General features: G+C 54.1%; 46 protein-coding genes and 1 tRNA gene (1 of these 47 running past the window's edge). 15 read left to right on the forward strand and 32 right to left on the reverse strand.

What is annotated here, in order from left to right; genetic code table 11:
- Both mnmC and HCH_RS21195 read left to right on the forward strand, forming a co-directional pair.
- Positions 1-1,707, forward strand: the 3' portion of a protein-coding gene (mnmC, locus tag HCH_RS21190; protein ID WP_011398489.1) for a bifunctional tRNA (5-methylaminomethyl-2-thiouridine)(34)-methyltransferase MnmD/FAD-dependent 5-carboxymethylaminomethyl-2-thiouridine(34) oxidoreductase MnmC. It extends 174 nt beyond the left edge of the window; the window shows 1,707 of its 1,881 coding nt (coding positions 175-1,881); its start codon lies beyond the left edge, outside the window; its stop codon occupies positions 1,705-1,707.
- A 53-nt stretch (positions 1,708-1,760) separates the two neighbouring features.
- Positions 1,761-2,336 (forward strand): CBS domain-containing protein, encoded by a 576-nt coding sequence (locus tag HCH_RS21195; protein ID WP_011398490.1) that lies wholly within the window; start codon positions 1,761-1,763, stop codon positions 2,334-2,336.
- Between the two features lie 13 nt (positions 2,337-2,349).
- On the opposite strand, the gene HCH_RS21200 is transcribed toward HCH_RS21195, so the two are convergent.
- From HCH_RS21200 to smc, 4 genes are all read right to left on the reverse strand, one after another.
- Entirely contained in the window at positions 2,350-5,034 is a 2,685-nt protein-coding gene (locus tag HCH_RS21200; RefSeq protein WP_011398491.1) for a hypothetical protein, read from the reverse strand.
- Positions 5,035-5,278: 244 nt separating this feature from the next.
- Positions 5,279-7,330 (reverse strand): NAD-dependent DNA ligase LigA, encoded by a 2,052-nt coding sequence (gene ligA / locus HCH_RS21205; protein WP_011398492.1) that lies wholly within the window; start codon positions 7,328-7,330, stop codon positions 5,279-5,281.
- 178 nt (positions 7,331-7,508) lie between these two features.
- On the reverse strand, positions 7,509-8,867 hold the full coding sequence (gene zipA, locus HCH_RS32635) for a cell division protein ZipA (protein WP_011398493.1): 1,359 nt from the start codon (positions 8,865-8,867) through the stop codon (positions 7,509-7,511).
- Between the two features lie 121 nt (positions 8,868-8,988).
- Positions 8,989-12,477, reverse strand: coding sequence for a chromosome segregation protein SMC (smc, locus tag HCH_RS21220; RefSeq protein WP_011398494.1), 3,489 nt, complete (start codon positions 12,475-12,477; stop codon positions 8,989-8,991).
- A 251-nt stretch (positions 12,478-12,728) separates the two neighbouring features.
- Here smc and HCH_RS21225 point away from each other — a divergent pair, with 251 nt between their 5' ends.
- On the forward strand, positions 12,729-12,926 hold the full coding sequence (locus tag HCH_RS21225; protein WP_011398495.1) for a DUF6316 family protein: 198 nt from the start codon (positions 12,729-12,731) through the stop codon (positions 12,924-12,926).
- A gap of 19 nt (positions 12,927-12,945) precedes the next feature.
- Here HCH_RS21225 and HCH_RS21230 read toward each other — a convergent pair whose 3' ends face one another.
- Positions 12,946-13,611, reverse strand: a complete 666-nt coding sequence (locus tag HCH_RS21230) for a GntR family transcriptional regulator (RefSeq protein ID WP_011398496.1) — start codon at positions 13,609-13,611, stop codon at positions 12,946-12,948.
- 179 nt (positions 13,612-13,790) lie between these two features.
- On the opposite strand from HCH_RS21230, the gene HCH_RS21235 reads away from it, so the two are divergent.
- Positions 13,791-14,918: an alkane 1-monooxygenase gene (locus HCH_RS21235; protein WP_011398497.1), complete on the forward strand. Its 1,128-nt coding sequence runs from the start codon at positions 13,791-13,793 to the stop codon at positions 14,916-14,918.
- 155 nt (positions 14,919-15,073) lie between these two features.
- On the forward strand, positions 15,074-16,114 hold the full coding sequence (locus HCH_RS21240; RefSeq protein ID WP_148212640.1) for a GGDEF domain-containing protein: 1,041 nt from the start codon (positions 15,074-15,076) through the stop codon (positions 16,112-16,114).
- Between the two features lie 20 nt (positions 16,115-16,134).
- Here HCH_RS21240 and rluB read toward each other — a convergent pair whose 3' ends face one another.
- From rluB to sdhC, 13 genes are all read right to left on the reverse strand, one after another.
- Positions 16,135-17,106: a 23S rRNA pseudouridine(2605) synthase RluB gene (rluB, locus tag HCH_RS21245; RefSeq protein ID WP_011398499.1), complete on the reverse strand. Its 972-nt coding sequence runs from the start codon at positions 17,104-17,106 to the stop codon at positions 16,135-16,137.
- Positions 17,107-17,141: 35 nt separating this feature from the next.
- On the reverse strand, positions 17,142-17,771 hold the full coding sequence (gene scpB, locus HCH_RS21250; RefSeq protein WP_041598848.1) for an SMC-Scp complex subunit ScpB: 630 nt from the start codon (positions 17,769-17,771) through the stop codon (positions 17,142-17,144).
- Positions 17,761-18,639, reverse strand: a complete 879-nt coding sequence (locus tag HCH_RS21255) for a segregation and condensation protein A (RefSeq protein WP_011398501.1) — start codon at positions 18,637-18,639, stop codon at positions 17,761-17,763. Before HCH_RS21255 ends, scpB begins: the two co-directional genes overlap by 11 nt.
- A 2-nt stretch (positions 18,640-18,641) precedes the next feature.
- Positions 18,642-19,817 (reverse strand): tryptophan--tRNA ligase, encoded by a 1,176-nt coding sequence (locus HCH_RS21260; RefSeq protein ID WP_041598849.1) that lies wholly within the window; start codon positions 19,815-19,817, stop codon positions 18,642-18,644.
- 254 nt (positions 19,818-20,071) lie between these two features.
- Positions 20,072-20,947 carry a succinate--CoA ligase subunit alpha gene (sucD, locus tag HCH_RS21265; protein WP_011398503.1) on the reverse strand — a complete coding sequence of 292 codons (876 nt, stop codon included), beginning with the start codon at positions 20,945-20,947 and terminating at the stop codon, positions 20,072-20,074.
- The gene (gene sucC / locus HCH_RS21270; protein WP_011398504.1) at positions 20,947-22,113 is read right to left on the reverse strand and encodes an ADP-forming succinate--CoA ligase subunit beta; all 1,167 of its coding nucleotides are present in this window, start codon (positions 22,111-22,113) and stop codon (positions 20,947-20,949) included. Before sucC ends, sucD begins: the two co-directional genes overlap by 1 nt.
- Positions 22,114-22,431: 318 nt before the next feature.
- Positions 22,432-23,865: a dihydrolipoyl dehydrogenase gene (lpdA, locus tag HCH_RS21275; protein ID WP_011398505.1), complete on the reverse strand. Its 1,434-nt coding sequence runs from the start codon at positions 23,863-23,865 to the stop codon at positions 22,432-22,434.
- Between the two features lie 113 nt (positions 23,866-23,978).
- The gene (gene odhB / locus HCH_RS21280) at positions 23,979-25,214 is read right to left on the reverse strand and encodes a 2-oxoglutarate dehydrogenase complex dihydrolipoyllysine-residue succinyltransferase (RefSeq protein WP_011398506.1); all 1,236 of its coding nucleotides are present in this window, start codon (positions 25,212-25,214) and stop codon (positions 23,979-23,981) included.
- Positions 25,215-25,245: 31 nt separating this feature from the next.
- Complete coding sequence (locus HCH_RS21285) at positions 25,246-28,086, reverse strand: 2-oxoglutarate dehydrogenase E1 component (RefSeq protein WP_011398507.1); 2,841 nt, start codon at positions 28,084-28,086, stop codon at positions 25,246-25,248.
- A gap of 292 nt (positions 28,087-28,378) precedes the next feature.
- Positions 28,379-29,083 carry a succinate dehydrogenase iron-sulfur subunit gene (locus tag HCH_RS21290; protein ID WP_011398508.1) on the reverse strand — a complete coding sequence of 235 codons (705 nt, stop codon included), beginning with the start codon at positions 29,081-29,083 and terminating at the stop codon, positions 28,379-28,381.
- A 21-nt stretch (positions 29,084-29,104) separates the two neighbouring features.
- Entirely contained in the window at positions 29,105-30,877 is a 1,773-nt protein-coding gene (gene sdhA, locus HCH_RS21295) for a succinate dehydrogenase flavoprotein subunit (RefSeq protein ID WP_011398509.1), read from the reverse strand.
- Positions 30,878-30,880: 3 nt separating this feature from the next.
- Positions 30,881-31,228, reverse strand: a complete 348-nt coding sequence (gene sdhD / locus HCH_RS21300; RefSeq protein WP_011398510.1) for a succinate dehydrogenase, hydrophobic membrane anchor protein — start codon at positions 31,226-31,228, stop codon at positions 30,881-30,883.
- Positions 31,222-31,596 (reverse strand): succinate dehydrogenase, cytochrome b556 subunit, encoded by a 375-nt coding sequence (gene sdhC, locus HCH_RS21305; RefSeq protein WP_041599819.1) that lies wholly within the window; start codon positions 31,594-31,596, stop codon positions 31,222-31,224. The genes sdhD and sdhC overlap by 7 nt, the downstream gene beginning before the upstream one ends.
- A 615-nt stretch (positions 31,597-32,211) precedes the next feature.
- On the opposite strand from sdhC, the gene gltA reads away from it, so the two are divergent.
- Entirely contained in the window at positions 32,212-33,486 is a 1,275-nt protein-coding gene (gltA, locus tag HCH_RS21310) for a citrate synthase (protein WP_011398512.1), read from the forward strand.
- Between the two features lie 107 nt (positions 33,487-33,593).
- Positions 33,594-34,481, forward strand: coding sequence for an NAD(P)-dependent oxidoreductase (locus HCH_RS21315; RefSeq protein ID WP_011398513.1), 888 nt, complete (start codon positions 33,594-33,596; stop codon positions 34,479-34,481).
- Positions 34,482-34,578: 97 nt separating this feature from the next.
- Here HCH_RS21315 and topA read toward each other — a convergent pair whose 3' ends face one another.
- A complete protein-coding gene (topA, locus tag HCH_RS21320) occupies positions 34,579-37,194 on the reverse strand; it encodes a type I DNA topoisomerase (protein WP_041598850.1) in 2,616 nt (871 codons plus the stop codon).
- 224 nt (positions 37,195-37,418) lie between these two features.
- Between topA and HCH_RS21325 the strand changes: the two genes are divergently transcribed.
- On the forward strand, positions 37,419-38,117 hold the full coding sequence (locus HCH_RS21325) for a hypothetical protein (RefSeq protein ID WP_011398515.1): 699 nt from the start codon (positions 37,419-37,421) through the stop codon (positions 38,115-38,117).
- Positions 38,118-38,238: 121 nt separating this feature from the next.
- Here the strand turns inward: HCH_RS21325 and fadA are convergent, their stop codons facing one another.
- Entirely contained in the window at positions 38,239-39,414 is a 1,176-nt protein-coding gene (gene fadA / locus HCH_RS21330; protein ID WP_011398516.1) for an acetyl-CoA C-acyltransferase FadA, read from the reverse strand.
- Positions 39,415-39,448: 34 nt separating this feature from the next.
- A complete protein-coding gene (fadB, locus tag HCH_RS21335) occupies positions 39,449-41,596 on the reverse strand; it encodes a fatty acid oxidation complex subunit alpha FadB (RefSeq protein WP_011398517.1) in 2,148 nt (715 codons plus the stop codon).
- Between the two features lie 563 nt (positions 41,597-42,159).
- Here fadB and HCH_RS21340 point away from each other — a divergent pair.
- The gene (locus tag HCH_RS21340; protein WP_011398518.1) at positions 42,160-42,990 is read left to right on the forward strand and encodes a hypothetical protein; all 831 of its coding nucleotides are present in this window, start codon (positions 42,160-42,162) and stop codon (positions 42,988-42,990) included.
- Positions 42,991-43,037: 47 nt separating this feature from the next.
- Here the strand turns inward: HCH_RS21340 and HCH_RS21345 are convergent, their stop codons facing one another.
- Positions 43,038-43,514 (reverse strand): hypothetical protein, encoded by a 477-nt coding sequence (locus HCH_RS21345; RefSeq protein WP_011398519.1) that lies wholly within the window; start codon positions 43,512-43,514, stop codon positions 43,038-43,040.
- 201 nt (positions 43,515-43,715) lie between these two features.
- Between HCH_RS21345 and HCH_RS21350 the strand changes: the two genes are divergently transcribed.
- The gene (locus HCH_RS21350; protein ID WP_011398520.1) at positions 43,716-44,144 is read left to right on the forward strand and encodes a universal stress protein; all 429 of its coding nucleotides are present in this window, start codon (positions 43,716-43,718) and stop codon (positions 44,142-44,144) included.
- Between the two features lie 176 nt (positions 44,145-44,320).
- On the opposite strand, the gene HCH_RS21355 is transcribed toward HCH_RS21350, so the two are convergent.
- The 7 genes from HCH_RS21355 to HCH_RS21385 all read right to left on the reverse strand — a co-directional run bounded on the left by HCH_RS21355 (position 44,321) and on the right by HCH_RS21385 (position 50,968).
- Positions 44,321-45,010, reverse strand: a complete 690-nt coding sequence (locus HCH_RS21355; protein ID WP_011398521.1) for a DUF6901 family protein — start codon at positions 45,008-45,010, stop codon at positions 44,321-44,323.
- A 146-nt stretch (positions 45,011-45,156) separates the two neighbouring features.
- Entirely contained in the window at positions 45,157-47,052 is a 1,896-nt protein-coding gene (locus HCH_RS21360) for an ATP-binding cassette domain-containing protein (protein WP_011398522.1), read from the reverse strand.
- Between the two features lie 65 nt (positions 47,053-47,117).
- Entirely contained in the window at positions 47,118-47,927 is an 810-nt protein-coding gene (locus tag HCH_RS21365) for an MOSC domain-containing protein (protein WP_011398523.1), read from the reverse strand.
- Positions 47,928-48,111: 184 nt separating this feature from the next.
- Positions 48,112-49,044, reverse strand: a complete 933-nt coding sequence (locus HCH_RS21370) for a chemotaxis protein CheV (RefSeq protein ID WP_011398524.1) — start codon at positions 49,042-49,044, stop codon at positions 48,112-48,114.
- A 169-nt stretch (positions 49,045-49,213) separates the two neighbouring features.
- Positions 49,214-49,289 (reverse strand) — tRNA-Gly (locus HCH_RS21375).
- A 159-nt stretch (positions 49,290-49,448) separates the two neighbouring features.
- Positions 49,449-50,162, reverse strand: a complete 714-nt coding sequence (locus HCH_RS21380; protein WP_011398525.1) for a TetR/AcrR family transcriptional regulator — start codon at positions 50,160-50,162, stop codon at positions 49,449-49,451.
- Positions 50,163-50,362: 200 nt separating this feature from the next.
- Entirely contained in the window at positions 50,363-50,968 is a 606-nt protein-coding gene (locus tag HCH_RS21385) for a DUF924 family protein (protein WP_011398526.1), read from the reverse strand.
- 190 nt (positions 50,969-51,158) lie between these two features.
- On the opposite strand from HCH_RS21385, the gene HCH_RS21390 reads away from it, so the two are divergent.
- Together HCH_RS21390 and HCH_RS21395 are read left to right on the forward strand one after the other, a co-directional pair.
- Positions 51,159-51,533: a sirohydrochlorin chelatase gene (locus HCH_RS21390; RefSeq protein ID WP_041599820.1), complete on the forward strand. Its 375-nt coding sequence runs from the start codon at positions 51,159-51,161 to the stop codon at positions 51,531-51,533.
- A 167-nt stretch (positions 51,534-51,700) separates the two neighbouring features.
- Positions 51,701-52,594 carry a TIGR01777 family oxidoreductase gene (locus HCH_RS21395; protein ID WP_011398528.1) on the forward strand — a complete coding sequence of 298 codons (894 nt, stop codon included), beginning with the start codon at positions 51,701-51,703 and terminating at the stop codon, positions 52,592-52,594.
- A gap of 152 nt (positions 52,595-52,746) precedes the next feature.
- On the opposite strand, the gene HCH_RS21400 is transcribed toward HCH_RS21395, so the two are convergent.
- Both HCH_RS21400 and HCH_RS21405 read right to left on the reverse strand, forming a co-directional pair.
- The gene (locus HCH_RS21400) at positions 52,747-53,400 is read right to left on the reverse strand and encodes a TetR/AcrR family transcriptional regulator (protein WP_238384918.1); all 654 of its coding nucleotides are present in this window, start codon (positions 53,398-53,400) and stop codon (positions 52,747-52,749) included.
- Positions 53,401-53,561: 161 nt separating this feature from the next.
- Entirely contained in the window at positions 53,562-53,972 is a 411-nt protein-coding gene (locus HCH_RS21405) for a PaaI family thioesterase (RefSeq protein ID WP_011398530.1), read from the reverse strand.
- A gap of 327 nt (positions 53,973-54,299) precedes the next feature.
- Here HCH_RS21405 and HCH_RS21410 point away from each other — a divergent pair, with 327 nt between their 5' ends.
- The 3 genes from HCH_RS21410 to HCH_RS21420 all read left to right on the forward strand — a co-directional run bounded on the left by HCH_RS21410 (position 54,300) and on the right by HCH_RS21420 (position 57,369).
- Positions 54,300-56,024: a proline--tRNA ligase gene (locus HCH_RS21410; protein WP_011398532.1), complete on the forward strand. Its 1,725-nt coding sequence runs from the start codon at positions 54,300-54,302 to the stop codon at positions 56,022-56,024.
- A gap of 11 nt (positions 56,025-56,035) precedes the next feature.
- The gene (locus HCH_RS21415) at positions 56,036-56,659 is read left to right on the forward strand and encodes a lytic transglycosylase domain-containing protein (RefSeq protein WP_011398533.1); all 624 of its coding nucleotides are present in this window, start codon (positions 56,036-56,038) and stop codon (positions 56,657-56,659) included.
- Positions 56,660-56,790: 131 nt separating this feature from the next.
- On the forward strand, positions 56,791-57,369 hold the full coding sequence (locus HCH_RS21420) for an NUDIX domain-containing protein (protein ID WP_011398534.1): 579 nt from the start codon (positions 56,791-56,793) through the stop codon (positions 57,367-57,369).
- Positions 57,370-57,372: 3 nt separating this feature from the next.
- On the opposite strand, the gene HCH_RS21425 is transcribed toward HCH_RS21420, so the two are convergent.
- The gene (locus HCH_RS21425) at positions 57,373-57,594 is read right to left on the reverse strand and encodes a DUF2835 domain-containing protein (protein WP_041598852.1); all 222 of its coding nucleotides are present in this window, start codon (positions 57,592-57,594) and stop codon (positions 57,373-57,375) included.
- Positions 57,595-57,671: the final 77 nt, after the last annotated feature.

Below are 57,671 nucleotides of genomic sequence, written 5' to 3' on the forward strand. Positions count from 1 at the left end.
TCCCTATTCACCATTGCGGAAACCGGCTTCGGCAGCGGCCTCAACTTCCTTATGGCCTGGGCGCTCTGGCGTGAATGCGGACCTGCGGATGGCCACCTGCATTTCACTTCCGTGGAGTTTTGTCCGCTGGCGCGGGAAGATCTGGTCCGATGTCATCAGGCCTGGCCGCAACTGGCGGAATTCGCCCGGCAGCTGCGGGCGCAATACCCGGCTCCCATGCAGGGCGTGCATCGTTGTCGCTTCGTCGATCAAGGCGTCACATTGACGTTATACCTGGGCGATGTTGTGGACTGGCTGAGCGACTGTAGCTTTAAGGCTGACGCCTGGTTTCTGGACGGCTTCTCGCCCAAACAGAATCCCGAGATGTGGAGCGAATCTTTATTTCCACTGATCGCCAGCCACGCTGCGCAGGGTTGCACCGTCGCCACCTTCTCCGCCGCGGGATTCATCCGTCGCGGCTTGAAAGAGCATGGCTTTAACGTCAGCAAAGCGCCAGGGTTCGGCTATAAAAGGGACATGACCGTCGGCGTATTCCAAGCGGAAGAACCAAACCAGCCCGCCGCCCTCCCCCACAAGGAAGCCGTGGTGATCGGGTCCGGCCTCTCTGGCGCCAACGTCGCCTATGCTCTCGCCACTCGCGGCTGGAAAGTGACCGTGCTGGAGGCGGCGGATCGAATCGCCCCGGAAGCCTCAGGTAATCCGCAGGGGGCGTTGTACATAAAGCCCGGCGTGGAGTGGAGCATCAACACACGCATCCACGCCAATGCATTTTTGTATGCTGAACGCTTTTACTCGGAGATCGCCAATCTGCCCACGCCCATATGGAATCCCTGCGGCGTGCTGCAACTTGCGCATAACGACAAGGAAGCCGTCAGGCAGCAGAAGTTCTTCCAGCACAATCGTTACCCTGATGAGGTTATTCGCCCTTTCACCCACCAGGAAGCGTCAGAACTCGCGGGCGTCAGCCTGCCAGCCAGCGCCATGTATCTGCCAGGCGGCGGCTGGTTAATCCCTCCGCAACTATGCGCTCATATGCTGCAACATCCTAATATCGAAGTGAGGCTGAATTCACCGGTTACCGCGCTGGAGCGCACCGATGAAGGCGGCTGGCTCATTCATATCGGTTCCGGCGAGTCCGCACAGGAACTGGAATGCGCTATCCTGATATTGGCCACCGCCAATAATCAGGCCATGCAACCGGCTGCAGCAAGCGCCCTCCCCCTCAAACCCATTCGCGGCCAAGTCACAACACTACAGGTGGAGTCCGCTGCATTACCGCAATTGAATACTGTCCTATGCGGTGAAGGCTACCTGATGCCGCCTATTGCAGACAGGCTGGTTACAGGCGCGACATTTAAACCCAACTGCGCCGACGCGCAGGTGACTGAGGCGGACAACAACGCCAATCTTGAACAGTTATTGCAGCTCACTCCCGCCCTGCGCGACGAGCTATCTAAACACCCACCCACTCTGCAAGGACGCGCGTCCGTCAGAAGCGCGTTGCCGGATTACCTACCCGCTATCGGCCCACTTATCCCAGGACAAGGAGGGAAAGGTTTACTGATCGTGACGGCAATGGGCTCCAAAGGGCTGGCGTTGGCCCCGCTTGCCGGTGAATTGGTGGCGGACATGCTGGAAGGAACGCCTGCGCCCATCGAGGACAGCCTGGTCCAGCGTGTTTTGCCAAATCGCTTTAGTCAGGAGTAGACTGACCGCATTGGGGCGCCAAGCGCGGCGCCCCGTCGCAAGGAGCTTCGTCCATGCCGATTTATCTGGTCGACGCCGGCCACCGCATCATCACGCCGTTGAGCGTGGACCCTCGCATCAAATCCGTGGAAGAGCTTAAATCCATATCCGCCATTCACCCCATCGGCCCACAGGATCACGGAACACGAGAAAACTTTCCCTACTCCGGAAGCGAGCAAGAGAGCGCCCCGGAGGGAGACATCTCCCGCCTCAACGCCCATGACGTCATGTCATCGCCGGTACTGTACGGCAAGCAGGACTGGAGTCTGGATGAAGGGTTGAGCTTTCTGCACGAGCATAAAATAAGGCACCTGCCAGTGCGGGACGATCAGGAAGTGGTGGGCTTTCTGGTTGAGCGCGAGTTGCTGCAGGCGAAACTGGAGCAGCCCGAGGCGACGCTGGCCGACTTGTGCGCCCCCTACCTGATGGTGGGCGACGATGCGGATTTGCGCCGGGTCTCCCTGGTTTTGGTGGAAAGGGATCTGGACGGCGCCCTGGTGCGCAACGTCCAGGGCGAAGTCATTGGGGTACTGACCGCCACGGATATCCTGAAGGCCATCGCCCATTTCGAAGTGGAGGCCTGGGCTTAACCCAGGCCGACCATCAACAGTCTCCGTTAGGGTCCGCCCGACAGGCGGCGTTCAAGTCCACGCCATCAACGACTGAGAGAGGTTTCAGCGTCACTTTTACGCCGCTGTCAGTCTGGGCCTCTTCCACCGAAATCAACTTAGCGCTGCCGAATGTCGCCAGGTTGGAGAGTTTTTCGTTGCCCGCCGCGCCCTGCTGGAACCGCCAGATATTCTTCAGCTTGGTCACCTGCTCGCCTTCGCCCGGCTCCTCCCCTTCATCCAGCACTTCTTCTTTCACCACGTCATAGCGCGCCAACCAGCCATCCTCGCCGCCCTGAGCCGCGCCGGCGTCAAAAATGTCCCCCGCCGTCACGCCGGACACATACACCTCATCGCCCAGCGACTTAACGTCCAGCACAGAGTCCGCCGCAGCGCCGCCGATTTGAGCGTAGGCCGTAATTTCACTGGCGTTTTGATGGTAGGCGAGGTAGCCGTCCTGGCCGCCGCGGTTACGCTCCCCACTGACCAGTACGCCATTGGTGTAGCCTGCGGAGACAAAGCCTTTGCTGACAGTGCTGACATCCAGCGCCGCATCGTCATAGCTGGAGCCGATTTGCGCCACACGACGCGGGTCGCCGTCATCGTTGTAGGACACAATGACAGCGTCATAACCGCCAAGACTGGAGCCGTTATCCTCCACCGCTCCGTCGCTGAAGCCGATGACATTATGATTGGAGGAGGATTCCGGCGACGCTCCCAGCAACACATCATCGCCGGAAGAGCCGAAGGTCTTGGCGAACATAAGCGCGCCGTTCTTATCAAACTTGATCAACATGGCGTCGCGGCGCCCGGAGTTTTCTCCTTCACCGACCAGGCCCGACGTGGCGCCGACCACCAGCACCTCCTGACTGAGGTCGACAGACAGCGCGCCGGGCTCGTCATCCCAGACGCTGCCGATCTGCTTGGCCCACTGTAATTCGAAGGCGCCGACATTGTTAATGCGCTGATACTTCTGCACCACCACGTCTTTACCGCCCAGGTCGCTTTCCTGCAGCGGCTCCACTGGGGGCGCGAACAAACCGCCCACTTCCAGTAGCGCGTATATATCTTGAGTGATCTCATCCTCATTGGCCGGATTGATCCTCTCATACAACCAGATATCTTTGATGCGTACGGCATAGGTCGCCGCTTCCAGCTTAATGCTCTGATGCAAAGCGCCAAAGCGGTCATAGATCATGATGTCAGAATTAGCCAGCTTGCCTGCTTCTTCGCCATTCACCCGGGCGAGAAACAATTCCGACTGCGATCCCGAAATCGCCTCTGCGACGCTCGCCCCGCTGTTGAGCGGCAACTCCACCGCGTTCAACCACTGGTTAACGTAGACGGCCAGGGGCTCTTCGCTGGGATTCACCGTGCCGCTGCGCCGCCAATTGAAGGTGACTTTCTCATCCCGCAACGTGGCGTCGCCATTCGCCGTCGCCTGCAGTTTGACGGTTTTACTGGTTTCGCCCGCTTCGAAAGGCACGCTGACGCCGTCCGTAATCAGGCTGCCCACCCCGCCTTCTCCGGTGTAAAGACTCAAGTCAGCATCAGCGCCTTCAAACTCGCCGTCGCTATTGTCCGCATCCACGACAAACTCCGCATAAACGGTCTGTTCCGGCGCCTTGTCCAGGGTCACTTCCACATTCAGGTAGTGACCTTCGGACACGGATGCTTTGGAGACCTTAAAGCTGGCGACAGGTTCGTTGTCAGTGATAGAGATGGTAGTGTTGACCGGATCAGCGAACTCCAGCAGCCCACCCTCGTAGTGAGTGATCGACACCGCGATATTCTCGGTCTTTTCCGCATCGCGATCGTCGTTGATAAACACCGGAACATGACAATAGCGCACGCCCGGATCATAGGTCAGAAAGCCGTCCGCGACCGAGATGACCTGCCCGTCTTTTCTCGCCGTCTCAATAAGAAAGTCGCTTCCCGGCGTCGCGCCGTCGCCAGAGCCGCTGGTCAGAGAGTAGCGCAGTATGACGCGCTGAACCGAGGGCTGCTCCAGAAATACCGGTAAGTAATGGAGTTTGGGGCGCACCGCCAGCGAATCATCCTGCTGACGCTCTTCAAAGAAGGCGATATCTTCTTCAGAAAAAAGCGGCGTCCCCTCCGCGTCCGTAAAGCACAGTGGAATCACTTCCTTTTCTTCGCCCTCGTCTTCCTGGCCGTTATTGTTGGCGTCGATCAACTTCGAGGGACGCTCGCCAATGGCGTTCTCCGCCACCGTCAGCGCCTCAGACTCATAGGTATTGGTGTCGACGAACAAGGAAAAGCGGGTCTCCCCTACGCTGGAGCCATCGGACACTGTCAGCGAGACTTCCTGCGCCTCGCCGGGGGTCAGCGCGTCTTCAGCCGTTCCGCCTCCGTTAACGCCGGGAATGCCGCGCATGATAACGCCTTTGCGGAAGGTATTGTCGACATACTCCAGGGCCAGCCAGCGCGGCTGGTTAGTCATGGAGAAATCCACCAGACCATCGCCGCCGTCCACACCGAACTCATAAGTGTATTCAACGCCCAGATAAGCGGTTCCCGGCGGTTTTCCCAAAATTCGGATGGCTTCGGGCGGCGCTGTATCGCTGCCGCAGGAGGCGAGTAGTAAAGAAGTGATAACCAGCGCAGGCGTTTTCAGCGCCAACTTAACTCCGCTGCGCTGGGCCAGACCCAGGTGACCCATAGATGTGCATTCCACGCTTTATTATTCAAGTTTTACAAAATCTTATAAAACTTTGTTTTTTGTAACCACAGCAGGGGGCCAGAAACCCAACCGGGATCACACTGCCGCCCTTTTATTTCTTAATCAGGCAGACAAATAGCTTCCTTCCACCTGTCTGAAAACAATAGGTTCTGCGCCTGGCAGCCTCTGGAATGCAAAACGGCCGCTGAAGCGGCCGTTGCTGGGAACAAAAGGATCAGTGCAATCAGGCTTCGCCGCCCAAATGCGCCTGATGCTCTTCCAATAGTTGCTTGAATGCGTCTTCATCCAGCACTTTCACACCGAGGTCCTGCGCCTTGGTAAGTTTGGAGCCCGCTTTCTCTCCCGCCACCACAAAACCGGTTTTGGCGGACACGCTGCCGGACACCTTGGCGCCGAGACGGGTTAATAAATCCTTCGCCTCGTCGCGGCTGTAATCCGCAAGGACGCCGGTAACCACCGCGGTCTGGCCGGATAGCGGCAGCGTCTCCGTGCTGCGTACGACCACTTCAGGCCAGCTCACGCCCTGATTCAACAGCGCATCAATCGTTTCAAGATTGTGCTCCTGTTGAAAGAAGGAACGAATATGGCCTGCGCTGATAGGACCGATATCCGGCGCCTCCACCAAGTCCTCTTCAGTGGCCTGCTTCAGCAGATCAAGGGTTGGGAAGTGTTGCGCCAGCACCTTGGCCGTGGCTTCTCCTACCTCCCGGATGCCCAAAGCGTAGATAAAGCGGGCGAATGTCGTCTGTTTGGAAGCCTCAATAGCGTTAATCAGGTTTTGCGCAGACTTTTCGCCCATGCGCTCCAGTCCCGCCACATCAGGCGCTTTCAGCGAATACAGACTGGCGGGAGAGTCGATTAACTCTTTCTCCACCAGCAGCTCGACCAGTCGGTCGCCCAGACCGTCGATATCCATAGCTTTGCGGGATGCAAAATGCTTGATCGCCTCTTTCCGCTGCGCGGAGCAATAGAGTCCGCCGGAGCAACGCGCCACCGCTTCGCCCTCCAGTTGCAGCACGTCAGAGCCGCAAACCGGACAGTGCTCGGGACGATCAACCGGAACGGCGTTTTCCGGGCGACGGTCCTGCACCACACTGACAACCTGGGGAATGACATCCCCCGCGCGGCGAATGATCACCGTATCGCCAATATGCACATCCAGGCGACGAATCTCATCCATATTGTGCAGGGTGGCGTTGCTGACCGTAACGCCGCCCACGAATACCGGCTTTAAGCGCGCCACCGGCGTCACGGCGCCGGTTCTGCCAACCTGGAAATCCACCGCCAGCAGCTCAGTCATTTCCTCATGGGCGGGGAACTTATGCGCGATCGCCCAACGCGGAGCCCTCGATACGAATCCCAGCTCCTGCTGCAGATCTATGCGATTAACCTTGAACACAACGCCATCAATTTCGTACGGCAATTGGTCACGAACGCTCATGATATGGCGGTAGTAATCCAGGCACTCCTGCGCCCCTGACGCCAACTTCATCTGGCTGTTGATCTTCAGCCCCCACTGCTGCAGTTGCGTGAGAATATCGTGTTGCGTCCCCGGCAATTCCCCTTCGAAATAGCCTACGCTGTAGCAACACATTTCCAACGCCCGCTTGGCGGTGATGCGCGGATCAAGCTGGCGCAGACTTCCCGCCGCGGCGTTGCGCGGGTTGACGAACGTTTTTTCGCCTTTCGCCGCCGCGTCTTTGTTTATGGCGTCGAAGGCGGCCTTGGGCAGATAAATTTCACCGCGCACTTCCAATTCTGCGGGATACCCTTCTCCACGTAATTTAAGCGGAATATTCTTTACCGTCTTAACATTCGCGGTAATGTCTTCACCCGCGGAGCCATCCCCGCGAGTCACACCACGCACCAAATATCCATCGCGATACAACAGACTGATAGCGATGCCGTCCAGTTTCGGTTCGCAACAGTAGTCGATGCGCGCGTCTTCCGCTTCCTTGAGGCGCTCCCGCACACGGCGATCGAAGTCCAGCAGATCCTGCTCTTCAAACGCATTGTCCAAAGACAGCATGGGCAGGCGATGAGATACAGTCTCGAAGCCTTCCGCAGGCGCTGCGCCCACCCGTTGGGTCGGCGAGTCCGGCGTGATCGTTTGCGGGAACTCCGCCTCGATTTCGCGCAGCCGACGCATTAAACGGTCGTATTCCGCATCGGGAATCGAGGGATCATCCAGAGTGTAATAACGGTAATTATGATCGTTGATGGTTTCGCGAAGCGTATTCAGCTCTTCCTGAATGGCGGCAGGGACTTCCGACATGAGTTCATTCTTCCGAGGCAGATTATTGAATAATTATCAGACGACTCCGCCGCACGGAAACTCCAACGCGGCGGTATATCTAAGTCTTTGATTCGGATTAAAGTATAGCGAATATAACGACAATATTGTTCGTTACAGGCCCATACTCCGGGACATACCCGGAAGCGGAGCCCCGGGTTTATACCCGGGACGACAGCATGCGACGCTCAAACTCCCTGACGCGTTGACGGCAGTGTTCAATAGTCTGCGCCGTCATAACGCTGCGATTTTCATCCTTAAGTTCGCCGCCCAGATTACGCACCAGGCATTGCGCGGTTTCCACCATGTAGTCGAAGGCGCGCATACTATTATCCGGCCCAGGCAGGCGCACAAAGAAACAGACGCCGGGAAAGCGCTGCGTCGCCATGTCCTGACCGAATACGCCCGGTTCTCTGGCGTTCGCCATGCTGAACTGGACAGGGCCTTCATCAAAGTCATGCTCATATCGATGAAAGATCGCCATGTCGCCCAATTGCATACCGCAGGCTTCAACCAGATTGCGCAACGCAGCGCCATCAAAGCCCTCTTCATCCTTGCTCAGCACATTGATAACCAGAATCTCTTGAAGCGTCTTCGGCTGCTTACCTGCCGGAGCGGTTCGACTCACCTTCTCTTCCCGGGTTTTCGGCGCATCTTCACTACGCTGGGAACTGGCGTTGAGTCCAGCCTGCTGCTGGATCGCACTGATTTTCTTCAGAAACTTGTCTTTAAACGCAAGCATAGGTTCATGTTGGGATTCCTCATGGGAGACCGGCCTGTCTATCGGCTCCGCATGCAGGTCCTCTTCCTTTTCAACTTCATCCTGTGGCTCTTCCTGCTCGAACTCCACCTCAGGCTCTGGCTCATGTTCGTGCAGACTGTCGTACCCGCCCTGATATCCCTGCACGCGGAAATTATCCCGCTTCAGAAACTCTTTATAGGGGCTGTCTCCGTAGCGCCCGTCGTCATCCGCTTCTGCGTCCTCTTCGACAAACTCTTCTTCATATTGTTCATCCCTAACCTGCTCGAAGCGTTGATAAGGTGAGAAGTTTTCCTGCTCTTCCGGCAGGCGCTCTTCCCTCTCGCCCTCTTCGACGAACTCCGGCTCTCTTCTTCCATAGCCCTGGTTGGACATGGATGCTTCCAACGCCTCATCCACTTCCAGAATCGGCGGCTCCGCCATGTCCTGGTCGTAATGCTCCTCGTCCTGCTGACGCTCTCTTTCTTTAAGCTTCTCGCAGGGTTTGAAGGTAGGTTTGTATTTGACTTCCTTAATCGGCCGAGTGTAGTTCTGCTCCGCAGCTGGCTTGCCATCTTTGATCACCCTGAAGCCACTGCTTGGCAGCTCCGGGTTAAAATCATCATCGATAGGCGTATTTTCGAAGTTGCCTCCCATACCCTGGGAGATTTCCAATGAATCCTTGCGCGCTCTTCTGACTCGGCGAAAACCATCTATAACCACGCCCAGAATTATGAGCAGGCCTATCATGATCAGCCATTCACGCAAACTGATATCCATTAATTTAATATCCCCAACTAAACATCATCATGGTATTCGCCAACCTGATCCCGCCTTTATTTCTTATCGATTGGCGAGTTAATTTATTCAATTCGCCGCTGCTTTACAATGCAGCGCGCCCTTACAACGCAGCCATTGCGGCCGCTTCTTCAACATCCACGGAAACCAGTCTCGACACGCCGGGCTCATGCATGGTGACCCCCATCAAGTGATCCGCCATTTCCATGGCGATCTTGTTGTGGGTAATGTAGATGAACTGCACCTGATCCGACATTTCTTTCACCATTCGAGCATAGCGCCCCACGTTGGCGTCGTCCAATGGCGCGTCCACTTCGTCCAGCATACAGAACGGCGCGGGGTTAAGCTGAAAGATGGAGAAGATCAGCGCAATGGCGGTAAGCGCTTTCTCTCCACCCGACAACAAATGAATGGTGCTGTTTTTCTTGCCTGGAGGCCGCGCCATAATGGCGACACCGGTTTCCAGCAAGTCTTCCCCGGTTAACTCCAGATAGGCGCTGCCGCCGCCAAAGACGCGGGGAAACAAATTCTGCAGACCTTCATTGACCTGGTCGAAGGTTTCCTTGAACTTGTTGCGGGTTTCGCGATCGATTTTGCGAATCGCGTTCTCCAGGGTCTCCAATGCTTCCTGCAAGTCCTCATGCTGACCGTCGAGATAGACTTTACGTTCGGACTGGGCTTCATATTCCTCAATCGCCGCCAGGTTGATAGCGCCGAGACGCTCTACCTTACCAACAATTTGCTCGATGTCCCGTTGCAGCTGTCCTTCGTCCGCATCTTCCGCCAGCAGTCCGATCACATTCTCAAGGTCGTACTGATCCTCCGCCATTTGATCCCGTAAGGCGTTTTTACGGATATCCGTTTCCCGATGCTGCATGCGTAATGATTCAATCCGGCTGCGCATGTTCTGAATCACCATCTCATTACGCTGCCGGGACGATTCATCGCCCTGCATCGACTGCTCCAAATCCGCGAGACGATTACGCTCACGGGTCAGGATGTCCTCTTGTTGCATGCGCAATTCAAGATAGCCTTCCAGGCGCGCCTGCAAAGCGTCATCGGGATTCTGCAAGGTTTGCAGGCTTTCCTCCACCCACTGCATGCGTTCACGGTTACGCCGCAAGTTAGCGTCGCTTTTTTCCAGCGCCTGCCGTATGGACTCTTTCCGCGTGCTGAGCGCGCTGGCGCGCAATTGCATCTGGTGAGCGTGCTCCCGATCCAGACGCGCCTGCGTGCGCAGGCCATCCAGTTTCTGGCGCACGTCATCGCGGCGATTGAGCAACAGCTCCTTCTTTTCCACGCTGCCTTCCAGGTCCATCAAGGCGGTGTTCCACACGCCTTTGCTTTCCTGCAGCCCCATCTGTTCTTCGTCGATCTGGAACTGTATCTCCGCAATCTCCGCGGCGATGGACTCTACCCTGCGCTGGACTTGTTCGCGTCGCGCTTCTTTTGCGCTCAAGTCAGATTTGGTCTGCAACAATTGCTTGTTGATCTCAACCGATTCCTTTTGCAGGGTTTCCCTTTCCTCATCAAAACAACTTAAGGCCGCATCGATGGTTTCCTTATCCTGAGACAAGGACGCCAACTGCGTCGCGACCTCTTCCATTTCCTGCTCTATTTCCGCCAACCGGCGATTACGCGCAAGCAGACCGTCGCCTGTCTGTTTCGCCGGCGGAGCCAGAATCCAGTCCCGGCCAACCTGCATGCCATCCGGCGTCAAAAAGAAGGCGCGGTCAGAAAGTTCATGGCGCCGCTCAACCGCGGCGGAAAAACTGTCCGCAGAGCGAACGCCATCCAGCCATGCCGCCACCGCACTGTTGACGGAGCTGGCGCTGGCGAACCGCAACGCCTCGCTGGCGAGTTCGTCCTCACACACCAACGCCACGCCTTTGGGTGGGGCGTATTGCAGGCGTTCGAGAAATTCTCGACCGACCACTCGTGCGGACAACCGAGCGCCCAGCACCGCTTCAAGCGCCGGTTCCCACTGTACGGCAACGCTCAATCGCTCTCCCAGCGTCGGAGCGGCGTCAATCTCATGCAGCGCCAGCCATTCCAACGCTTCCTGTCGCGAGGCCTGGCTGTCATGTTTTTGCAAGGCCAATAGCGACGCCTGCTCGCCCTTCAGGGTTTGTTCACAGGTACGGGCGTCATTGATTCTGGCGCTGAGAGATTCTTTACGCTCCTGCTCGCTCTGCTCGCGCGCCCTCATCTCCTGATGGGTCAGCGCCTGCTGATCCGCATGCATTTCCAGTTCCTGCATGCGTTCGCGCAGTATCTCTAAATCTTCATCGTCGTAAGCGCCGCCGATAAGGCTTTGCTCATCCGCTAATTTGCGCTTGCGCTCTAGCAACTGCTGAACCAGTTTTTCCGCCTGTTGAATGCGGGACTGCTCGACTTCCGCTGTTTTCTGCAAATGCGCGGAGCTACGGGAAAAGTCATCCCACTCCTGTTGCCACAATTGCATAGCGTCTTCAGCCTGAGCCAAGAGTTCCGCAGATTCTTCCGATTTGGCCAGATGCTCTTCCAGCTCCGGCTCAATCATCATCAGCTCTTCTTCCAGCTCCTGAAGATGTTGCTGCTCGCGCTCCAATTCTTCGTTCAGCTCACGATTGGTGTCCTGCAACTGCTGCATTTCCGCCTGCAATTGCTGCTCGCGTTCTTTCGCGTTACGAATCTGCTGTTCCAGCTTGGCGATTTCAGCGCCGCTGCCGTAATAATCCGCCTGCGCACGGTTCACCGCTTCATTGGCGTCCGCCCGCTTCTCACGAAAACCTTCCAGACGACTGTCCAAAGAGGTGCGCTCGTATAGCAGGCGCTCCAGCTCAACTTCCTGGCCGCGCAATTCTTCCTGCACACCAGTGGCTTCTTTGTCCAGGGTTCGCCATTTCAGCGCGTTCAACAACGCACGCTTGTCACGCTCTTCCGCCTTTAACTCTTTATATCGCTCCGCCGCCTTGGCCTGCCGATGCAGGTGCTGCAGCTGGCGATCCAGTTCTTCGCGAATATCAGAGAGGCGCTCCAGGTTTTCCCGCGTCCGTTTCATCCGGGACTCAGTTTCCTTGCGGCGCTCCTTGTACTTGGAAATTCCCGCCGCCTCCTCGATGAAAACCCGCAGCTCTTCCGGCTTGGATTCAATCAGACGGGAGATCATGCCCTGCTCGATAATGGCGTAGCTGCGCGGCCCCAGGCCGGTGCCGAGAAACAGATCCGTAATGTCTTTACGACGACATTTGTTGCCATTGAGGAAATAGAGAGACTGCGCGTCACGGGTGACTTTGCGTTTGACGGAGATTTCGTTGTAGCGGGAAAACTCGCCCTGCAGCACGCCGCCGGCGTTATCGAAGATCAGCTCGATGGAAGCCTGTCCCACCGGTTTTCGGGTATTGGAGCCATTGAAAATGACGTCTGTCATGGACTCGCCGCGCAGGTGCTTGGCGGAGCTCTCCCCCATCACCCAACGTACTGCGTCAATAATATTGGATTTGCCGCATCCATTAGGCCCCACCACCGCAGCCATATTGCTGGGGAAATGCACGGTTGTCGGGTCTACGAACGACTTGAAACCGGCAAGCTTGATGGATTTTAGTCTCATGATGCGGAGGCTGCAGGAGCTGTCACAGGGTTTGTCCAGATATGGAGCGGGAGTTTAACGGATTAAACCCGGGCGGACCAGCGCGAAACGCAGTGCTCCCGCGGCTCCAGGCTATGCGCTTGTATCCGCTGAAGTTGCGATGTGACAAGGGCTCACCAGCCATGACGGGACAGAGAGTCGCAAAAATTATCGATTGAAAATTAGTCAACATGTCACTAAATTAATCTTTAGTCGAACAGGAGTTGTACGCAATGGAAATCAGCAAACGTAGTAACGACCAGCAATCAAACAAACATCATCGCTCAGACCGCTTCTTCGCTGTAGACGGAAAGTGGTATTACCGCACCCGGGAAAAAATCCATCTGGGGCCTTATGAGGCGCTGGAGGAAGCGGAAGACGGCCTGATCGCCTATCTTCGCTATCTGCATGTAGCGGAACGCAGGGAATAGTGCGTCCCAATATTAGGGGTCAGGAGGATTCCTGCAGGATACTGATCACCAGATTCTTTTGATGCTCCGCAAAGCTCTCGATAACCAGCTTCACGCCGGCGAAGTCTCGCTGCTGCACGGCTTGCAGTAAGCCGTTGTAGAAGTTCATTGATTGATAAAGTTCCCCTTTCTTGCGCCTGATCGCCAAATGATAAGTGCGACTGATAGCCGGTCGCAGATTTTCCAGGATTTCCTCCAGATAGGGATTGCTCACCAGCGTCAGGCAATAGCTCATCACCGAAAAACCACTGTCGATGACTGATTCGAAAGACGCTTCCTCATTCATCACCGCGCGGTTGATTTGCTGCACCTGATTCATCACCGGGGCCAAATCGCTCTCCCGCCAGCTCTCCGCCACTTTACGGGCCAGCATCACCAACAATGACGCATATACGTCATACAGACTTTCAACCTGATTGACGGTGAGGTCCGACACCACTGCGCCACGACGCGGATATATTTCGATTAAGTGCCGACGCTCAAGAATCAACAGCGCTTCGCGCACGGAGCCGCGGCTGACTTCCAAGTCGCCAGCCACCTTAAGTTCCTGAATACGCTCATTGGCCCGCAACTCTCCGGTAATAATTAATCTTCCCAAATGTTGCGCAATTTGTTCAGCCAAGCTTTCCGGCGCCTGAAACTTCATATCGGTGTGTTCCTAAAAACTCAGTTTAAGCAAAGAGTTGCGGTAAGAGACACGATTCTAGCATACCCCCGCCCAATGAAAACGAAGGAGTAAAAGTAAAAATCGCTTGATAGAATTGTTAGATTGTCAAACAATGCAACAAAATCACAACACGAATAATAAGAATTAAGGAGCCCTTTATGCCTGAATCCCTTCGCCCCCAACTCATGCTGCAAATAAAAAAGTGGGGGTATCTGATTTTCATGATTCCACTGAGTCTCCCCATCCTGAGCTGGATACTGACCTCTCAGTTCAGCCTGGGAGACGCTGGGGCCTGGATGACAGTTCTGTTCGTATTCGGCGTGGTTCCGGTTTTGGATGCGCTTATTGGAAAAGACGCCAGCAACCCCGATGAACGGCGACACACGCCCCATTTGGAAAAAAGTCTGTACTATCCCATGCTGACTCTGGCCTTCGTCCCCGCCTACCTGTGCCTGATCATCTGGGGCGCGCACATATTCAGCAGCGATCTCTATCATTGGGCGGGAAAAGCCGGATGGGTGATTTCCATTGGCGTCGTCGGCGGCCTGGCCATTACCGTCGCTCACGAACTGATCCACAAAAACTCCATCCTGGAGCAAGCAGCAGGCGGCTTACTACTCGCCATGGTGGGTTATGGCGGATTTAAGGTGGAGCATATTCGGGGACACCATGTGAATGTCGCCACTCCGGCGGACGCATCTTCATCCCGCTACAATCAGTCCCTTTATCATTTCCTGCCTCGCGCTATCTTCTTCAATGTTAAAAATGCGTGGGCGCTGGAACAACGGCGACTGGCCAGGAAGGAGCTGCCGTCACTCTCCCTTCACAACGAGCTGATCTGGTGGTATGGCGTCACCGCAGCCCTCTTGGCCGGTTTTACTTTAGTTTGGGGCCTAATGGGCGCGTTGTTCTTTATGGGTCAGGGACTGATCGCCACCTTATTGTTGGAGACCGTCAATTATCTGGAGCACTATGGCCTGCATCGGCGCGTCAACGACAATGGCGGGTTTGAACGCGTCACCCATCAGCACTCATGGAATTCCAGTTACCTGTTAACCAATCTGATGTTGTTTCAGCTGCAGCGGCATTCAGACCATCACGCCAACGCCAAACGCCGCTATCAAGCGCTGCGACATTATGAAGACTCTCCGCAACTACCAGCCGGTTACGCCACCATGGTGTTGCTGGCGCTGGCTCCGCCACTATGGCGCAAGGTTATGAACCCAAAAGTGAATCACTACTATCAGCAGGACACTGACGCTTCGCCAAATCCACAATTTAATTAAGTTTTTTACGATTTGACGGCCGACAACTATTTGACGCCGGTTGCCGGTCGCCCCCTTCTCAACGCCGAATCCCCGTCACACCGGCAAGTTTCTGCCTAGGTTAAATTGACTACATATTGCTGTTTTTCAAAGAATTAAAATCCGCTGGCATTGAAATGGCAAAGATAGCCTTGCAAGCGCCGTTTTCGCCGCTGACGGCGGATAACTCAAGGCATTCGCAACACGTATGTAGTATCTATCGACGGGAGCATCCCATGTCCAACCTGACCACAGAACGAATGAGCGCTGATAACAAGGTTGTTGCCCTCGCCACTTCCAATGACTCGCTGACCTTGCGACTGGAGCATGTCGCCGGGACAATGCTGCGCAGGCTGCAAACCACGCTTGAAGTTGAAGAGTTACTGCAGATATTCGTGGGTGAAGCCAGAGCGCTGGTCGCGATAGATGGCTATTCCCACGTCTATAACAATCGTACTTGCGGGGCCCGAAAACGGGGGACGCCGCATCAATTGAATTATCGTCTCACACTGGCTGAAGAAGCGCTGGGAGAAATCACCTTCTATCGTGGCGAACGCTTTACGGATAGTGAGATTCACGTCATTGAGACGCTGCTTGGCAGCCTGATTTATCCTCTGCGTAACGGGTTGCGCTATCAGGAAGCCATGAACGCCGCGCTGTCTGACTCCCTGACCGGCGTCGCCAATAAGCGGGCTTTTGATTATCAGTTACATAGAGAAGTGTCTCTGGCGACCCGCTATAAGTACAAGCTGTCGATGCTGTTCTTCGACATTGACCACTTCAAGAAGGTCAACGACACCTATGGTCACGCCGCCGGCGACGCATTACTGCAACAGCTGGCGAAAGTGGTGCAGGATAACTGCCGGGATTCAGATCTGTGCTTCCGCTTCGGCGGCGAAGAGTTCGCCATGTTGCTGGCCAAAACGGAAACAGAGGGCGCTTACGCCATTGCAGAGCGTCTACGCGAAGCGGTTGCGAACACTGCATTTCAACATGAAGGCCACACTATCTCGTTCACGATCAGCATTGGCGTAGCAACCTATGATGGCGAAGAGAACCGGAGCGACTTTTTGGAGCGGGCTGATCAGGCCCTTTACGATGCCAAGCATGCTGGTCGCAACAAGACCAAGATCGCGCATCAGGATCAAGAAGAAGCGCTTACCCAGGCGGCGAACTGAGTTCGCCGCAATTCAGCCCCCTACTGAGGTTTGCGTCTGCCGGGGCCCGGTTTACGGCCAGTTGAATGACGCAATGGCGCAGATCTGCGCTCGTCTGAGGCGGCGGCTGGTTTACGCGCAGGGGCGCGAGCACCAGTGCGGCCATTGGAGGGTTTAGGCTTGGACGCGCCGCTCTTGCCTTGTTGACGCTGTATTTTTTCCCGCGTATGCGGCGTCAAGGACGCCACGGTCTTCGGTTGCATGCCCGCCATTTCATATAACACGTTGACGTCTTTTTGCCCCGCCATCTCCCAGTTACCCAAACGAACGCGGCTGGGAAGGAACATGTAGCCATAACGCACGCGCTTCAAGCGGCTGACGGTAACGCCCTGGGACTCCCAGAGACGACGCACTTCACGATTGCGCCCTTCCTGCAGCACGACATGAAACCAACGATTGCTGCCGCTACCGCCCGCCTCTTTGATATCCGAGAATTTAGCGAGACCATCTTCCAACAGCACGCCGTCCTGCAGTCGGGTCACCATTTCTTCAGTCACTTCGCCATGTACGCGCACTGCGTATTCACGATCTATTTGCGAAGAGGGATGCATCAATCTGTTGGCGAGTTCGCCATCTGTCGTAAAAATCAACAATCCAGTAGTGTTGATGTCCAGGCGCCCTACCGCCACCCAGCGGCCGCTTTTCAGCTTGGGTAAGCGCGCAAATACAGTGGGACGACCTTCCGGGTCCTTGCGGCTGGTGACTTCGCCTTCCGGCTTGTTGTACACCAGCACCATGGTTTCCTCAGCGTCCACCATGGCGATCTTGTGGCCATCGACCGAGATCTTGTCCTCAGCGGTGACGCGGTCGCCCAAATGCGCGACTTTGCCGTTGACGCGCACGCGACCGCCGCTGATCCACTCTTCAGCCTCTCTACGGGAGGCAAGCCCTTGCCGGGCGATCACTTTCTGAAGTTTCTCGCCCTGCGCCTTTTCACCGGAAGGTTCTATCATCTATTTCGCCTTAACTGTAATCACCAACACCCTCATCAATGCAATGTGGCGTCGGAGGATGGCGGATCGGCTTCCATCGTTTCGGAAGCGTCCGCCGCATTTGCTTGCAGATCCAGTTCCAGAGCCCGGCCGATTTCCTCCAGGCTTCTGACCTCCGCCAAAGGCGGCAACTGATCCAATGTCTTTAAATTAAAATAGTCGAGAAATTGGCGCGTGGTGGCGAACAGCGCCGGTCTGCCCGGTACGTCTTTATGGCCCACAACGCGCACCCACTCTCGCTCCTGCAACGTTTTCATGATCTGGCTGCTGACAGCCACGCCGCGAATATCTTCTATGTCGCCTCGAGTAATAGGCTGCCGATAAGCGATAATCGCCAACGTTTCCAGCATGGCGCGGGAGTACCGCTGCGGACGCTCTTCCGTCAGCCGCCCCACCCAGGGCGCAAACTCATCGCGCACCTGGAACCGATAACCGCTGGCCACTTCCACCAAGTTAACCGCACGGTCCGCATAAACCGCCGTCAGCTTTTTAAGCGCAGCCTTAATTTCATCCCGTTGCGGCGGCGTAAAGTCCTCGACGAACATCGTCATCAACTGATCCACCGTCAGAGGCTTATCGCTGGCGAACAGCATCGCCTCAATCAACTGCGTCAGATTAACCGCCATCGTCACCTTCGCTCGTTCCCACCTCAGGTTCGTTCTCTACTTCCCCCCGGGCGCGTACATGAATTTCGCCAAACATTTCGGTTTGGACCAATTCCAACAAAGACTCTTTCACCAGCTCCAGCACCGCCAGAAAGGTCACCACCACGCCCAATTTGCCCTCATCGAAGGGAAACAGATCCGTAAACAGGGTGAAGTGGTCCGCCGACACTCTTTCCAAAACCTGGGTCATACGCTCCCGGGTGGAAAGCCTTTCCTTTTCAATCTGGTGATGCTCAAACAGCTCTGAGCGTTTCAGCACTTCCTGCAGCGCTAACAACACTTCCGTCAACGACACATCCGGGTGCTTTTTTTCACGCTGCAGTTTGGGTATTTCCGGGTTCGCCGTATAGAAGTCGCGATCCATGCGCGGCAATTCATCCATACGCTCCGCCGCCGTTTTAAAGCGCTCGTACTCCTGCAGGCGTCGAATCAATTCCGCGCGGGGGTCCTCCTCTTCCTGATCGTCGTCCTTGCGTCGCGGCAACAGGAAGCGGGATTTTATTTCCGCCAGCATCGCCGCCATCACCAAATACTCCGCCGCCAGCTCGAAGCGCATATCTTCCATGACCCGAATGTAATCCATATATTGGCGGGTGACATCCGATACGTTGATATCAAGAATATCCATATTCTGACGACGGATCAGATACAGCAAGAGGTCCAGCGGGCCTTCAAACGACTCCAGGAATACTTCCAGTGCGTCCGGTGGAATATATAGATCCGAAGGCAGCTCGGTAAACGGACTGCCCCCCACCATCGCCAAAGGCAGTTCCTGCTGAACCGGAAGCTGCTCTGTCTGGCTGTCCGAGGGGGCGTCGGCGTTTTGCATTATCAGTCGTACGCCAAGCCTATGACGCTGCGCACTTCTTCCAAGGTCGCCTTAGCGGCGTCCCTGGCGTGATCGCAACCTTCTGCGATGATGCTATGCACCAGTCCGGGGTCTTCTTCATAGCGCTTGGCGCGCTCACGCATGGGGCGTTGCTCTTCAATGATGGCGTCGGCTACCGGCTTTTTACACTCAATACAGCCGATCCCGGCGGAGCGACAGCCTTGCTGCGCCCAGGACTTAGTGGCTTCGTCGGAATATACCTGATGCAACTGCCATACCGGGCATTTATCCGGATCGCCAGGGTCCGTGCGACGCACCCGCTGTGGGTCCGTCTGCATAGTGCGGACTTTCTCAGAAATACTGTCAGCGTCTTCCCGCAATCCGATCGTGTTGCCGTAAGACTTGGACATCTTCTGGCCGTCCAGGCCCGGCATCTTGGCTTCTGGGGTCAGCAAAACCTGAGGCTCGGGCAGAATAACTTTGCCCCCGCCTTCGAGGAATCCGTATAAACGCTCTCTGTCGCCAAGTGATATATTTTGCTGATCTCGCAGCAACGCCCGCGCTGTCTCCAACGCCTCACCGTCGCCCTGCTCCAGATAACGCTTGCGCAGGCTTTCATACAGTTTGGCGGTCTTCTTACCCATCCGCTTGATCGCCGCTTCCGCCTGCTCTTCAAAGCCAGGCTCACGACCATAAAGGTGGTTGAAACGGCGCGCCACTTCGCGCGTCATTTCGATATGCGAGACCTGATCCGCACCTACCGGAACCCAGCCGGCGCGATATACCAGGATATCTGCGCTCTGCAGTAGCGGATACCCAAGGAAGCCATAGGTGGCCAGGTCTCTTTCTTTGAGTTTTTCCTGCTGATCTTTATAGGTCGGCACTCTCTCCAGCCAACCTAAAGGCGTGATCATTGAGAGAAGAAGATGCAGCTCCGCGTGCTCCGGCACACGTGACTGTACAAACATAGTGGCGGAGCCTGGATTAATACCCGCGGCCAGCCAATCGATCACCATTTCCCATACAGACTGTTCAATATCGTAAGGGGTCTCGTAATGAGTGGTCAGAGCATGCCAATCGGCGACGAAGAAGAAACATTCGTACTCATGCTGCAACTGCACCCAGTTTTTCAGCACTCCATGGTAATGACCCAGATGAAGTTTTCCCGTCGGTCGCATTCCCGACAACACACGACGCTGCGAATCCACAGAGGCCAAGTTATTTCCCCAAGTTTTTATTAAAGTACCAGTTGTGACGGCGTCAGAAATTACGCCAAAAATGAGCTTAATTGCGTGGGATTATAGCGTTAAAAGGGCGGGAGTGAAATTTGGGAGTGACGCGCCGGCCTTCATACCGACAGGCGTGAAGGCGATCACCGTCGTCCTGAAATAGAAAAGCCGCCATATGGCGGCTTTTCAGACAGACGGAAAACTTATTTCCAGCCAGTCACTTCAGCCAGCGCCTTGCCGATATCGGCCAGGCTTCTCACTGTTTTAACGCCAGCTTGCTCCAGCGCTGCAAACTTTTCAGCTGCAGTGCCTTTGCCGCCCGCGATGATCGCGCCAGCGTGGCCCATACGCTTACCAGCAGGCGCAGTTACGCCGGCGATGTAAGACACAACAGGCTTGGTGACATTGTTCTTGATGAACTCCGCCGCTTCTTCTTCCGCCGTTCCGCCGATTTCACCGATCATGACGATCGCTTCAGTCTGAGCGTCCTTCTGGAACATTTCCAGAATGTCGATGAAGTTGGAGCCAGGAATCGGGTCGCCGCCGATGCCCACGCAAGTGGACTGGCCGAAACCGAAGTCGGTGGTTTGCTTAACGGCTTCATAAGTCAGGGTGCCGGAACGGGAAACGATGCCGACTTTACCTGGCTTGTGAATGTGACCAGGCATGATGCCGATCTTGCATTCGCCAGGAGTGATGACGCCTGGGCAGTTAGGTCCGATCAGACGCACGCCCAACTCGTCGCACTTCACTTTCGCATCCAGCATGTCCAGAGTAGGAATGCCTTCCGTGATGCACACGATCAGCTTGATGCCTGCGTTAGCCGCTTCCAGGATAGAGTCTTTGCAGAAAGGCGCAGGAACGTAGATAACGGATGCTTCCGCGCCAGTTTGCTCTACCGCTTCTTTAACTGTGTTGAACACAGGCAGACCCAGGTGAGTCTGACCGCCTTTACCTGGAGTCACGCCGCCAACCATTTTGGTGCCGTACGCAATCGCCTGTTCAGAATGGAATGTGCCCTGGGAACCAGTGAACCCCTGGCAGATGACCTTGGTATTTTTGTCGATCAAAATACTCATTATTTACCCTCCGCTGCTTTAACCACGGCTTCAGCAGCATGAGTCAGACTTTCCGCTGCGATAATGTTCAACCCGCTGTCGGCAAGTTTCTTAGCGCCCAGCTCGGCATTGTTGCCTTCCAGACGTACGACCACAGGAATCTTGACGCCAACTTCTTCTACAGCGCCGATGATGCCGTCAGCAATCAGGTCGCAACGAACGATGCCGCCGAAGATGTTAACCAGAACCGCTTTTACGTTGTCGTCGGAGAGAATGATCTTGAACGCTTCGGTAACGCGCTCTTTAGTCGCGCCGCCGCCTACGTCCAGAAAGTTAGCGGGCGCGCCGCCGTGCAGCTTAACGATGTCCATGGTCCCCATGGCCAGGCCCGCGCCGTTAACCATACAGCCGATGTTGCCTTCCAGCGCAACGTAGTTCAGTTCCCACTTGGCTGCGTGAGCTTCGCGTGGATCTTCCTGCGAAGGGTCATGCATGTCGCGGATGCGCGGCTGACGGTACAGTGCGTTGCCGTCGACAACCACTTTCGCGTCCAGACAGTGCAAGTTGCCGCCTTTAGTGATAACCAGCGGGTTCACTTCCAACAGCGCCAGATCCAAGTCTTGGAACAGTTTCGCCAAGCCCAGGAAAATTTTAGTAAACTGCTTGACCTGATCGCTGTTCAGGCCCAGTGCGAACGCCAGTTCACGCGCCTGGTAAGGCTGTGCGCCCACCAGCGGGTCGATAACGGCTTTCAGGATCTTTTCAGGAGTCTCTTCAGCGACTTTCTCGATTTCAACGCCGCCTTCGGTAGACGCCATGAATACGATGCGACGCGTGCCGCGATCCATTACCGCGCCCAGGTACAGTTCCTGATCAATGTCCGTGCAGGACTCAACCAGGATTTTGTTAACAGGCTGACCTTTCTCGTCGGTCTGATAGGTTACCAGATTATGACCAAGCCACTTCTCAGCAAATGCCTTAATCTCTTCCTTGGAAGATACTAACTTAACGCCACCCGCTTTACCGCGGCCGCCTGCGTGAACCTGCGCTTTAACCACCCACTGGCTTCCGCCAATGGAGTCAGCTGCAGACATGGCCTCTTGTGCGGACTCACAGGCAAAGCCCTTGGAGACGGGCAGACCATAGTCCGCAAAGAGTTGCTTAGCTTGATACTCATGAAGATTCATAACGTTTTCCGCTTTTTAGTCAGCTTTCGACTTATTTACCACCGTGCAAACGAGCACAACGTTTCACGTTCTCGCGAGCAGGCTTCTAGGGTGAGACTCAAACTTCTCAGCCTGCGCGCAAAACTGCGCTATGTCCGCTTGGGTGACCTCTCTAACACACTCTTTATACCGAGAGCCCAATCCGGCGCCCTGTCTCTTCAACGGCGGCCAGCCAGACGTTTTGACGTCTCACCTACGCCGCATTCGCCGAAGGGGCGGTCGCGCTCCTTCCCGACGCTCTCAAAACAAAAGGAGGGGCGATCCCCTCCTTATTCAGCCTTAGCGCTTCTTGCGCTGGGCAATGTGGATGGCTTTGCCTTCCACAGCCAAAGCCGCTTCATGCACCGCTTCGGAAAGCGTGGGGTGCGCGAATACAGTCATGGCCAAGTCTTCGGAGCTGGAGCCGAATTCCATCGCAATAACGCCCTGAGCGATCATTTCTGACGCCTGCGGACCTACGATATGCATACCCAGAATACGGTCTGTGTCCTTATGAGCAAGGATCTTCACCATACCCATTGTCGCGTTGGCGGCCATAGCGCGACCGCTGGCTGCGAATGGGAATGTACCGACCTTGTACTCTTCGCCTTCCGCCTTCAACTGCTCTTCTGTTTTACCAACCCAGGCGATTTCCGGATGAGTGTAGATAACCCAGGGAATGCAGTCATAGTTGACGTGGCCTTTGTGGCCGGCGATGCGCTCCGCCACCACGATTCCTTCTTCAGACGCCTTATGCGCCAGCATGGGACCGCGCACAACGTCGCCGATAGCCCACACGCCAGGCATGTTGGTCTTGCACTGGTCATCAACAAAGATGAAACCGCGCTCGTCCAGGTTGACGCCTGAGTCAGGAGCCAACAGATTGTCGGTGTTCGGCGCGCGGCCGACTGCGACAATCAGCTTGTCCACTTTCAGTTCATGGTCGCCTTTGGTGTCGCTGTATGACACTTTCACCACGCCGCGTTTTACTTCAGAACCGGTTACGCGAGCGCGCAGACGAATGTCCAGGCCCTGCTTGGTGAACTGCTTGAGCGCGTCTTTAGCCAGTTGCTGATCCACTGCGCCCAGGAAGGTGTCCTGCGCTTCCAGCACCACAACTTCTGAACCCAGGCGCGCCCACACGCTGCCCAGCTCCAAACCGATAACGCCAGCGCCGATCACGCCCAGACGCTTGGGAACTTCGCTGAATTCCAACGCGCCGGTGGAATCGACAACATGCTCATTTAGCGGAGTAGGAGGAATTTCAACTGGACGGGAGCCTGTAGCAATGATGACGTTTTCTGCGTCATACACAGTAACGTTGCCCGCATTGTCAGTGACTTCCACTTGTTTGTTGGCCAGCAGCTTGCCTGCGCCATGAATGGAAGTGACGCCATTCGCCTTGAACAGAGACGCGATGCCCTGAGTCAGGTTCTTGACGATATTGTTCTTGCGGCCTTGCATTTTGGCTACGTCGACAGTTACGTCTTGCGCCATGATGCCGTGGGTTTCAAAGTCGTGTTTGGCTTCTTCGAATTTGTGTGAAGACTCCAGCAGCGCTTTGGAAGGAATACATCCCACGTTCAGACAGGTGCCGCCAAACACAGGCTTGCCTGCTTCGTTGCTCCATTTTTCCACGCACGCCGTTTTCAATCCGAGCTGCGCCGCGCGTATCGCAGCGACATATCCACCGGGACCCGCACCGATGACGATTACGTCGAATTTATCTGCCATATTACTTTCCAATTCTTAGTTATAGGTACATAAAAGGTTTTCCGACAATGCCCCTCCGCAACCAGGCGAAGGGAGCATGGCGCGCCGGAAAACTCGGCGGCGAAAGCGCTGAATTAGATATCCAGCAGAATCCGCGCAGGATCTTCCAGCAGATCCTTGATGGTCACCAAAAACTGTACCGCTTCCTTACCGTCGATCATGCGGTGGTCGTATGACAGCGCCAGGTACATCATCGGCAGAATCACCACCTGGCCGTTTACCGCCATCGGACGTTCCTGGATCTTGTGCATTCCCATAATGGCGGTTTGCGGGGGATTCAGAATCGGCGTGGACATCAATGAACCGAACACGCCGCCATTGGAAATGGTGAACGTGCCGCCAGTCATGTCTTCGATCGCCAGCTTGCCGTCGCGCGCTTTCTTACCGAAGTCGCCGATGGTGGATTCAATATCCGCCAGGCCCATCTGATCCGCATCGCGCAGGATAGGAACAACCAGACCGCGCTCAGTGGATACCGCTACGCCGACATCCTGATAACCGTGGTAAACAATATCGTTGCCATCAATGGACGCATTCACAGCGGGGAAACGCTTCAACGCTTCGCAAGCCGCTTTAACGAAGAAGGACATGAAGCCCAGTTTCACGCCATTATGACGCTTCTCGAACAGATCTTTGTATTGCTTACGCAGATCCATGATCGGCTTCATGTTGACTTCGTTGAAGGTAGTCAGCATTGCAGAGTTATGCTGAGCTTCCAGCAGACGACGCGCGATGCTGGCGCGCAGGCGAGTCATCGGCACGCGCTTCTCGGGACGCGCTCCCGCTGGAGATTCGATAGCAGGCATAGTCGGCGCCGCTGCAGGCTGAGCGGAGGACTTCACTTCAGCGGTAACGCTGGTAGTGTTGGAAGACAGGTGGTTAATCACGTCTTCCTTGGTGACTCTACCGCCTTTACCTGTGCCCTGAATATCGGAAGGATTCAGGTTGTTCTCTTCCGCCATTTTGCGCGCGGATGGACTCAGAATCGCTTCCTGACCAGACTTAGCTTCAGTCGCCGCAGGAGCAGCCTGTGGCTTTTCTTCCGCTGCGGCAGGCGCCGCCGTTCCAGCCGCACCCTCTTTAAATACCGCAATAACTTCTTCGCTAAGCACCGTATCGCCTTCGCCTTTGAGAACTTTCTCAATGACGCCGGCAGCAGGCGCTACAACCTCCAACACCACTTTATCCGTCTCGATATCGACCAGTAGCTCGTCCCTAGCCACGGATTCCCCAGGTTTTTTATGCCAAGTCGCCACTACGCCGTCCGCGACGGACTCTGGGAAAGTAGGAGCTTTAATTTCGATCGCCATCTTTTATCCTTTGTACTAACCAAGCGCCTGTTTAAATAGTAAAGGCATCGTTAACTAATTTAGCTTGCTCTTCCGCATGGACATGACCATAGCCCGCAGCAGGAGCGGCGGAGCCTGGACGTCCAGCGTACTCGAGATAGAGTTTCGGGTGCGTCTTCGCGAGGACGTTACGCATATGGTGCTGACTGCAGTACCAAGCGCCCTGGTTCATGGGCTCTTCCTGACACCAAACGATATTGGTCAACTTCTTGTACGCAGACAGAACTTCTTCCAAATCGTCTTCGGGGAACGGGTACAACTGCTCTATGCGGATAATCGCCACGTCCTGTATGTTTTCATTACGACGCTTATCCAACAAGTCGTAATACACCTTACCGCTACACATAATGACCCGGCGAACCTGCTTCGGATCGATATGATCGTCGATCTCGCCAAGGACTGTGTAGAAGTGACCTTCGGCAAGCTCCTCAACCGTAGAGACTGCGTCTTTATGGCGCAACAGACTCTTCGGACTCATCGCCACCAGAGGCTTACGCAGCGGACGCTTAACCTGACGACGCAGCATATGGAACACCTGCGCAGGCGTGGTCGGCACGCAGACTTGGATGTTGTGCTCAGCGCACAACTGCAGATAACGCTCCAGACGCGCTGAAGAGTGCTCTGGCCCCTGCCCTTCATAGCCGTGCGGCAACAGCATGGTCAGACCGCACAGACGGCCCCACTTGTGCTCGCCACTGGTGATGAACTGGTCGATAACAACCTGGGCTCCGTTAGCGAAGTCGCCGAACTGAGCCTCCCAAATCACCAGCGTTTTCGGGTTCGTGGTCGCGTAACCGTATTCGAACGCCAACACCGCCTCTTCAGAGAGGTAGGAGTCGTAAATATCGAACACAGGCTGACCTTCCGCCAAATGTTGCAACGGAATATGCAAACCACCGTCCTTCTGATTATGAAGAACCGCATGTCTATGGGAGAAAGTGCCGCGACCAACATCCTGACCGGTAAGACGTATGCTGTGACCTTCATGCAACAGCGTCGCATACGCCATAACTTCTGCATAACCCCAGTTCACCGGCATGGCGCTTTGGGTCATTTTCTTGCGGTCTTCCAAGATTTTGGAGACCTGACGCTGAGGCACGAATCCGTCAGGCAGCACATCCATTTTCCGGCCGAGCTTCTGCAGCGTTTTAAGACTGATGCCAGTCTTGCACTTGGCTGTCCATTGGTGGCCCAGGTAGGGGGACCAGTCAACAAACAGCTCTTTATTAGGCTCTTTCACCAAGCTCTTAACGACGTGATCGCCTTTATCCAGCAGATCGCGATATTCGTTTTCCAGGCGAGCGGATTCTTCCTCGGTGATGACGCCTTCGTTAATCAACCGCTGAGCGTAAATCTGGCGGGTGGTTGGCAGGCTTTTAATGCACTGATACATCAGCGGCTGAGTCGCAGAAGGCTCATCCGCTTCGTTGTGACCTCGGCGGCGATAGCACAACAGGTCGATAACCACATCTTTCTTAAAGGTGTTGCGATAATCCATCGCCACCTGTGTAACGAACAGAACCGCTTCCGGATCATCGCCGTTGACGTGGAAAATTGGCGCTTGAACCATTTTCGCAACGTCGGTGCAATATTCGGTGGAACGCGCGTCTTCACGGCGGTGAGTAGTGAAACCGACCTGATTATTAATGATGATGTGGACAGTGCCGCCAACGCCGTAGCCACGGGTCTGGCTCATCTGGAACGTTTCCATGACCACGCCCTGACCCGCGAACGCCGCGTCGCCATGCATGATGACAGGCACGACCGCATCGCCGGCAGTATCGTCACGACGGTCCTGGCGCGCTCTTACAGAACCTTCCACTACCGGGGATACGATTTCCAAGTGCGAAGGATTGAACGCCAACGCCAAATGAACTTCGCCGCCCGGAGTCAGCACGTTGGAAGAGAAGCCCTGGTGATACTTCACGTCGCCGGAACCTTCATCCAACAGTCGCTTGCCTTCGAACTCATCAAACAAGGCTTTAGGGTTTTTACCCAAGGTGTTGACCAGCACGTTGAGACGACCACGGTGCGCCATACCGATAACGATTTCTTTGGCGCCGTAGCTTCCCGCTCTCTGAATCAACTCATCCAGCAGGGGAATCAAGCTCTCGCCGCCTTCAAGGCCAAAGCGCTTGGTGCCTGGATAACGTGAAGATAAGTATTTTTCGAGACCTTCCGCCGCACTCAATCTTTCCAGCAGATGGTAGCGGCGCTCTTTCTCATAAACAGGATGCGAGCGCACTGATTCAAGGCGCTGCTGAACCCAGCGCTTTTCTTCAGTGTTAACGATATGCATGTACTCAGCGCCGACGGTATCGCAGTAGGTAAACTCCAAACCGCGAATAATCTCGCCGAAAGTCATGGTCTCTACGCCGAAGCACAACGATCCGGTCTGAAATACAGTATCCAGATCCGCCTTGGTCAAACCATGGTATTCCAACTCCATGTCTGCGACATGCTCGCGCACCATCAGATTGAGAGGGTCCAGCTTGGCTTTCTGATGTCCACGAAAACGGTAGGTGTTGATCAGCTGCAGCACCTTAACTTGTTTACGTTCGTGCTCAGTGCTGACTAATGAGGTTGGACTGGCTTCGACAGCCGCTGCGCGTCTGCGCGACAGTTTCAGGAACTGCTCTTTAATGACCGAGTGAGGGACATCCTGGCTGGGTAGTCCTTCCTCTTTTGGCAGTTTGTCGAAATACTCACGCCAGGCCTGGGGTATGCCGTTAGGATCGGTGAGATAGGTCTCATAGAGTTGCTCAACATAGGCAAAGTTCCCACCTGCCAAATGGGAAGTCCGCCACAGCTGCTCCATCGTGCTTTCGTGCATATAGCTCGCCTTGGTTGCATCAGGGAACTATCTGCTTAAGGCCACTGATTACGGCTCGTTCCAGCGTCGCAAAGGCGTGCCAAACCACAGATAGCGCAGAGGACATCTGCATAACCCCGTAGGTTTACAACAGTAAACCACCCCGTCCAATTGATGGAGGGAGTGGATTTCCTACCAGTTCAGTTTGTTTATGTCGCGCGCGTGTTCTGCAACACGTGCGCGCTATTAGCTTCTTAGTATAGACAGCTAATTCAGCAACGACCGTAACAGTGTAATTTTTTAAATTATAGTTTTAAGTAGCACGCTGTAAGAGCATATTGCGTATGTGGCCGATGGCTCTGGTTGGGTTCAGGCCTTTCGGACAAACACTTACGCAATTCATGATTCCCCGGCAGCGGAATACGCTGAACGGGTCGTCGAGATTCGCCAATCTTTCTTCGGTAGAAGTGTCGCGACTGTCGACCAGGAATCTGTATGCCTGCAACAAGCCTGCGGGACCAACGAACTTATCTGGGTTCCACCAGAACGACGGGCATGAAGTAGAACAGCACGCACATAGAATACATTCATACAGGCCGTCCAGCTTTTCACGCTCTTCGGGTGACTGCAATCGCTCTATCGCAGGAGGCGGATTGTCATTCACCAGGAATGGCTTAATTTTCTCGTACTGCTTGTAGAAAATCGCCATATCCACAACCAAGTCGCGAATAACCGGCAACCCTGGCAATGGCCGCAATACCAGCTTGTTGTTCTTCACCACCTGAGAAAGAGGGGTGATACAGGCCAAGCCGTTCTTGCCGTTCATATTCATGCCGTCCGAACCGCACACGCCCTCACGGCATGAGCGACGGTACGCCAGGGTCGGGTCTTTTTCTTTCATCAGTCCCAGCACGTCGAGAACCATAAGGTCCTTGCCCGCAGGGACTTCCAGCTCCACATCCTGCATGTAGGGAGCTTCGTCAACTTCCGGATTATAACGATAGATGCTTACCAACATAACTCTGTCTCCCCAACGACACTAGTAACTACGAGCTTTCGGAGGAAATGGCTCCACAATTTTCGGCGCGAAGTTCACTTCCCGCTTGCTTACCCGCTTGTCTACAGGGAAGTAAAGAGAGTGCTTCAGCCAATTGTCGTCGTCCCGTTCAGTGTAGTCGTTACGGGCGTGCGCTCCGCGGCTTTCCTTTCTTTCTTCAGCCGCAACAGCCGTCGCATAAGCGACTTCGTACAGGTTATCCAGCTCTAAAGCTTCGATACGAGCGGTGTTGAACGCCATACTCTTATCTTCAAGAACCGTGTTCTTCACACGACCGCCCAGCTCTTCCAGCAACTTCAGACCTTTCTGCATGCTTTCGCCATCACGGAATACACCGAAATATAGCTGCATGGTGTTCTGCAAGTCTTTACGTACTTCCGCCACTTTTTCGGAGCCGGCGCCGCTATTCAATCTGTCCAGACGCGCCATAGTTGCATCAATATCTGATTCGGATGCGTCATCCACGCCATAGCCGTCTTTCAACATCTTCTCGATGTGAAGCCCCGCTGCGCGACCAAATACAACCAAATCCAACAGCGAGTTGCCGCCCAGGCGGTTGGCGCCGTGTACGGATACGCATGCGACTTCGCCGCAGGCGAACAGACCATCGATGACGATGTCGTTGCCATTTGCGTCCTGGGTCAGTGCCTGACCGCCAATATTGGTCGGGATACCGCCCATCATGTAGTGACAGGTCGGCACAACAGGAATCGGCTCTTTAGCAGGATCTACGTGAGCGAAAGTTTTAGACAGCTCCACGATGCCTGGCAAACGCAAGTGCAGCGTCTCTTCACCCAGATGATCCAGTTTCAGCAACACGTGGTCTTTGTTGGGACCGCAACCGCGACCTTCAAGAATTTCCATAATCATGGAACGGGCGACAACGTCACGACCCGCCAGGTCTTTTGCGTTCGGCGCATAGCGCTCCATGAAACGCTCGCCTTCGCCATTAATCAGATAACCGCCTTCACCGCGACAACCTTCCGTCACCAATACGCCTGCGCCGGCGATACCGGTCGGGTGGAACTGCCACATTTCCATGTCTTGCGCCGGGAAGCCTGCGCGAAGAGCCATACCAACGCCATCGCCAGTATTGATTAATGCGTTAGTAGTGGATGCGTAGATACGGCCTGCGCCGCCGGTAGCCAAAACTGTCGCCTTGGCTTTCACGTATACGGTTTCGCCGGTTTCAATACAGATAGCCGTTACGCCGACTACCGCGCCTGACTGGTTTTTCACCAAGTCCACTGCGTACCATTCATTTAAAAAGGTAGTGCCGCCGCGCAAGTTGCCTTGATACAGAGTGTGCAGCAGTGCGTGACCAGTACGGTCCGCCGCCGCGCAGGTGCGGGCGGCCTGGCCGCCCTTACCGAAATCTTTGGACTGACCGCCAAAAGGACGCTGATAGATACGTCCAGTCTCCGTACGGGAGAATGGCAGCCCCATGTGCTCCAGCTCAAATACAGCTTGAGGACCTACCGAACACATATATTCGATTGCATCCTGGTCGCCAATATAGTCCGACCCCTTGACTGTGTCGTACATGTGCCAACGCCAGTCGTCATTTGGGTCCGAACTGGCGATCGCGCAGGTGATCCCGCCCTGAGCGGAAACAGTGTGAGAACGAGTTGGGAATACTTTGGTGATACAAGCGGTTTTAACGCCGGACTCCGTCAATTGCAGCGCCGCGCGCATCCCGGCGCCGCCGCCGCCAATTACGATCGCATCGTAAGAGAGAGTTCTAAGTTTAGACATGGATTACAGCCCCCACAAAATTTGCACGCCCCAGATGAAGTAAACAAACATGATAGTTCCGCACGCTGCTTGCGCAACGAAACGGATCACGCCGTTTTTCATGTAGTCAGTGGTAATCGTCCACAAACCTATCCACGCATGGGCGCCAAGCGCCACCAGCGCAGCCAGGGAGAAAATTCTCATCCAAGTCTTGGCGAACAGTGCGCTCCATACTTCATAGGTCAGATCCGGCGTAAACACCAGGACGCCAACCATAAATGCAGTATAAAGAGCCAACACCACAGCGGAGACCCGCTGCACCATCCAATCATATGCGCCGCTACGGCCTAAATTGGTGACGCTGGTTACCATATCCAAACTCCCGCCAACAGAATGAGCACAACAGACACGGCTATCACAACCTTCGCTGCGATCTGCCCGCCCTTCAGGGTTTCACCGATCCCAGCATCCATGATGAGGTGCTTGATGCCAGCAACGAAGTGATAGAACAATGCGGCAAGAATGCCCCAGAGAATTAGTTTTGCAAGAAAACTGTCCATGACTGACTGAAGGGAAGCGAAACTTTCCTTACTCGCCAGAGATGCGTCGAGCCCCCACAACAGGAACGCCATTGCAATGAAGATAATTACACCTGATATCCGATGCAGAATAGATGTAATTGCGGGTAGAGGAAAATGGAATTTCGTCAGATCTAGATTAACAGGTCTTTTGCTATTCACAGCTTCACACTCGATTATAGCCATACAGGCGGATTATTTAAGAATGGACCTATTTGGCGGCGGGAATCCTTATGAGGCCTCCGCTTACGGGTTGCAGATTATAGTTTCCCACCTGGTAAATTACAAACGCAACAACCGTTTATAGACCACTTAATTTAGCGCCGAACATGAGCTTTTCCGATTTGAGCCGGCGATTTATTCTTTCATACGCAGCGTAAAGCCCCTCAGCTCAATACCCGGAAGTATTTTATACCCATTCGAAAGAACTACTTTCTTCACTGATAACAACGCCCCTCCTCTTTATAAGCTATTTTAATTGGTGTTTTTTAAACGTCATCGGCAGTATTTTCATTACAAGGGCTTAAAAAAAGTCGGTTAGACCATTATTATGACCTCGCTTTTTATTAAGCCGACCTTGTATAAAGCCAGAATAAAGGCTGAGAGGCCACTGACGAGCGTCAACCTCCGCCCGCCGGTCCTAACCGGCGCCGGATGCGCCTGACGCCATTGCGCAATCAACGTCAGACCTACTTAGAAGTCGGCCTGTAAACACGACTGGGCGTCTGCGCCCGGTAAACACGTACGCATCACTTTAAGTCGATATAGGAGAGCACCATGACTGACAAGAAAGCGACGTTATCGGTCAATGGTAAAACAATCGAGCTTCCGGTTTATTCCGGCGCCACCGGCCCAGACGTCATAGATGTCAGAGGATTGGTTGAAGAAGGTTTGTTTACCTACGATCCAGGCTTCGTATCAACCGCTGCCTGCGAATCGCAAATCACTTATATAGATGGCGCCAATGGCGTATTACTACACCGTGGGTATCCTATAGAACAGTTGGCCGAAAAGTCCGACTATCTTGAAGTCTGCTACTTACTGATACACGGCGAATTACCCACTGCGGAGCAGGCGGAAGAATTCCGTAGCACGGTAAAAAATCACACCATGATCCACGAGCAGCTGAGAAACTTCTTCAATGGTTTCCGGCGCGACGCTCACCCAATGGCGATCATGTGCGGCGTCGTCGGCGCCCTGTCCGCGTTCTATCATGACACCATGGACTTCTCTGACGAACACCACCGCGAAATTGCGGCATTCCGCCTGATGGCGAAAATGCCGACCTTGGCGGCGATGTGCTACAAGTACTCCACAGGTCAGCCGTTCATGTACCCCAGAAACGATCTGGACTACGCAGGCAACTTCCTGCACATGATGTTCGGCACTCCCTGTGAGCCATATCAGGTTAACCCTGTGGTAGCCAAAGCTATGGACCGCATCTTTGTCCTGCATGCGGACCATGAACAGAACGCATCCACATCAACCGTACGCCTGGCCGGCTCTTCCGGCGCAAACCCCTTCGCATGCATCGCATCAGGTATCGCAGCACTGTGGGGGCCCGCTCACGGCGGCGCCAACGAAGCCGTACTGAACATGCTTCTGGAAATCGGCGACGAATCTCGCATTCCAGAGTTTATTCAACGCGCCAAAGACAAGAGCGACCCATTCCGTCTGATGGGCTTCGGACACCGGGTCTACAAGAACTTCGACCCGCGCGCCAAAGTCATGAAGCAGACTTGCGACGACGTGCTGAAAGAGCTTGGCTGTGAGAACGATCCATTGTTCCGCATCGCACGCGAACTGGAGCGCATCGCCCTGGAAGACCCATACTTCGTAGAGAAGAAACTCTACCCCAACGTGGACTTCTACTCCGGCATCATCCTGCGCGCCGTCGGCATTCCGGTTTCCATGTTCACCGTCATCTTCGCCATGGCGAGAACCATCGGCTGGTTCTCTCACTGGCACGAAATGGTGAGCTCTTCTTACCGAATCGGTCGTCCGCGCCAGCTGTACACCGGACACACCGCCAGAGACTACCCAAGCAAATAGTGTTAGCTTGCCGGTTGACTTGCAAAGGCCGCTTATGCGGCCTTTCTTTATTGGAGCAACCCGCGCACTATTAACCCGTTGGACTTAATCACTCCAGGAAGATAAACATGGAATCAACTGAAACCGCCGCATTAGGAAGAATTTGTTTCATCGGCCTCGGCGTCATGGGATTCCCGATGGCCGGCCATCTCGCCAATAATGGCCACCAGGTCACCGTCTACAACCGCAACGTCGAGAAGTCGGAACGCTGGCTGAAGACCCACACCGGCAAATTCATCCGCAAGCTGCGGGACGCCGCCCAGTGCGATGTCATAATCTCCTGCGTCGGCGACGACAATGACCTGCGCAGCATCTACTTAGGCGAAGAAGGCCTCATTAATCAGTTGCGCAAAGGCTCTCTGATCATTGACCACACCACCGCATCCGCCAGTGTCGCCAAAGAACTATTTGAAACCGCCCAAGAGCGCAACATCGGCTTTCTTGACGCCCCCGTATCCGGCGGACAACAAGGCGCAGAGAACGGCGCCCTGACCATTATGTGTGGAGGCGAAGAAAAAGACTTTGCGAGAGCGCAAGCCCTCTTCAAGCATTACAGCCGCGCTGCGACCCTGATGGGACACGCCGGCAGCGGCCAGCTGACCAAAATGGCCAACCAGATCGCCATTGCAGGATTAGTTCAAGGACTGGCGGAAGCGCTGCATTTTGCAGAGCAAGCCGACCTTGATCCGCTGCAAGTGGTGAACGTCATATCCAAAGGCGCTGCACAGTCCTGGCAAATGGACAACCGTCACAAAACCATGATTGCCGGAGACTACGAGCATGGCTTCGCTGTAGACCTCATGCGCAAGGACTTGTCCATCTGCCTGCGCGAGGCGTCAAACAACAAAGCCCGCCTCCCTATCACTGCTCTTGTCGATCAATTTTACGCCGAAGTGCAATCCATGGGCGGAGGACGCTGGGACACATCCAGCCTGCTCGCGCGACTAAAAAGATAAGTCGGCGCACTCGTTCCAAAGCACCGATTCAGGACGGATCAATAAACAAAAAAAGGGCGGTGATTAAACCGCCCTTTTTTCTTTTCGCACTTACCAGCTATTTGTCTTTAGCCACCCACTTTCCATCTTTATAGAAAGCCGACCAGCCGGTGGGCTTCCCCCCCTTCTCCGACATGACATACTGCTGTTTGGTCTTGCGACTGAAGCGGATAATCGCCGGATTTCCTTCCGGGTCACGGGTAGGCGCCTCCAGCAGGTAGTGGTGCTTAGGATCAATTTCCTTCTTGTGAGGAATTAACTCCTCCACCAGCGGCGCGCGCGTTTCACGATTCTTGGGAAACTTACTCGCCGCCAGGAACAACCCTGAAGCGCCATCGCGCAGCACAAAGATGTCGTCAACCTTGTCGCACGCCAGCTCCGGCATAACCACAGGCTCCATCTTGGGCGGCGCAGGCTCACCATTCTTCAACAGCTTGCGGGTATTGCCGCAGGTCGAGCTGGTGCAGCCAAAGTACTTCCCAAAACGGCCGGTTTTGAGCTGCATCTCAGCCCCGCACTTGTCACACTCAAGTGTCGGCCCATCATAGCCAGCCACTTTGAACTGACCGCCTTCGACTTCATAACCTTCACAGTCTGGATTATTACCGCACACGTGCAGCTTGCGGGTTTCATCAATGACATAGCTATCCATGGCGGTATCGCAGATCGGGCAACGCTTCTTCGCTCGCAGCGCGTTCGCTTCGCCTTCTTCATCGTCCGCACGAATCACTTCGTCGCCAGGAATCAGGTTGATCGTCGTCTTGCAACGTTCTTTCGGCGGCAGCGCATAACCGGAACAACCAAGGAACACGCCGGTGGAAGCAGTGCGTATCTGCATTGGGCGTGAACAGGTCGGACATGCAATTTCCGTCTGCACCGCCTGATTAGCGCGCATGCCGCCTTCCATGTCCGCCTTTTCCAGCTTCTTGGCGAAATCAGAATAGAACGCGTTGAGAACCTGCTTCCAACCCTCGTTGCCAGAAGCGATCTCATCCAGCTGACCTTCCATCTTCGCCGTAAAGCCGTAATCCATCAGGTCCGTAAATGCTTCCGTCAAGCGGTCCGTAACGATATCGCCCATCTTCTCCGCATAGAAACGCCGGTTGGCCAGCTTCACATAACCGCGCTCCTGAATGGTGGAGATGATTGACGCATAAGTGGAAGGACGCCCGATACTCCGCTTCTCCAGCTCTTTAACCAGCGTCGCCTCTGTATAACGCGGCGCGGGTTTGGTGAAGTGCTGAGTTGGCTCCAGCTTATCCAGATCCAACTGATCGTTGACTTCGAACGCCGGCAACTCCGCTTCGTCGTCCTTCTTCGCTTGCGCAGGCAGCACTTTAAGGAAGCCGTCGAACTGCAGAAGTCGACCACGGGTTCTTAGCTCAAAGTCTCCCGCCTGCACCTGAATACTGGTGCTCAGGAAACGCGCATTTTCCATCTGACAGGCCACGAATTGACGCCAAATGAGGTCATACAACTTCTCGGCGTCCTTTTCGAGACCGGAAATCTGATTAGCGCCCACGTTGATATCAGAAGGACGTATCGCCTCGTGCGCTTCCTGCGCCCGCTCTTTACTCACGTATGTTTTCGGGTTGTCAGGCAGATATTTATCGCCAAACTTCTTGCCGATAAATTCACGACAGGCGTTCACCGCGTCTGCAGACAAGTTGGTGGAGTCCGTTCTCATATAGGTGATGTAACCCGCCTCATAAAGACGCTGCGCCAACACCATGGTCTTCTTGACGCTAAACCCTAAACGGGTGCTCGCCGCCTGCTGCAAGGTGGAAGTGATAAACGGCGCCGGCGCCTTGGTGACTGAGGGTTTATCCTCGCGATTAACAACCTTGAACGCCTGAGTCTGCAACAAGGCAGTCAGTTTGTCAGACTGCGCTTTGTTGGTGGGCCGATAATTCTCACCTTTGTACTTGGCGACCTGGAATTTAGCCTGCTGCTTGCTCTTGGAGAGCAACGCATGCAATTCCCAGTACTCTTCCGGCGTAAAGGCGCGAATTTCTCGCTCACGCTCAACAATCAGGCGCACTGCAACCGATTGCACCCGCCCCGCAGACAAACCACGCGCTATCTTGGACCACAACAAGGGCGACACCATGTAGCCGACCACACGATCGAGAAAGCGGCGCGCCTGCTGGGCGTTTACGCGGTTGTAGTCAAGCTGGCCGGGACTTTTGAACGCCTCGGTAATGGCGGATTTTGTGATCTCGTTAAAGACCACGCGACGATAACGGGAGTCATCGCCGCCAATAGATTCTTTAAGATGCCAGGCGATAGCCTCTCCTTCCCGGTCCAAGTCCGTTGCGAGATAGATCTGGTCAGCGCTTTTCGCCAGACGCCTCAGCTCTTCAACGACCTTTTCTTTACCTGGAAGGACTTCATAGCGGGCCGCCCAGTCATTTTCTGGATCAACGCCCATACGAGAGATCAATTGATCCCTGGCTTTACGTTTCTTGATGCTTTCGCGTTCTTCAGCAGGCAGCTTACGCATTTTCGCCGCTTCCGCCGCACGCTCTTTCGGAGATGATGTTTCCTTACCTCCACTGGTCGGCAAATCACGAATATGCCCCACACTGGATTTAACTACATATTCCGAACCAAGATATTTGTTTATGGTTTTTGCCTTTGCAGGGGACTCCACGATTACCAGCGATTTACCCATAGCGGATGGTTCTTTGCTCCTAGTTGAAATAGCCGTCATATATTAGAGGTTGTAGTCGACGGGTCAAGTGATTGCCAGAAAATCTGGTATTTAAAGTAAAAATAGCCGGCCAGGCCCGATTTGTCGGCGTCTATTTAACTCCGATAACTTGCCCTACCCCACAATGTCGTTAACACTTAATAAGAACGACACACAAATTTATAAATGCTTCCGCCGCCTTTTATATGACAACTTTAATCGTCTTGCTCGCTATTTTCATAACCGCCTCAATCATCGTTAGCGGCGTTATGTACTCGCGACAGCAGGCGCTGGCTTATCGTCAAAGCCAACTTAAATCGCTAAAACAAAAATACGAAGAAATTAATTCGCTATTTCAGGTCATCATGCGAGTGGACGATTCCGCCAACATCGCCATCAGCCTCAATCACGCCATGATCGAGATCGCTCAGTCAATGATCAAAATGGACCGCAAGTCGGAAGAGTTGCGCATCCTTTTGGACAACCTGAAGCAAAGGGAGCGCGACCTGAAAACCGGCGCTATTCTACCCCAGGCGCAAAAAACAGTGACTAGCGACGCGGCAATCGGCGCCATTCAACGCTCCCTTTCCGAGTGCCTGCAGAAATTGCAGCGCTTCAAGTTGCGCGGCTCACTGCCCGTCCCTCTATATGAGGAATACAGTCACCACCTGCGAGAAATGGCGCTTGACGTGGAAGTCGGCAGCCAACTGCAAATGGCGGAAAGCCTGGTGGCGCAGAACGACAAGGCAGGCGCAGAGAAGCACTTCAAACACGCTCGCGAGGCGCTTAAGCGCACACGCCTGGAAATCCCTAACAAGAACGACCAGATCAGAGACATTTCCGACAAGATTAAAAATCTGATGCGTGATGGCGAAACCCAGAATCGCTCCCAGGAAACCCAGTAAAAAGTCTTACTTCAATTCCAGACCAACCCGCTTCATCCATAAAAAAAATCCGGAGCCCCTTTACGGAGCGCCGGACTTCATTGCTTCCGACCCAGATCTCACGAGCCGATGCGTCAACGTACTAGATACGCTCCCAAACAGTCGCAATACCTTGACCCAGACCGATACACATGGTGGATACGCCCAGCGTACCGCCCTTGGCGGCCATGACATTCAGCAAGGTAGTGGAGATACGCGCGCCAGAGCAACCCAGAGGGTGACCCAAGGCGATAGCGCCGCCGTTCAGGTTAACTTTCTGGTCGACCACACCCATCAGCTTCAGGTCTTTGATAACTGGCAGAGACTGTGCGGCGAACGCCTCATTCAGCTCCCAGAAGTCAATATCTTCCACTTTCAGGCCTGCGCGCTTAAGCGCTTTCTTAGTCGCCGGCACAGGACCATATCCCATGATGGCGGGATCGCATCCGGCGGTAGCCATGGAACGAATTTTCGCCATTGGCGTCAGACCCAATGCCTGAGCCCGCTCAGCGGACATCAGCAGCATGGCGGAAGCGCCATCCGTCAACTGAGAAGACTGACCCGCTGTCACCGTACCGCTCTTCGGATCAAAAGCAGGACGCAACTGCGCCAGACTTTCGGCCGTGGTTTCAGGACGAATCGTTTCATCATTTTCAATCAACGCAGGGAATCCGTCGTCGTCATGCCCCTGAATGGAGATGATTTCATTACGGAAGCGCCCCTCCAGCGTGGCTTCGTGCGCCAAGCGGTGAGAACGCGCGCCAAACTCATCCTGCTGCTGACGGCTGATGCCGTGCATTTTCGCCAGCATTTCCGCCGTCAGGCCCATCATGTTGGACGCTTTAGCGGAATACTTGCTTGCAGCCGGGTTGTGATCGAAGCCTTGAGTCATGGGTACGTGCCCCATGTGTTCAACGCCACCCACCACAAACACGTCCCCATTGCCTGTCATGATCGCCTGCGCCGCGGTATGAATCGCGGACATGGCGGAACCACACAAGCGGTTTACCGTTTGCGCTGACGAAGTATGCGGAATGCGGGTCAGCAGAGAAATCTGCCGCGCCACGTTGAAACCCTGCTCCAGGGTCTGGTTTACACACCCCCAGATCAGATCTTCAACTTCCGCAGGGTCCACTTTGTCATTGCGATCAAATAAAGCGTCAATCAACGTCGCTGACAGCGTCTCCGCGCGCACATTGCGGAAACATCCCGCCTTGGCGCGCCCCATCGGGCTGCGAACACAGTCGATAACGACAACGTCTCTTGGATTCAGACTCATATCATTTTCTCCGTCGGGAATTCTCTATCAGCAATTAGCCAAAAAACTTCTTGCCGGACTTAGCCATGTCGCGCAGCCCTTGGGTCGGATGATACAGAGCGCCCAGATCCGCATATTTGTCAGCGATCTTGCAAAACTCTTCCACGCCCAGAGAGTCAATGTAGCGCAACGCGCCTCCACGGAACGGAGGGAAACCGATGCCGAAGATCAAGCCCATATCCGCTTCCGCCGCAGTCTCGACGATACCGTCTTCCAGGCAGCGAACGGTTTCGATGCACAAAGGCGCCATCATGCGCTCGATGATTTCCTCTTCAGAGAAGTCGCGCTGAGACTTCTGCACGGACTTAATCAGTGCGTCAACGCTGTCATCGACAATTTTCTTCTGCTTGCCTTTCTTATCCAGCTCGTAAGCGTAGAAGCCCTTGTCACTCTTCTGACCGTAACGACCTTTATCGAACATGACGTCGATAATGGTAGTTTCGGAATAGCTCATGCGATCAGGGAAACCTTCCGCCATCACGTCGCCAGCGTGCTTCGCCGTGTCCATGCCAACCACATCAAGCAGGTAAGCCGGGCCCATCGGCCAGCCGAAGCGTTCCATCACTTTGTCGACTTGCTGGAAGTCGGCGCCATCGCGCACCAGACCAATAAATCCGCCGAAGTAAGGGAACAGGATGCGGTTAACCAGGAATCCAGGGCAATCGTTCACCACGATAGGCGTTTTACCCATCGCTTTGGCGTACGCTACGGTGGTGGCGATTGCTTTTTCACTGGTTTTCTCGCCGCGGATAACTTCCACCAGAGGCATCATGTGCACCGGATTGAAAAAGTGCATGCCACAGAAGTTTTCCGGACGCTTCAGATTTTGCGCCAGACGATTGATGGAGATAGTAGATGTGTTGGAGGTCAGGATAGTATCCTCACGCACCAGATCTTCCACTTCACGCAATACGATATCTTTGACCTTCGGGTTTTCAACAACCGCTTCAACCACCAGATCAACGGTTCCGAAATCGCCATAGCTCAGCGCGGGAGTGATGCGATTCAGCACATCCGCCATTTCGCTTGCATTCATGCGGCCTTTTTCGACGCGCTTGGTCAGCAGTTTCTTGGCTTCTTTCAGACCCAGATCGATACCGGACTGATTAATATCCTTCATCAGGATGGGAGTGCCTTTCAGCGCAGACTGGTACGCCACGCCGCCGCCCATGATGCCTGCGCCCAGTACCGCCGCCTGTTTGACTGCGCCGGCTTTAGGCTCAAGGTCTTTCGCTTTCTTCTTCAGCTCCTGATCATTCAGAAACAAGCCGATCAAGCTGTGCGCCACAGAAGTCTTCGCCATTTTCGCGAAGCCTTTGGCTTCCACTTCGATCGCCTTATCGCGAGTCATGCCCGCATGCTTCTGCATCACCTTGATGGCTTCAACAGGCGCCGGATAGTTACGTCCAGCCTGGCCCGCCACGTAGCCTTTGGCGGTTTCAAACGCCATCATGCTTTCCATCGGGTTCAGCTTCAGCTTGCCGGTTTTTTCTTCCCGGCGCGCTTTGTAGTCCAGCTTGCCTTCGATCGCCTGACGCAACACAGACAACGCTGCGTCCATCAGTTTTTCAGGCGCGACCGCCGCATCTACAGCGCCTTCTTTCAGCGCCTGCTCGGCTCTCTTCTCGCCGCCGGCGCAGATCCATTCGATTGCGTAATCGGCGCCAACCAAACGGGATAAACGTACTGTTCCGCCGAACCCCGGGAAGATCCCCAGTTTTACTTCCGGCAGGCCAACTTTCGCGCTGGTGGACATGACGCGGAAGTCAGTGGAGAGACACATTTCGAAACCGCCGCCCAGAGCGATACCGTTAATGGCGGTCACAGTGGGGAATGGCAGATCTTCAACAGCGGAGAAAATCTTATTGGCTTCCAGGTTGTTGGCGACCAACTCTTCTTCAGAGCCGGCGAACAATTCCTGGAATTCAGTGATATCAGCGCCAACGATGAAACAATCTTTGTTGCTGGTAACGACAAGGCCGGTAATGCCTTGCTGACTTTGTAGTTTCTGGGTCGCTTCCGCCAACTCAGTCAGCGTCAAGCGGTTAAATTTATTTACAGACTCGCCTTGCAAATCGAAAGTTAGTACCGCGATACCATCCTCGATCTCTTTGACTGTGATGGCTTTACCTGCGTAAATCATCAACGGATCTCCAAGCATTGTTTAGCACTGGTTTATTGCCCTATATACGGGTCCCAACGGACGCCTTGCCGGGCCGCCCTTCTCCGGAGCTTCGGAATCAAAGCCGATGCATCGAACAACAATTCATACGCTCGTTTGAATCAGGTCGCAACAACATGGATAATTTTGGCCCGTTTGTCAATCTCTTCCCAAAAATTTGGCGGCGATTTTTGTCAATAATTGCTTACACTTATGTCATTTCCAGCCGCTTTAAAAATTTTTAAGATTTATTTTTCATGAAATTATGCAGTATATTTCACCTTACTTTTTAAGTTAGGCGTCCTCTGGAGACGTCCTGAGCGTACTCGCATAATAGGACAATAAGCTTATAACTTTTTGACTAGCGCAGGCATTTCCCCTATTTTTTCTATTTATAAACCGGCGGTTGGTAGCCAGGCCGGCCATTGAAGGCGTCGTTGGAAATAATTTAAAAAAATAGTGGGAAGCCGCACCGACAAGTCGGAAACATAACTATAAAAACAGCGGGTGGCCTTCTGCGCCCAAATTTCCTGGAGAGCGTGTCTATGAGCCAATCGGGTATGCACCGGAATCCTCTCTGGTGTTGTTTTCTTGCACTTCTCGTCCTGTATTCGTCACATTCTTTCGCATTGAACAACGCGCAGGCTGAAGCCATTCTTAAGCATCTGCATGAAGTACAGACGCATTCCTATCAGACCATCAACGCGTATTACAACTTCACTTTGAATCCTGGGGATAAAGACATCCAATCCGAGGTAAACCAGGAAATCGATATTATGAACACGGCCTTCAAAGCGCTGGAGTCTCAGGACGGCATCGTCGAGGTGCAGGGAGAGTTGAGCGTTATGAGCGCCACCTGGCTCAAGTACAAGGAGCTACTGAACACCAACATGAACGACATTGTGAAAGTGGGCTACCCCGACTTGCGACTGGTGGGCGACATGGCGCAGGTCAATATCGACCTCGTAGGCGCGACAGAAAGAACCTACGACAAGACCATGGAAATTTCAGGGCATCGCCCCCCGGAAGTGATTGAGTTGGTGCGCAATTCCAAGATCATCCTGGAAAGCATGCTGACCAAATATTCCGCCCGCAGCGCCTCCAACGTGACGCAAATATTCCAAGGAGCCAAAAGCGAAGAGCCCATGGACGTTCAGGCAATCAGCTTTGACAAAAACATCGCCCGACTACTGGCCTCACAGCAAAACACGGACGCCACACGCAAGACTTTGGACGCCATTTCCACCAAATGGGAATTCATCAAGAACTCTTATATCAACTACAACGAGAACAACGTCTCTTACGTCGTGAACCTGTATTCAAAAAGAATCATCAGCGACCTGGACAGTCTCGCCAAAGCCTATAGCGGCGCTTAAACGCGCCGCTATCTATCTTGCGCCCCCTTGTAAGCAGGCGCGCTTTATCAGCGCCCGCCAGCGGCCACCACCAACTTATTGATGCGTTGCAGCACCTGCCCCAATTCTTCCGGCGTTCCCCGCTCTTCCCAAAGGAAACCCACTTCATGTCCTGTAATTTGCACCGCTTTAACCTGGGAAGACAGCTCACGCAGATCATCATCTGAGAGCAGATCATGAGGAAAATTTCCGCTTATGGACTGCTGCTTCAATTCGCCGCCTTGACTGGCGTACAGCGCCCTGCGAGGAGTTCGCGAAGCAGGTATCGCCTTAAAGTAAAAGTGGGTGCGCCAGGCATTCGCTTCCAGATTTTTCAAAGCGTCGTCCAACTTTTCCGGCGTTGTCTGTCGCACTCTAAACCCCGCTGCAAGCGCCTGCTGTCGCAAACGCATGCGTCGGCGCTCTTCCGGGCTTGGCAATACCCAGAATATGGAACCGCCCACAATCCCCACCACGCAAAAAATAATTATCAAAGCCGTCGTCATTCGCCGTCCATCCTGTCCAAGAGCCACCCAAAGCGTCACAGTTCTTTCGAAACCAGGGCGTACTTTTTCACCTGATTTTGTCCGCTGTCATCTCAACGCATGTTTCATTAGCATTAAGCTGTTTTCAGTTTTGCGGACACTACCGAAAAGTTACACACTTGGAAAACACTTTCGGAACAATGCAGCCAAAAGGAGCGCACCATGTACAAGAATATTCTCGTCGCCCTGGATCTCAGCGATGAAGGCGAACAAGTCATCGCCAAGGCCCTGAGGATGCAACAGGCGACTCAGGCCCGCCTACATCTGACGCACGTTATCGAACCCATCAGTTACGCCTATGGCGGCGACATCCCATTGGACCTGGGGGACATTCAGCAGCAACTGCAAAAACACAGCGAAGAGAAACTGCAAAAACTGATAGAGAAGCACACGCTGACCAATAGCGCTGCGGCGGTGCTGGTGGGACGCCCGGAAGGGGAAATCCATCGCTACGCGGAAGAGAATGACATTGATTTGGTCATTGTCGGCAGCCATGGTCGCCACGGATTGCAGTTATTGCTGGGCTCCACGGCGAATGGGGTATTGCACGGCGCGAAATGCGACGTTCTGGCGGTCCGCATCAGCGATTAAGCATTTAATGAAATATATTAATATGGCAATGATATTGACATGTTAATATCTGGCGCATGGATGCGCCTGCGCGACGGAGAGCCGCGGGAGACATGGGCAGGCCCTGTCGTTGCAGACAAATAGAAGGAAGCTATTTGTCTGCCTGATTAATAACTGATCCGGTCTGACGCGCTCCGCTATAGCGGAGCCACCCATTCCCCAGACTCGAAAGACTTCCGCAGCTTCTGCAACTGCGTCTCCAGCGAGAATGTGACGCTCGACGCCAACGAAAAAAAGCTCAGCAATGCTTTCAGGTTGGAGTCGCCGTCACAGGCGGAGTGAATACGCTGCCACAACGCCTGATTCACCAGCTGCAATCGGCGGTTGCGCTCCACCAGCCCCTTCAGCTCCCAGTCAGGCTTTTCTCCATCGCGAAACTTAAAGTACTGCTGCACCAGATAGATAGAAACAGACCGGAGAATAAATTCTTCGCCATTGGAAAACGGCATGTGGTGTATGGCCATCGGCCTTAACTCGCCGAGTATGGGGCAGTGACTGGTCGCCATCACCAGTCCCATCAACGAGCGTAACGCCTCTTCCAGGCCCGTGCGCTTGTGATAATTGCGCTCTTTGGTGAATACCGTCACCTCGACCTTCTGGAAAGCCGGTTCGGAGCGAAAGTCCGCAACAATCTTCTGCATATCGAGAGCAGCGGGACAATAACGTTCAGCGTCCTTCTTGAGAGGGCAATTCGAGCATTGACAGTTCTTCAGCTCAGTCCACTCTGCAGGCGGCTCTGAGTGCATGCTCTTGTCTTCTCTCTCCGTCTCGATGATGTAGTCCAGCACTCGATTATCATCGAAACGGAATTCGTAACGCACCCGCATATAGCTTTATCTCTCCGTAATCAATTGAGGCGACAGAAGACTGATACTTTCTCAACGGAGTCCGTCGGCTGCTGAAGTTACTCCTTTAATCTCAAGTGTAGCGGATTTGCAGGCGCCAATATTTTTAAATTTGTAACCCTCCCCGATCAGCCTCCGCCCGCCATTTCTTCAAGCTCCATCCACCTTTCCATAGTCTTTTCCAGGGTTTGCTCCAGCTCCGCCAAAGCCGTCAGCGCACGGTTCACATCCTCATGAGGACGACTGTAAAAGTCAGCGGCGGACACTTCCTCCTGCATTGCCGCCACTTCCGCTTCCAGCCGCTCAATCTCCCTGGGCAAAGCGTCCAGTTCGCGTTGCAGCTTGTAGCTAAGCTTGGCCGTCTTCCCGCCATCCGACGCCGTTTTCGGCTTCGCCGCCTGAGCCTTGGGTTCAGCAGGTTTAGCATCCGCCTTGACCACGGGACGTTGCGCCAGCCAGTCGTTATAACCGCCCGGGTATTCGGTTATATTGCCATCCCCCTCGAACACCAGCGTGCTGGTCACCACGTTGTCAATAAAGGAACGATCGTGGGACACCAGCAGAATCGTGCCCTCAAACTCCGCCAGCAGATTCTCCAACAGATCAAGCGTATCCATATCCAAATCGTTGGTAGGTTCGTCCAGCACTAAAAAGTTCGCCGGCATGGTGAACAGTTTGGCCAACAGCAGCCGGTTAACCTCACCGCCGGACAACGCCTTGGCGGGAGTACGCAATCTTTCCGGGGAGAACAGAAAGTCTTTCAGATAACCGGTGACATGGACGTTACGACCGCCAACTTCTATAAAATCCTTTCCTTTGGCCACGTTATCCCACACGCTGGCCTCAGGATCGATCTGTCCACGCAACTGGTCAAAGTAGGCCACTTGCAAGCGAGATCCGCGCTTGATGTCACCCTCCGTGGGCTCCAGACCACCCAGTATCAACTTTATAAACGTCGATTTACCGCAACCGTTAGGCCCCAGTAAGCCCACCCGGTCTTTGCGCATCAACTGCCAACTCAGATCTTTCACAAGATTGGGACTATCCGCGTAGCCGAAACAGACATTTTTCAGCTCCGCCACCAGATTGCCTGAACGCTCTTCGGAATCCACTTTCAGGCTCACTTGTCCGACGCGGTCACGTCGCTGCCTGCGCTCTTCCCGCAACTTTTTCAGCGCCCTGACACGCCCTTCGTTACGAGTGCGGCGCGCTTTGATACCCTGGCGAATCCAAACTTCTTCATCCGCCAGCTTCTTGTCGAAGCGCTCCCACTCTTTTTCCTCCGCCGCCAGCTGCTCCTCTTTCTTAGCCAAATAGGCCTCGTAGGGCGCGGGCCAGCTCGACAACTTACCGCGATCCAGCTCAATCACTCGGGTCGCCAGGCGATCAATGAAAGCGCGGTCGTGAGAGATAAACAGTACGCTGCCGCCAAACTGCAGCAACTCCTCCTCCAACCAGGTGATCATATCGATATCCAGATGGTTGGTCGGCTCATCCAACATCAACAGATTCGGCTCCTGCACCAGCGCGCGAGCCAGAAACACGCGACGACGCCAGCCTCCGGACAGCTCAGCAATTGACTTATCGCCTGGCAATTCCAAACGCTGCATGACCGCCTCGACTTTCTGACGCAGCCGCCAGCCGTCGTGAGTCTCAATTTTATTATGCAGACGCTCAAGCTCCGCCACATTGGCGCCTTCGCCTTGCTGAGTCAGCGCGTCGTAGGCCGCAAGCCACTCACCCACTTCCGCCAATCCCTCCGCCACGACAGAGCGTACGCTGGCGTCGCCCCGTTCCGGCAGCTCCTGCGGCAGATAGGCCATTTTCAGTCCTCTGCCTTTACTTATTTCGCCGCCGTCCGGCTTGATCTCACCGGCGCACACTTTCAAAAGCGTGGATTTACCTGCGCCGTTACGGCCGATCAGACACAGCCGTTCCTGGGACTCAATCACTAAATCCGCATGATCCAGCAATGGAGCCATTCCAAACGCCAGAGAAACATCTTTCAGCCGTAGCAACGCCATCGTAACCTTCTAAAATCTAATAGTTTCTGAATTCGTTATTGAAAAGAGAGCCTCAGCTCAACCACTTAGTCGAGCAGCTCCACTTTATCACCAACGCAAATGACCCCCTGGTTCAATTGCACCAGGTTTTGCCCAAATATCGCACCCAGCTCAGTTTTACGATAGGACGCCAAAGTGCGCAACGGCTCAGTGTCCGGTGATTTATGGCCCGTAGCGGGATCAATTGTCGTAAAAACACACCTTGAACAAGGTTTCACTGCAGCGAACTCCACGTCGCCTATTCGCAACCGCCGCCAGTCATCCTCCGCGAAGCTTTCTGCGCCAGCCACAACAATGTTCGGCCGAAAATGAGTCATTTTAACAGGATTGCGTAAGCGGCCATTCAGATCCTCCAAAGAGGACTCAGAAGTCGCCAGGATAGGATATGCGTCCGCAAAGCTCACTTTGTGCGGCGCGTCGTAATAGGCGCGATCCACTTGCCGGAAGCTGCGCTCAGGAATATACACGAGTCGCGCCTGCTCGCCCAGAAACTCACTAAACCAAGCGTCTGCGCGCGCATCAACGAACAGTGCAGAAACTTCATCCTTCCACACCTGCACAGACTCCATGGCGGAGCTTTCCTGCTCCGGCGCCTCGACAAACAAGCCACTCATTCCCGGCGCTGACAACATCAAGCCATTATCAGCAACAACAGCCTTCACCAACACCAGCCGATGCTGCTTTCTCGCCGTGATGAATTTGCCATTCGCATCCACCAGCATGAAACGGCGATCGCGATCCGCCCCCCAATTTGTTATCGCCACTCTGCTAAGGCTAACGCCAGCACAAGATTTAACGGGGTAAATATTTAATTCGGTAACTCGGATATCCGTCATAACACTCTCCTAAGAACGCTCCCGCCTCAACGCAGGCATTGCGCACTGGGTAAACAAAGAAGGGACAAAATGCGTGGGCCGTCGACGCAAAAAAAGCATCGCCTGCGCTAAGCAGGCGGAACAGGCAGTCTAATTAGGTCGACACAGGAGGACAAGGGTCGAGAGGGAACTCCTTAGCGACGCCCTAACGCACCGCCAATGAGTTAAGACGCGACTGCACAACCGCCGCCAATTCATCCGGCTGGAATTTAGACAGAAAGTTGTTGCATCCCACCTTCTCCACCATGGCTTTATTGAAACTGCCGCTCAAAGACGTATGCAGCACCACATATAAGTCTTTCAGGCGGGGATCGTTACGAATTTCGGTGGTCAGTCTGTAGCCGTCCATCGCTGGCATCTCGGCGTCGGTTACAACCATTAGAAGCTTTTCAGGCACATTGACGCCTTCATCGGCCCATTTCTTAAGGAGGTTATAGGCTTCCAAGCCGTTTCTGGCGGTAATCACTTTCAGCCCGACTTTCTGCAAGGTCCCAATCGCCTGACTGATCGCTACTGGCGAGTCGTCCACCAACAGCACTTCCTTACCCTGAGCAATTTTCCGAATATTTTCCGTCATCGCAGTGTCGGAAACGTCTGTGGAGTACGGGCGAATATCCGCTAACACCCGCTCCACGTCGATGATCTCAACTATCTGATCGTTGTAATGGGTTATCGCCGTGACGTAATGAGAGCCGCCCGCTCCCTTTGGTGGAGGCAAAATCTGCTCCCAGGTCATATTGACGATACGATCCACACTCGCCACCAGGAAAGCCTGCACCGTACGATTGTATTCCGTCACGATGATGGTGGAGTCCTTATCCGGCTGTAATGGCCGAAACCCTATCGCCTGGGACAGATTAATCACTGGAACAGTAGTGTCGCGAATATGACTAACGCCACATACGACAGGATGGCGATGCGGCATTTGCGTCAAGTTGGGCAGCTTGAGCACTTCCTGAATTTTGAACACATTGATCGCGAAAATCTGTCTCATCCCCAGTTTGAACAAGAGAAGCTCCAAGCGATTCTCACCCACCAGTTTGGTGCGCTGATCAACAGAGTCCAAAACACTCGCCATAACCTAATACCCCAAGGTAGATACCAACCTACAGACCATTCAGGCCTGCTTGGCTTTAAGTTTAGACGATGGATGAAGAAAACGCCGAAAATCCAGAGAAACCAATAGGAGACCAGGAGTAAAAGCGAAAAAAATGATGGAATTTAAATTAGAACTTGAAGAGAAAATTTGGAGCGGGAAACGAGACTCGAACTCGCGACCCCAACCTTGGCAAGGTTGTGCTCTACCAACTGAGCTATTCCCGCTTAAAAGATCAAGTTAATCATGATGTTAACTTGCTTTGCAGCTTCTTTCGAGGCTGCTCCTCAACAGAAGTGGGCGCATTATAATTAGCGTTCCCCGAGCACGCAACCCTTATTTTGAATTTTTTCCATTTTCTAATACAAAGGCGGAGAAACCGGGGCTTAGCGTATATCCAGCATCATATAAAGAAGGCGTCGCCAGACTCTGCGCACCTTATCTTCATCAATGCTGCCGCCCTGAAGCGCGCCCTCCTGCTCCAGATTGCCCACCATTCCCATAATAATGGCCGCATCCTCGACATAGGTCTCGTACCCAAGCGACTGCATAAAGTCCACCAACCCGGATAACCAGGCGTCTTTATAGCGCCGAGCCAGCGCGCTCAGACTCTCATCCCGCACAGACTCCATTAAAAACGCCTGCTCAGACATAAGCTCAGACTTGTGATGCCGGACCTGCCCCAGCACGTAGTTTGTCCCCATTTCCACCAACGCATTGGCGAATTCGCGTCTGCGCCCTTCATCTTCCATAACGGAGACGGCGTCATACTCGTCCGCAAGACGGCGTAATTCAGAGTAGAAGAACTCCAGCTTCTCACGGCTTTTTTCCGCGAACAGCATGAAAGCGTCGGTAATTAACTCATTGATGTCTTTGAAGTAATAAGTGGTAGAGGCCAATGGAACGCCCGCCTCTTTCGCCACTGCGCGATGTTTGACGCCTTGTACGCCTTCCTTCGCCACAATGCGTAAAGCGGCTTGCAATATTTCTCGGCGTCGCTGCTCGCTCTTGACCCTTGAGGCCTTTCTTCCCTGATATTGAATCGATTCACATAAAGACTGATCTACAGCGGGAAAGTCCAATTCAAGGCTACTAGACATAACTAACTCTTATTTTACTTCCAGGCTCCAGACGTCACTCAGGAGCCGTTGACGCAAAGTCCAGGAAACTGTGACGAACCCCGCATGTTAACAAAGGGGGATACAAGGCTCAGCCAGCAAAGGTCAACATTGTGACCCAGGAGACAGAAAATCCTCACAGGTAGACAGCGTTAGAATAAGAAATTAGCCGTCAGGCGAGATCAATCGTAAACGGCAGGACAAGAGGCCAAAAACTCGACCTCCTCCGGTCGGCTCGCGCGCTTCAGTATCTTGTTTCTGTGCGGGAAGCGCCCAAACTGGCGAATGACGTCCTGGTTCGTTTCCGCCTTGCTTGCGAAACCACTGACGAAGTCTCTTAACGGACCAGCCTCACAGGTCGCAGCGAGCTGTTGATAAAGCGCGACCGATTCCTCTTGGTCGGACACTTTCTCCGAATGTATAAGCGGCATGTAGAAAAAGATCCGGTGAACCGGCTCCAGCCTGACATCCAGCGCCTTATCAAGCCCTTCCCGCGCCGTTTTTCTGGCCTCCCTGTCCTGCTCAAACGCCATGGCGCCGCCACGGAAAATATAACGAGGAAAAACATCCTGCAGAAGGATCAGGGCCAGTACGCCATCGGAACTGTCACGCCAGTGCTGCAACCCCTGCTCCGAAGCCAGGACAACCGTCGTTAAGAAGCGCCGGCGAATTTCACGGTCATAGCTCCTGGCGTCTGCAAACCAACGTCGGAGAATTTCCTGAGACGGCAGCCCATTCTCATCCAGCTCACCAAACCAGTAACGTAAGATTTCGCTGTCCGACCACATTTCCCCTCCCTAACCATCAGCACAAAACGCAACGAAAGACCAAAGGGATATTCGTTTCCCGCCTAAAACTGAGTAAGCTCTCGATTATAGGCGTCCAAGTCAAGAAAATAGGCCCCCTATGAAAGAAAGCTGCAAACCAACTTAGCCTTATCGGCGTACCATGTACATATTGGAGATTCGGCAATTCATTATGACTTTCGACCACACGATACTTCTCGCTCACGGCAGCCGTGACAGCAACTGGTTGCAACCTTTTATCGCACTGACAGAGCGCCTTTCCCAAAGCGCCACCCAAGTCTCCCTGGCGTTCATGGAACTTGCGGAGCCGACGCTGGAGCAGGCTGTAATAAACGCCCGCAATCAGGGCGCGCAATCTATCGCAGTGCTGCCTCTATTTTTCGCTGCGGGCAAACATTTGCGTGAAGATGTTCCCGCCATGATTGCGGAGCTGACCGAAAAGGCCGGCGTCGACATCTCTTTGTTGCCGCCCCTAGGGGAGCACCCCCTGTTCATAGACACAGTTGAAGGTATTGTTCGCGATCTTTTACAGTCAGGCGCACGCTGATTAACGCAGCAACTGAATCCTGAGCCGAACAAGCCAGGAGTCAAGTTTTAAACCAATTATTGTATAGCCGCACAAATAGGCCCAAGATAGCCAAATCGCTACTGCGTCCCACCTGAGCGCAAGGCTGACACACGCACTAATAAGGAAGAGTTTAAGGAGATCCGAGCATGCATATCCTGGTGACCGGGGGCACAGGTTTTATCGGCAAACAACTGTGCCGGGCGCTATGGGCCAGTGGACACGACACCACTGTGTTCAGCAGAAGGCCGGAGCAGGTTGCTCATCTTGTGGGAGAACGCTGTCGCAGTATCGGACAACTGCGCACGGACCTGATAGAGGCGCCGGTTGACGCTATCATCAATCTGGCTGGCGAGCCCGTAGCTGACAGACACTGGACGCAGGCGCGCAAACAAAAGCTGAAGCAAAGCCGCATTGCGTTGACTCACGACTTGATTGACATGTGCAAGCAAATGGAAACATCGCCCAAAGCGATGATTTCCGCATCCGCCGTGGGCTATTACGGCGACCAGCAAGATCTATTGGTGACAGAGCAAACCCCGCCCCACGAGGAGTTCACGCATGAACTGTGCAGTGAATGGGAGGCCGCCGCCCTTAGCGCGGAGAGCATTGGAATGCGAGTCGCCATCGCCCGTATCGGCCTGGTGGTGGGTAAAGAAGGTTTCCTACAGAAAATGCTGCCCGTTTTTAAGCTTGGCCTGGGCGGAAAATTTGGAGACGGAAGCCAGTGGATGCCCTGGATTCATATTCAGGACCTTCTGAGAGTTATGTTGCACTTACTCGAAACGCCAACCTGCAGCGGCCCCTACAATGCAGTCAGCCCCAATCCAGTCACTAACGCCGAATTCACCGCCACCCTGGCGAAACAGCTTCATCGCCCCGCATTCTGCACGGCGCCGGCATTCGCATTGAAGTTGGCGATGGGTGAATTATCGAGGATGTTATTAACGGGACAAAAGGCGATTCCAGCCCGCTTATTAGACGAAAACTTCAGTTTTCAATTTGATACGCTTGAGGAGGCGCTGAAAGACGTCATTGACTGACTTACTTTCAGCCCTCCGCTAGAACACGACAAGAAGACGCCGCCAAGCGTTGGCGACATGGATGACGCCTGATTATTTGTAGGACGTCTTCATCTATATGTTTCCGCACTCCCTGACCCCAGGCCCAATGCGGGAAAGCCGGTCACACGACGTTACGCCGCAGCGTCCAGCTCACCTAAACGTTGACGCAAGTATGACTTCACCATCAACTTTAATTCCGTCAACATGATTGACTCAGGCTTTTCTTCCATAGTCATGGCCAACCTCAAGATAGCGCCACAGGCTCTGGGCAGCATCACGCATATCAACCACAGACGCTCTTGTTCAACTTGCGGATACAGCAGTTTGGCGCGATTGGTAATAGCCTGGGCGTTATCGAACAGCTCGCCAAGATCCAGTTGCTGAAGCTCCGGCATCGCCTCAACGCCTGACCAGATTTCTTTGTAACCCGGCTCGGACCGATAGAAATGGGCGAAGGTGTCAATAAGCTTGTCAAACCCTTCCTCCAGATCAAACTCGCTTACAAATTCCTCCATAACTGAACTCAGCGTTTTGATATGGCGTTCAGCCAAAGCCTTGACTATAGCGGCCTTGTTGGGGAAATAACGATATAAAGACGCTAGGGAAATACCCGCGCGACGGGCGATTTCCGAGGTTTTCGCTCCCTGCACGCCAACTTCACTGATAAGAATGGCAGCTTCGTTTAATATCAGCTCGACTCTTTCCCGGCTGCGTTCTTGCACGGGCTGCCTGCGCTGTTCGAGCTCCTGCAGCGCTTCTGAGTTTTTACTGGCGGTAATGTTCATAGTCATAACTTCCTGTAGTTATTCCACGAGGTTAGTACTGATCGTTCTTGAGTTAGTACTCTGATCAAAGTCATTTCATTTGGTTTTTATTGTTGTGGGTACGGCTATTATTGCGGTACAGCAGTCTACTAGCTGCGATGCGCCTGGCGGGCTCCTCCCCCCTACCGCGGCAACGCGTAACTTCCCGTTGCGTGCGCGACCAAACCATCGCTGTTCGGCGAGTACAGATTTACTTCACAAAATGCAATCCGGGAGCCCAGTTTCAGCAGAGTCGCCTCCGCCAACAGGTCTTCCGGCTTGGGCCGTTGCAAAAAGTTGATGTTTAAATTGCTGGTGACAGCCATTTCCACACGCCCTAAAGTCGCAAGAATGATTGCATACATGGATGCATCCGCCAGCGACATGATGATGGGTCCGGAAAGTGTTCCTCCGGGGCGCACAAAGGTTTCTGAAAACGGGATTCTGGCGATAGCGTTCTTGCCTGAGACCTCATCAACCCGGAAATCGATGGACTCCGCCATCGGCACGCCGGTTCTGATGATGTTTTGAATTTCGTGCGCGGTCAGCATCATAGGCTCAACTGTATCATCGGACGCTGGTGAGTTTGCCTCATCGCCCCAGGGTTGCCAAGCAGGTATATGGCATAAACCATGAGGCCGGTTGCGTTCTCATGACAAACTGTTGTATGACGCGAAAAAAGCCGCTTGGATGGGCCGTTTTGGAGAAACCTGCGATAAATCCGGTCGTCATGGCGGCCGTCGGGCCGCCTTCGGAGCCGTATTCGCAATTAATACAATCGCGCCTGTACGCAAGGAGTCATCGCTTCTACAATAGTGCGGCAGTAAAAATAAACCATTACCGGTAGTTAACCTTATTTATTTGTATTCCTGGGAAGATATATGCGCGCAAGTCGATACCTGATCGCCACCCTGAAAGAAACCCCTGCCGACGCGGAAGTCATCAGCCATCAGTTGATGCTGCGCGCAGGCATGATTCGCAAGCTGGCCGCAGGTCTCTATACCTGGCTCCCCCTTGGCTTGAGGGTTCTGAAAAAAGTTGAAAACATCGTCAGAGAGGAAATGGACCGTTCCGGCGCCCAGGAAGTGCTTATGCCGGCGGTGCAGCCAGCTGAATTATGGATCGAGTCCGGCCGCTGGGAGCAATACGGCGGCGAGTTGCTGCGCATTCACGATCGCCACAATCGCGATTTCTGCGTCGGCCCGACTCATGAAGAAGTCATTACCGACCTGATTCGCAACGAGCTGAAAAGCTACAAACAACTACCGGCTAACTTTTACCAGATTCAAATGAAATTCCGCGATGAGCGCCGCCCTCGCTTCGGCATCATGCGCGCCAGAGAATTCCTGATGAAGGACGCCTACTCCTTCCATGTGAATCAGGAGTCGCTGGACGAAACCTACATGGTCATGTACGACGCTTACACCCGCATATTCACCCGCTTTGGCCTGGATTTCCGTCCTGTGCAAGCGGATAGCGGCAGCATTGGCGGTTCTTCTTCCCATGAGTTCCATGTACTGGCCAACTCCGGGGAAGATTTGATCGCATTCAGCACTGAAAGCGACTACGCCGCCAATCTGGAGAAAGCAGAAGCCCTGACCACTCTCAAGCAGGCGCCTGCGCCCTCCAAAGACATGGCCAAGGTGGCGACGCCTGGACAACGTACTATTGAGAGCGTCTCCGAATTCTTGAACCTGCCCGCGGAGCAAACCGTGAAAACCCTGCTGGTGCTGGGCGAAGCGGAAGAAGGCAAGCCTGCTCCAATTATCGCTCTGGTGCTGCGCGGCGATCATGTCCTTAATGAAATCAAGGCGGAAAAACTGCCTGGCGTGGCGTCCCCGTTGACATTCGCCAGCGACGAAGCCATTGAAGCGGCGGTGGGCTGCAAACCTGGCTCCATTGGCCCGGTAAACCTGCCCCTGCGCACGATTGTCGATAACAGCGCAGCGGTGCTGGCGAACTTTGTCTGCGGCGCCAACGAGGAAGGCCAGCACCTCACTGGCGTTAACTGGGGACGTGACTGCGAAATCAAGGAAACCGCCGATCTGCGCAACGTGGTGGAAGGCGACCTCAGCCCCGATGGCAAAGGCGTCCTGGTGCTGAAAAAAGGCATCGAGGTAGGTCACGTATTCAAACTGGGCGACAAGTACAGCTCCGCCATGAACGCCACCGTACTGGACGAAAACGGCAAAGCCACCGTAATGCAAATGGGCTGTTACGGCATTGGCGTCTCCCGTGTCGTCGCCGCTGCGATTGAGCAGGGTCACGACGACAAAGGCATCATCTGGCCGGACGCCCTGGCGCCGTTCGAGGTCGCCCTTGTCCCCTTGAACATGCACAAATCCGATGTGGTGAGAGAAAAAGCAGAAAGCCTCTATGCAGAACTGCTGCAGGCGGGCGTCGATGTCTTGTTGGATGACCGTAACGAACGCCCCGGCGTCAAATTCGCGGAAATGGAGTTGATCGGCATTCCACACCGGGTGGTGATCAGTGATCGCGGCCTGGCGGAAGGGAAAGTGGAATACAAAGGTCGTCGTGATACAGACAGCACAGATATGACAGTGGATACTGTTGTAAACTTCATCAAAGAGAAGTTGAAAAAATAGTCAATTGAATCATGCAGTACAGTTATTCAGTGCGCCCCGCCTTTGTTCGAGGCAAGGGTTTGTCTTGGTTATTCGGAATGTTCATGCTGCTGGCGCTTGCGCCGGCCTCCGCCCTTGCAGCCGGCCCACAAGAGCCGGACCCGGAGCTGCGCGCCGTATTGAAGCGCACGGTTAACGAGGCCAAAAGCTTTATTGACCGCTTTGACGCCGAAGTATGGCTGGTGGATATGTCCGCCCGCATGGAAAAGTACGTCAAAGACACCAATCAGCGTCTTGAATTACTGAAACTGGTGCATCTGGAGGCATCCCGCGCCGGCCTCAATCCGGAAATTGTCCTGGCGGTAATGCATGTGGAAAGCCGCTTCGATCCTTACGCCGTCTCCAGCGCCGGCGCGCGCGGCCTGATGCAGGTGATGCCGTTCTGGATAAACGAAATCGGACGCCCCGAGGACAATCTCCACGATGTCGCCACTAACCTGCGTTATGGCTGCACCATTCTCAAGCACTACCTGGATAAAGAGAAAGGCAACCTGATTCGCGCCCTGGCCCGCTATAACGGCAGCCTGGGCAAGACCTGGTATCCGGAAAGAGTTCTCGTGGCCTGGGAGCGTTACTGGTTCGTCAAACACTCCTAACCTTTCCAGTTCAGCAACAACTTATCCTTTAACGCCGGCGGAGCTTTTCTCTTCCGGCGTTTTTGTTATAAGTTTCCACTCACTCTTATCATTTCGAGTCATCCAGTTTTCTGTCGCACAAGGAATTCATTATGTCCGACTCTCCTGAAATCAATCCCTGGCGCACCCTTTCCAGCAATCAGGTCTACGTAAACCCCTGGATTCAAGTTGAGCATCGGGAAGTCATCGCTCCCACCGGCAAGCCCGGCATTTATGGCGTTGTGCATATGAAGAACAAAGCTGTCGGCATAGTGCCGGTGGATGATGAAGGGCATACCTGGCTGGTGGGCCAGTATCGTTACGCCACTGAGTGCTACTCCTGGGAGATCCCGATGGGCGGAGCGCCTCACGATGAATGGACGGCGGACGCCGCGCGCAGAGAACTGCAGGAGGAGACAGGACTGATAGCTGATGAGTTGTCCGAGTTGATGCGCCTGCATACCAGCAATTGCGTCACCGACGAACAAGGCGTGGTGTATGTTGCGCGCATGCTTACGCAAGTCGGATGGAATCCGGATGAGACAGAAGAGTTAAAGGTGCGACGTCTGCCGCTGCAAGAAGCCGTGAGCATGGCGCTAAGCGGCGCGATTACGGACGCTATCAGCGTCGCCGCGTTACTGAAAATCGCGCTTCAACACCCAGAGTGGCTGACGCAAAGTGAACAAGGCTGATCACTACGCCAATTGCTCAATAGACTGAAACTTATTGGCGTCATCAAAAGTGATGACGAACGAGCCCCGGATACCCTCCCGGGTGACGAAGCGCTGCAGAATACTAGCGGGAAACTGAACTCTGAGCCCGTCCCGACTCACGGCGCTGACGCTTTTAGCGCTACCGCGATAAACGTTCAGGTATTCGTCTGCTGATATATAGATGTCGACGATAATTTGCCGCATCTCCACAACACTCTATTGCTTATTTGACCTGAAAATAAACCGCCGCAGCCCTCCTGCTCAAGTAGAGCGGAGCACTG

This window comes from Hahella chejuensis KCTC 2396, assembly GCF_000012985.1.
Lineage (GTDB): Bacteria > Pseudomonadota > Gammaproteobacteria > Pseudomonadales > Oleiphilaceae > Hahella > Hahella chejuensis.

Coding starts and splice junctions, on each gene's coding strand:
- HCH_RS21195 (WP_011398490.1), top strand. CDS start 1,761: ATGCCGATTTATCTGGTCGACGCCGGCCACCGCATCATCACGCCGTTG.
- HCH_RS21200 (WP_011398491.1), bottom strand. CDS start 5,034: ATGGGTCACCTGGGTCTGGCCCAGCGCAGCGGAGTTAAGTTGGCGCTG.
- ligA (WP_011398492.1), bottom strand. CDS start 7,330: ATGTCGGAAGTCCCTGCCGCCATTCAGGAAGAGCTGAATACGCTTCGC.
- zipA (WP_011398493.1), bottom strand. CDS start 8,867: ATGGATATCAGTTTGCGTGAATGGCTGATCATGATAGGCCTGCTCATA.
- smc (WP_011398494.1), bottom strand. CDS start 12,477: ATGAGACTAAAATCCATCAAGCTTGCCGGTTTCAAGTCGTTCGTAGAC.
- HCH_RS21225 (WP_011398495.1), top strand. CDS start 12,729: ATGGAAATCAGCAAACGTAGTAACGACCAGCAATCAAACAAACATCAT.
- HCH_RS21230 (WP_011398496.1), bottom strand. CDS start 13,611: ATGAAGTTTCAGGCGCCGGAAAGCTTGGCTGAACAAATTGCGCAACAT.
- HCH_RS21235 (WP_011398497.1), top strand. CDS start 13,791: ATGCCTGAATCCCTTCGCCCCCAACTCATGCTGCAAATAAAAAAGTGG.
- HCH_RS21240 (WP_148212640.1), top strand. CDS start 15,074: ATGGCAAAGATAGCCTTGCAAGCGCCGTTTTCGCCGCTGACGGCGGAT.
- rluB (WP_011398499.1), bottom strand. CDS start 17,106: ATGATAGAACCTTCCGGTGAAAAGGCGCAGGGCGAGAAACTTCAGAAA.
- scpB (WP_041598848.1), bottom strand. CDS start 17,771: ATGGCGGTTAATCTGACGCAGTTGATTGAGGCGATGCTGTTCGCCAGC.
- HCH_RS21255 (WP_011398501.1), bottom strand. CDS start 18,639: ATGCAAAACGCCGACGCCCCCTCGGACAGCCAGACAGAGCAGCTTCCG.
- HCH_RS21260 (WP_041598849.1), bottom strand. CDS start 19,817: ATGCGACCGACGGGAAAACTTCATCTGGGTCATTACCATGGAGTGCTG.
- sucD (WP_011398503.1), bottom strand. CDS start 20,947: ATGAGTATTTTGATCGACAAAAATACCAAGGTCATCTGCCAGGGGTTC.
- sucC (WP_011398504.1), bottom strand. CDS start 22,113: ATGAATCTTCATGAGTATCAAGCTAAGCAACTCTTTGCGGACTATGGT.
- lpdA (WP_011398505.1), bottom strand. CDS start 23,865: ATGGCAGATAAATTCGACGTAATCGTCATCGGTGCGGGTCCCGGTGGA.
- odhB (WP_011398506.1), bottom strand. CDS start 25,214: ATGGCGATCGAAATTAAAGCTCCTACTTTCCCAGAGTCCGTCGCGGAC.
- HCH_RS21285 (WP_011398507.1), bottom strand. CDS start 28,086: ATGCACGAAAGCACGATGGAGCAGCTGTGGCGGACTTCCCATTTGGCA.
- HCH_RS21290 (WP_011398508.1), bottom strand. CDS start 29,083: ATGTTGGTAAGCATCTATCGTTATAATCCGGAAGTTGACGAAGCTCCC.
- sdhA (WP_011398509.1), bottom strand. CDS start 30,877: ATGTCTAAACTTAGAACTCTCTCTTACGATGCGATCGTAATTGGCGGC.
- sdhD (WP_011398510.1), bottom strand. CDS start 31,228: ATGGTAACCAGCGTCACCAATTTAGGCCGTAGCGGCGCATATGATTGG.
- gltA (WP_011398512.1), top strand. CDS start 32,212: ATGACTGACAAGAAAGCGACGTTATCGGTCAATGGTAAAACAATCGAG.
- HCH_RS21315 (WP_011398513.1), top strand. CDS start 33,594: ATGGAATCAACTGAAACCGCCGCATTAGGAAGAATTTGTTTCATCGGC.
- topA (WP_041598850.1), bottom strand. CDS start 37,194: ATGGGTAAATCGCTGGTAATCGTGGAGTCCCCTGCAAAGGCAAAAACC.
- HCH_RS21325 (WP_011398515.1), top strand. CDS start 37,419: ATGACAACTTTAATCGTCTTGCTCGCTATTTTCATAACCGCCTCAATC.
- fadA (WP_011398516.1), bottom strand. CDS start 39,414: ATGAGTCTGAATCCAAGAGACGTTGTCGTTATCGACTGTGTTCGCAGC.
- fadB (WP_011398517.1), bottom strand. CDS start 41,596: ATGATTTACGCAGGTAAAGCCATCACAGTCAAAGAGATCGAGGATGGT.
- HCH_RS21340 (WP_011398518.1), top strand. CDS start 42,160: ATGAGCCAATCGGGTATGCACCGGAATCCTCTCTGGTGTTGTTTTCTT.
- HCH_RS21345 (WP_011398519.1), bottom strand. CDS start 43,514: ATGACGACGGCTTTGATAATTATTTTTTGCGTGGTGGGGATTGTGGGC.
- HCH_RS21350 (WP_011398520.1), top strand. CDS start 43,716: ATGTACAAGAATATTCTCGTCGCCCTGGATCTCAGCGATGAAGGCGAA.
- HCH_RS21355 (WP_011398521.1), bottom strand. CDS start 45,010: ATGCGGGTGCGTTACGAATTCCGTTTCGATGATAATCGAGTGCTGGAC.
- HCH_RS21360 (WP_011398522.1), bottom strand. CDS start 47,052: ATGGCGTTGCTACGGCTGAAAGATGTTTCTCTGGCGTTTGGAATGGCT.
- HCH_RS21365 (WP_011398523.1), bottom strand. CDS start 47,927: ATGACGGATATCCGAGTTACCGAATTAAATATTTACCCCGTTAAATCT.
- HCH_RS21370 (WP_011398524.1), bottom strand. CDS start 49,044: ATGGCGAGTGTTTTGGACTCTGTTGATCAGCGCACCAAACTGGTGGGT.
- HCH_RS21380 (WP_011398525.1), bottom strand. CDS start 50,162: ATGTCTAGTAGCCTTGAATTGGACTTTCCCGCTGTAGATCAGTCTTTA.
- HCH_RS21385 (WP_011398526.1), bottom strand. CDS start 50,968: ATGTGGTCGGACAGCGAAATCTTACGTTACTGGTTTGGTGAGCTGGAT.
- HCH_RS21390 (WP_041599820.1), top strand. CDS start 51,159: ATGACTTTCGACCACACGATACTTCTCGCTCACGGCAGCCGTGACAGC.
- HCH_RS21395 (WP_011398528.1), top strand. CDS start 51,701: ATGCATATCCTGGTGACCGGGGGCACAGGTTTTATCGGCAAACAACTG.
- HCH_RS21400 (WP_238384918.1), bottom strand. CDS start 53,400: ATGAACATTACCGCCAGTAAAAACTCAGAAGCGCTGCAGGAGCTCGAA.
- HCH_RS21405 (WP_011398530.1), bottom strand. CDS start 53,972: ATGATGCTGACCGCGCACGAAATTCAAAACATCATCAGAACCGGCGTG.
- HCH_RS21410 (WP_011398532.1), top strand. CDS start 54,300: ATGCGCGCAAGTCGATACCTGATCGCCACCCTGAAAGAAACCCCTGCC.
- HCH_RS21415 (WP_011398533.1), top strand. CDS start 56,036: ATGCAGTACAGTTATTCAGTGCGCCCCGCCTTTGTTCGAGGCAAGGGT.
- HCH_RS21420 (WP_011398534.1), top strand. CDS start 56,791: ATGTCCGACTCTCCTGAAATCAATCCCTGGCGCACCCTTTCCAGCAAT.
- HCH_RS21425 (WP_041598852.1), bottom strand. CDS start 57,594: ATGCGGCAAATTATCGTCGACATCTATATATCAGCAGACGAATACCTG.